Raw genomic sequence first — 57,197 nt, 5'->3', positions numbered from 1 at the left:
CCGACTCCGCGACCAGTGGATGTCTGCGCAATCCCACCTGCTACACGCAGCCGGGGGATGAAGCGTTCCTGCCGTGGGTGGACAAGGCCGCCAGGGCCGCGGCCACGGCAGGCGCCACGATGAAGCTCCTGGAGGCGGCGGACGTCGCCCGCATCGAGCACCTGTTGGTGGAGTGCGCGAAGGAAGCCGACTTCATCGTCAATGAGCGTGAGTACGGCCAGGGGAGATACCCGGACGACAAGGAGTGCAAGCGGGTGATCGGCCGGAACAAGAAAGGCGAACTCCTCACGCGACAGATGGAGCTTGGCACCCTGAAACATGCGGTGGCCTTCGCCTGTGTACGGCGAGAGATCCTCAAGCTCTTTCCCGATCAGGTCTCCATCGAGCCACGCTTCGGCGAGGAATCAAAGAGCGGCGCGTACGCATTGACGAATCAGTGGGAGGGCTCCATGAAACCGGACATCGTGCTGCATGCCTCCGGACAGCCCAACTGGATCCAGTGCATCTATGACTTCAAGTTTCCCTGCACCCTGTGGTCGAAAGAACATCCATTGGATGCGGCTCAGCAGCAATTGAAGGACTACGGGCGGCTTGGAGGGAAGTGCAAACCCGCCATCGTCACTCCCCTCATGGGAGTCATCCGTGAGTGAGCCGCTGGCACCGCGACCTCCTGGCGCTGGCACTCCGAGGGTCCAGCCCATCGTGGGCTTTGAGTTCTTCCTGCCCCACGACCACGGCGTGATCGCGGCCTCGGTTGTCCGCGCACTCGACGCCTACCAGCAGGCCCTGGGTCCAGGCTCCGGAAGGCTGACCACGACCTGGGACGCGGATGGCGATCCTTCTCCGCTCACGCCGGCCGTCTGGGAAGAACTGCGCGAGCGACTCGGCGCGGCGCCGACCGATGACTTCCTGGACGACCTGCCGCGAGACTCCCTTTGGTTCGACGTCCTGACCCGGAGACGGTTCGATGCCAACGTGCGCCTGACGGGCGACGAATCCGATTCGAGCGGCTACGAATTCCGTTATCGCTCCCGGCTGCCCTGGCGCAATCCCAGCGCAAGAATGCTCAGTGTCTTGAGCGTCCAGGTGCCCCTCCGATTTCTCGACGAGCAGGGCCCGGCACGGCTGCGTGAACTGGCCCTGGACCTTGCCGGCTCCCTCCCGTTCTCGACGGCTCATGCCGGCTTGTCCTTCGCTCCATCGAGAGGATTCTGGAAGGCCCTTCCCTTGCTCAAGGCGGACCTGTTCCGCCATCCCGGCTGGGCTGTACCCGCGGAAGGAATGTCCCTGGACATGGGCCTCCAGGTTGACGGCATCCACTGGCTGAACTTCCTGGGCCCACCCCTCCTTGAAACCGTTGGCGGTCTCCAGGCGCTCCGCTCGCACCTGAGCCATCCGGAGACCCGCGTCCAGGAGCTCACCGGAGGCCGTGCGCTGATCAGCCTGGGCCCCGCGCCGCTCGCGGGGGACACGAAGCTGGGTGAGACACTGCCGGCGTATCGCGAGCTGGCCCGGTTCCTGGAGCCCTGGCTCCTGCCCCTCCCCCACGTCAACACCTGGGACGGCTACACCGACGAGGAGGCCCGTCTCTGGTGGCGCCGCTTCCTGGAGGCCCCTCCCAAGAAGACATCCGACCCACACGACGGGTAACCGCGCCGGATTTTTTCACGCATTGCCCCAGCACCCGGCGCACTGATAATCCGCAACCCGGAGTGCTTACGTCGAGCGGCGGGCCGACGGTCGTGTTCGCGCCAGCCCTCGCGGATCGGGGTTTCATCGATGCGGTCACAACGCGCTGTCTGGAGCAGGCTCCTGTTGTTCGCCGCGAGCCTGGGCCTTCTTTCCTGCGGCGGGAACGAGCGCCCGGCGGCATCCGAGGGCATCCGCAACACGCCCGCCCGTCTCGCGGCGGCGCCAGCCTGGTACAACACCGCTTCCATGGCGACGGCCCGCGCGCGCCACGCGGCCGTCCTGCTCCCCGACGGGAGGCTGCTCGTCGTCAATGGCGTCAACTCCGGCTTCGTGGGCACGGCGGAGACCTACGATCCCGCCACCAACACCTGGAGCTCCGCGGGCCCCACCAGCCTCACGGGCAACATCACCCTGGCCGTGCTCCTGCCCACGGGCAGGGTGCTGGTGCTGACCGATGGCTCGCAGGGGGGACGCCTCTATGATCCCGCCAGCAACACCTGGACCTCCACGGGCAACATGTCCTCGACCCGCTCCTTCCCCACGGCCACGCTGCTGGGCACGGGACAGGTCCTGATCGCGGGCGGCACCGGCGGTGGCGGCGTCCGGCTCACCACCGCGGAGCTCTACGACCCCGCGACCAACACCTTCACCGCCACGGGCGCCATGTCCACGGGCCGCAGCCAGCACGTGTCGACACGGCTGCGCGACGGACGCGTGCTCGCGGTGAGCGGCTTCAGCGGCAGCGACGAGGTGCCCGGCGCCGACCTCTACGATCCGGCCACCGGCACCTGGTCCGCCGCCGCCCCCCCGCTGGTCGCCCGTCACTACGCCACGAGCACCCTGCTCCCCGACGGCCGCGTGCTCCTCGCGGGCGGACAGACCGCTGGCGGTGCGACGGCCCAGTCGGAGCTCTATGACCCGGCAGCCAACACCTGGACCGCGACCGGCAGCCTCGCGTTCCCGCGAGCCATCCACCGGGCCACGTTGCTGCCGGATGGCCGCGTCCTCGTCACCGGCGGCGCGGTCGACGGGAACCCGGCGCAGACCGAGTCCGAAATCTTTGATCCCGCCACCGGCACCTGGACCTCCGGCGGCACGCTGAACGTCGCCCGTGCGAACCACACCGCGACGCTGCTGCCTTCGGGCAAGGTGCTCGTCACGGGCGGCGAATCCAACAACCCCGCCCAGACCTTCTTCGCGCAGACGGAGGTCTACGACCCCGCCAGGAGCCAGTGGTCTCCCGCTGGCGCCATGGGCACGCCCCGCACCGACGCCGCGGTGGCGCTGCTGCCCTCGGGCCAGGTGCTCGTCGCGGGCGGCCGCGGCCAATTCACCTCGTCGGCCGCGGCGGAGCTGTACGACCGCGCGAGCAACGCGTGGACCGCCCTGCCCGACCTCCTCACGCCGCGCGAGCGCGGCACCGCGACCGTGCTGCGTTCGGGGCAGGTCCTGATCGCGGGCGGCCGCAACGTCAACACCTCCACGCCCTCCACGGAGCGCTTCGACCCCACCACCAACACCTGGCTGGCCACCGCGGACCTGCTGAGCCCGCGCCACCTGCACACCGCCACGCTCCTGCCGGATGGCCGGGTGCTCGTCGTCGGCGGTCAGCGCAACACCACCGTGCTGGACACCGTGGAGATCTACGCGCCCGACACGAACACGTGGACCCCCGCGGCCCCGCTCTCCATGCCGCGCGGCGGACACCGCGCCGTGCTGCTCCAGGACGGCCGGGTGCTCGTCGTGGGCGGACGCACCGCCGGCGGCGCGGAGCTGGCCTCCGCGGAGCTCTACAACCCCACCAACGACGCCTGGGCCCCGGCGGCGAACCTCGCGGCCGCCCGCGAAGAGCTGACGCTGACGCTCTTGCCGTCGGGCCAGGTGCTCGCGGCAGGCGGTAAGACGGTCGCCACGGTGCTCACGTCCGCGGAGCTCTACACGCCCGGCACCAACACCTGGGCGCCCGTGGACAACGATCTCACGCAGCCGCGCTGGCTCCACTCCGCCACGCTGATGCCTTCCGGCAAGGTGCTGGTCGCGGGCGGAATCACCACGACTGGCGAATACGCCAAGACGGCGGAGGTCTACGACCCCCTCCTCCGCGCGTGGACCAGCGTCGAGGACCCCGCCGCGGAGGGAGGCCTGTTCAGCGCCTCCCTGCCCTCGGGCGAGGTCCTGCTGGCGGGGGGGCAGGAGCCCACCAACGCGCAGCTGTATGACGACACCCGGGCCCTCCCCGCCTGGCGGCCGACGGTGACGAACCCGGCGACCCTCGTCGCCGCCTGCCCCACCGTCGTGGAGGGCCTGCGCTTCCGGGGCATCTCCGGCGGAAGCAGCGGCAACACCGCGGACTCGCCCACCGACTTCCCCCTGGTGCGCCTGCGGGCCGCCGAGGGTGGACGCCTCTGGACGCTCCCCAGCAGCAACACCTCGGCCACCCGCGCGACGGTGACCGTGCCCGCCGACGCGCCGCTGGGGACCTACGCGCTCACGGTCTTCGCCAACGCCATCCCCGGCGGCCGCATGGTGACGGTCGTCCCCAACCAGCCTCCGACGGCGGCGGACCAGACGGTCACCGTCCAGAAGGACACGCCGCTGGAGCTCGCCCTGGCCGGCACGGATCCGGACCCCGGCCAGGTGTTGACCTGGACGGTCGTCACCCAGCCGCAGCACGGCACGCTCGGCACCAGCGCGCAGGGGAACCTCGAGTACACGCCCGAGGCCGGCTTCGTGGGCACGGACAGCTTCACCTACCGGGTCCGTGACTGCGCCGACGACAGCAACGTCGCGACCGTGACCCTCAACGTGACGGAGGACGTGGTCACCCGCACCCTCACCTGCCCCGCGAACGTCGTCGTGGAGGCGACGGATCCGGACGGCGCGCTCGTGACCTACGACCCCGCGGTCCTGGATCCGGCGGGAGGGCTCCCGGTGAGCTACACGCAGCCGTCGGGCGCGCTGTTCCCCATTGGCACCACGACGGTCACCGCGACCTCCACGGGCCTCACCTGTTCGTTCCAGGTGACGGTGCGGGACACCACGGCGCCCACGCTGACCTGCCCCGAGTCCCGGAGCGCGGCCCCTGGTGAGACGGTCACGTTCGAGCCCACGGCCACGGACGCGGTGACGGCCTCGCCGGTGGTGACGTCCTCGCCCGCTTCCGGCAGCCCCTTCCCGGCAGGCGCCACGACGGTCACCGTCACCGCCACGGATGACGCGGGCAACACCGCGCAGTGCACGTTCCAGGTCCGGGTCCAGGCGCAGGTCGTGGAGATCGCCGGCGGTGGCTGCGATAGCACCGGTGGCACCACGTCCGCGCTGGCGCTCCTCGCCGCGCTCGCGGCCTGGGGGAACTCGCGCCGCCGTCAGAACCCGGCCCGGGGGAACTGAGACATGCGCTCCCTCTTTTCTCGAATGGACCTCCCCTTGCGTATGAAGGCTCAGAGCTGGGCGCTGGCCGCGCTGCTGGCCACCGCCGTCACCCCCGCCGCGTTCGCGCAGACCACCACGAGCCCGCTCGTCCCGCTGGACCTGGAGCGCCTGCGCTTCACGCCGGCGGCGACGGACTCGATGCTGGTGGACACCGGCCGCGTGCTCCCCGAGGGCGGCTACCGCCTGCTCCTCATGGTCAACTACGAGCGCGGCATCCTCCTGCTCCAGGGCAGTGACGGGCTGGAGCGCTCCATCCTCCACTACCGCACCGCGGGCTGGCTGGCCGGCGCGTGGTCGCCGGTGGACCGGTTGGAGTTCTCCGCGAAGCTGCCCGTCATCATCGCGCAGGGCGGTCACGGCGCGGAGCAGCTGGTGGGCGTGAGCGAGCCGGACTCGTTCGGCCTGGGCACGCCGGAGCTGGGCGTGCGCTACGAGCTGCTGCGGCGCGAGGAAGGCGCGCCGGTGTTCCTGGGCCTGGGCCTGGACATCGGGATTCCGGGCGGCACGGCGGACGCGTTCGGCCGTCAGGCGGGCTGGGCCGGGTTCCAGTTCGCGCCCCGCGTGTCGGTGAGCCGCGAGCTGGGGCCCGTGGTGCTGGGCGCCAACGCGGGCATCCGGATCCGCTCGCGTGAAGTGGAGCCGGGCCGCGACGTGGGCACGGAGCTGGAGCAGGGCGTGGTGGTGGCCACGCGAGGCAAGGGGCTGCGCGCCGAAATCGCGCTGCAGGCCGCCGAGTCGCTCGTGGAGTCGGACTTCGCGCTGGAGCTCCTGGGCGGCGTGCGGCTGCCGGTGGGCGCCGGCTTCGAGGCGTTCGCGATCGGCGGGCACGGCTTCACGGACATCCCGGGCACGCCGTCGTTCCGGCTGGCCGCGGGCATCGCGTACGCGAACGAGCCCGAGCCCGTGGACCGCTGCCGCACCGGCCGCAGCCACACGCCGGAGCAGTGCCCGAACGAGGACGACGACGGCGACGGCGTGGCGAACAAGGACGACCGCTGCCCGCTGGAGTCCGGCTCCGTGGAGAACAACGGCTGCCCGGACAAGGACTCTGACGGCGACGGCGTGGTGGACCGCGAGGACCAGTGCCCGAACGAGGCCGGTCCCTCGTCCGAGCGCGGCTGCCCCGTGAAGGACTCGGATGGCGACGGCGTGCCGGACAAGGACGATGCCTGCCCCAACGAGGCCGGTCCGTCGTCCGAGCGTGGCTGCCCCGTGAAGGACACGGACGGCGACGGCGTGCCGGACAAGGACGATGCCTGCCCGAACGAGGCCGGTCCGTCGTCCGAGCGCGGCTGCCCCGTCAAGGAACAGCCCAAGCCCGAGCCGAAGCCCGAGGAGAAGCCCGCGGAGGAGACGACGTCGCCGCTGGGACACATCGTCCAGTTCCCGGTGAACCAGTCGGAGTTCCAGGAGAACGAGCAGCAGCAACTGGACTCCATCGTGGCCTACCTGAAGGCGAACCCGAAGCTGAACGTCCGGATTGAGGGCCACACGGACAACAGCGGCCCGGAGGAGGCCAACCGCACGCTGAGCCATCAGCGCGCGAACCGCGTGCGCGCGTACCTCATCCAGAAGGGCATCGCGGGCTCGCGGCTGGAGGCGAAGGGCTTCGGCCCCGACCGTCCGCGCGTGTCCAACGAGACGCCGGAGGGCCGCAGCGCGAACCGCCGCGTGGAGTTCGTCCCCGTCACGGGGAGCTGACTCACGCGACGCTCCACATGACGCCGCTTCGTGGACACCCACGAAGCGGCGCGTGGAGGTTTCAGCGAGACGGGCGTGGAGGCCTCCTCCACGCCCGTTTTGCGTCAGGCCTCTTCGGGGTGCAGCTGCACCAGCGCGGGCAGCTCCGCCGCGCGGTCGCGCAGCCGGACCTTGGGCCGGATGGCCACCGGGACGCGGGCGGCCGCGAGCAGCTCCAGGTCGAACACGTTGTCGCCGAACGCGGCGTAGAGCGGCCGGTCCGTCCGCAGCCTCAGGCTGTTCACCTTGCCGGGGCCGTAGGGCACGGGCTCGAAGACGGACGTCAGCAGCCGCCCGCCCTCCTCCTTCGGCGTGCACGCCACCACGAAGTCGGGCGTGATGCCCACCTCGCGCACCGCGGCCTCCACCACCGCGCGCGGCGACGCGCTGACCACGTAGCAGTCCACACCCTGCCCCCGGGCCCACTCCACCACGCGGCGGGCCTCCGGATGGACGCGGCCGGCCACGCCCCGCTTCGCCACCACGTCGAGCGCGAAGCCGCGCAGCTCCTCCGCGTGCCAGCCGGCGAAGATCCACGCCATCATCTCGTAGGTGTCCTTCTCCGGCAGCCGCCCGGCCTCGAACGCCTTGAACAGCGCGTGCGCCAGCGTCACCGCGTCCGGATGCGACTCCACGCCGTGGCGGGCCCCCAGCCGCTCCAGCGCCACGAGGGCCTCGGGGCGAACGCCGCCGTGCTCCAGCAGGGCCATGAACAGGTCGTCCCCCACGTCCCCGCTCCACAGCGTGCCGTCCCCATCGAAGGCCAGCACGCCGTCCGGCGTCCGCTCCACCTCGCGACGGATGCGCTCCAGCGTCTCCTCGACCCGCTCAGTCCTCATGGCCGGCATCCTCGCTGGCCGCACCGTCCGGTGTCACCCGCGTCCTCGAAGCCGGGACGCGGGCTGTTCACCATCCAGGGGAACAGGTGGCTACTCTTCAGGGCATGGCACGAACCGAGAAAGAGAAGATGCTCGCGGGCGAGCTGTACAGCGCCGTCGACCCGCAGCTGGTGGCCGAGCGGGCCCGCGCCCGCAAGCTCCTGCGCTCCTACAACCAGTCCACCGAGGACGAGCTGCCGCAGCGTGAGGGTCTGCTCACCGAGCTCCTGGGCAAGGTGGGCGCCGGGACGTGGATCGAACCGCCGTTCTTCTGCGACTACGGCGAGCACATCCGGCTGGGCGAGCGCGTCTTCATGAACTTCCAGTGCGTCATCCTGGACTGCAACACGGTGACGATTGGCGACGACGTGTCCTTCGGCCCGGGCGTGCAGGTGTACGCGGCCACGCATCCCGTGGATCCGGATGAGCGCATCAAGGGCCCGGAGCTGGGCCGGGCCATCACCATCGGTTCGAAGGTATGGATTGGCGGCGGCTCCATCATCTGCCCGGGCGTCACCATCGGCGAGGGCTCCACCATTGGCGCGGGCAGCGTGGTGACGCGCGACATCCCGCCGTACGTCTTCGCCGCCGGCAATCCCTGTCGCGTCATCCGGAACCTCCGGTAGCGCGCGGACTTCAGCCCACCGCCTGGTGGGTCTCGGTGACGCCCTGGTACCCGTAGAGGCCGCTGTCGTACGGGGTGATGGCGTCGTCGGCCTTCTTGGTGCAGGCCGCGGCGGTGGGGTCGAAGGCCTGGAACTGGCCCTTGTCGTCCTTGAACTCCACCCACGCATGGAGGCCCCGGTCCGTATTGCCGAAGACGACTTGCGCGTCCACGCCGGCCTGCTCGAAGCGCTGTTCGGCCTCGATGGCCATGTCCACGCAGACGCCGGACTTGGACGCGTCGAAGGTGCTGGCGTTCTTCATGGCGGCATCCCACGACTTGCCGCCCGTGTAGTCGTACTTCCAGGACGTGGCCTCCTTCGCGATGTCCTGGGCCACCGCATCCGCGCTCTTGCCGGAGGACGGGCCCTTCGCGCCCTGCGCCTGCGCCTGCGCGGGGGCAGGAGCCGGGGCCGGCGCGGGCTGCGCCTTCTGGGCCTGGGCCTTGGACGGCTCGAAGCTGTCGCGCTGCCAGTTCTGCTGGAAGCTCTGTGAGCTATTGGTGGGCTTCGGGCCCTGGGCCTTCGCGCCCTCGCCCTTCAGCAGGGCCTCCTTCGTCAGGCCCAGCTCCTTCAGCAGCTTCGCGAACTCCTGGGGCTGCTTCGCGGAGTCCACCGTCTTCACGGGCGAGCCGTCCGGCTTCACGACCTTCACCACGACATTCCGCGGGGCCTGCCCGGCTTCGGGGGAAGGCTTCGCGCACGGGCTGGAGGACGGACGAGAGAGGGAGGAGATCGCCATGGGACAGGGCCTCGAAGAAGCAGCGGGGATGCCCGTCCCATGAGCACGGCGTGTGCCAACGCTCGTGCTTCTTGGGGTGAACGCCAAACCCCTGTGTTTCCAGGACCCGTGGGCCGGGCCTCGTCAGCGGAGGCCCGCGCCGCTGATGACAGCCGTTGGCGGGGTGATGTCCGCCGTCATCACCCTGCCGCCTCGGAGGCACCGTCGGGCTCCGGCTCCTCCGGCCCTTCCACGGTGCGCTCCAGCGTGCGAGCGAGCGCGGCCCGCGCCTCCGCCGCCTCCTCGAAGGGCTCATCGCTCCCGGCCCGCGCCGGAGGAGGCACCGTCGCATCCAGTTCGTCCGGGTGCAGGCGGAACCACTTCGCGACGAGCATCACCTCCTGGGACTCCTGAGCGCGGAGGCCAATCGCCTCCGGCTCCGGCACGTCGAAGATGGCCCGCACGCGCGCGTCCAGCGCCGCCTGCTCCTCCGGCGTCCGGGGCGTGGGCACCTCCGCGCGGATCCGTCCCCGCCTGAGCACATACGTGCGGTCCTCACCGCCGTGCCCGCGCGCCGTGTAGATCAGCGACAGCCGGCGCAGCGTGCGGCCCAGCTCGACGATCCACGCCTGCACGTTCTCCAGCCGCTCCGCGCGGTCGCGCAGCTCCGCCGCGTATTCGAACTGGAGCCGCCGCGCCGCCATCGCCATGCGCTCGCGCAGGATGACGAGCGGCCGGTCCGACTCGCCGTTGAGGAACGCCCGCGCCAGCGCGACCTGAGCCAGGTACTCCGCCGTCGTGCACCCACTCGCGCATGGAGACAGACACCGCGCCGTCTGCCCGCGCATGCACCGCGGATCGTCCTTCAGGGGGAAGAGCTGGATCTGATCCGCCAGCCGCATGGTCGTCTCGGATGGGCAGTCGCGCAGCTCCAGCAGGTCATTCACCGCGCGCACCACGTCCGCCATGGTGTGCCGGCCGTGGAAGGGCCCGAAGTACTCCGCGCGCCCGTCACCGCCGGGCTGGCCCACCACTCGCAGCCGGGGCACGACCTCACGCGTGAGTTGGAGGAAGCAGTGCGCGCGGTCGCGCTTGTGCTCCACGTTGTAGAGGGGCCGGTGGCTCTTGATCAGCCGGAACTCATGGAGCAGCGCCGCGAACTCGCTGGCCGTGTACTCCCACTCCACCTGGTGCGCCTGCGCGACGATCTCCCAGGCCTTCTCGCCCTCGTCCGCGCGGAAGTACGACAGGAGCCGCGTGCGCACGCGCACGGACTTGCCCACGTAGAGCAGCTCCCCGGCGGGACCGAAGAACCGGTACACGCCGGGCCGGTTCTCCGCGCTCGCGCGGACGTGACTCAGGAGGGTGGCGACGCGCGGGTCCATGCGGCGGAAGGTGCGCCGGGCAACAGGGCCCGGGCACCGCAGGCTAACCCGCCACGTCCCTCCGCACCGCCGTTCGCGTGGCGCCCTTCACAACCCGGCCGGAGGGCGGGCGGAGGGCCACGCGCCCGGACTTCAGCCCACGTCCTTCAGCGTCGCGGCGCTGGCCGCGGCCTCGTCCTTCAGGTCCTTGGGCGTGGCGATGGCGGACTTCAACTCGCGGTACGTCTGCGCGTAGCCGTTGCGCAGGATGCCTTCGCGCACGCGCTCCATGAGCCGCTGGTAGTGCCGCACGTTGTGCACGGACAGGAAGCGCGAGCCCAGGTGGTGCTTGCCGCGCATCAGGTGCTGCAGGTAGCCGCGCGTGTACTTCTTGCACACGTAGCAGTCGCACTCGGGGTCGAGCGGCCCGTCATCCAGCTGGTACACGGTGCGGGTGATGCGCACCAGGCCCTGGAACGTGTACGCGTAGCCCTGCTGCGCCATCTTGGTGGGGATGATGCAGTCGAACATGTCCACGCCGCGCAGCACCGCCTCCAGCAGGTCCGTGGGGGTGCCCACGCCCATCAGGTAGCGAGGCTTGTCCTGCGGCAGGGACGCGGTGGCGCGCTCGGTCATCGTGTCGCGCTCCACCTTCGTCTCGCCCACGGCCAGCCCGCCGATGGCGAACCCGTCGAAGGGCAGCTTGGTGAGGAACGCGGCGCTCTCGTCGCGCAAGGCCGGGTGGACGCCGCCCTGGACGATGCCGAACAGCGCCTGGCCCGTGGGGCGCGCCTCCTTCGCGGCGAGGCTGCGCACGGCCCAGCGGTGGGTGCGCTCCATGGCCTCGCGGGTGCCGGCCTCGTCGGTGCGCGAGTCGATGCACACGTCCAGCACCATCATGATCTCCGAGTTGATCGCCTGCTGCATGGCGATGCTGGACTCGGGGCTGAGGAGCCGGCGGCTGTTGTCGTAGAAGCTGCGGAAGTGCGCGCCCTTCTCCGTGATGAGCCGGTCCTCCGGCAGGGAGAAGATTTGGAACCCGCCCGAGTCCGTGAGGACGGCGCCGTCCCAGCCCATGAAGGGGTGGATGCCGCCGAAGCGCTCGAACACCTCCGGGCCGGGCCGGAGCATCAGGTGGTAGGTGTTGGCGAGGAGGACCTTGGCCCCCGTCTCCTTCACCTCCTCCATGGCGAGGTGGCGGAAGCCGGCGTGGGTGGCCACCGGCATGAACATCGGCGTGGGGAAGGACCCCTTGCGGGTGTGGAGGATGCCCGTGCGGGCGCCGGTGGGGTCGGTATTCAGGAGTTCGAAGCGGACGGCCATTGGACGGGCCTTATACCCAGCCCGCCCGTCCGGGGGCACCCGCTTCCTGGGGGACGCCCGCCTGGTCTCCTGGAAGCCGTCTCTCCCCTCCCCGCTCTCGGGAGGCTCCGGTTTCCCTACCCGGCCACTGGGGGCGAGGGGCTGGCGGGGGGGATACCCGGTGGGAAGGCGGCATTTCCGAGGCGGGCGGGCGGTTACATTGGGTCCTCCGGTACGCCGCCGGGCTTCGATTTACCGCGCGTCTTGGGTCGCCGCGCCATTTCCGTTACAAGCCGCCGCCATGTTCAACGTCATCAACGTCTCCAAGGCCTACGGGCCCAAGAAACTTTTCGAGGAGGTCAACGTCGCCTTCTCGCCGGGCCGCCGCTACGGCCTGACCGGTCCGAACGGGGCCGGCAAGTCCACGTTCATGAAGATCCTCGCGGGTGACGAGGAGCAGGACATGGGCGACATCATCCGCCCGCGGAAGCTGGGCATCCTGCGCCAGGACCACTTCCGCTACGAGAACGACCGCGTCATCGACGTGGTGCTGATGGGCAACCGCCACCTGTGGGCGGCGATGGACGAGAAGAACAAGCTGCTGGCCAAGTCCGACATCACCGATGAGGACGGCAACCGGCTGGGTGAGCTGGAAGGCGTCATCGCGGAAGAGGACGGCTATTCGGCGGAGAGTGACGCGGCCACGCTGCTGGCCGGCCTTGGCATCGAGGAGTCCTTCCACGAAGAGCCCATGCGCCAGCTGACGGGCGGCCTGAAGCTGCGCGTGTTGCTCGCGCAGGCGCTGTTCGGCAAGCCGGAGGGGCTGCTGCTCGACGAGCCCACGAACAACCTGGACATCGATTCCATCCGCTGGCTGGAGAACTTCCTGCATGTGTACGAGGGCGTGCTGATCACCATCAGCCACGACCGGCACTTCCTGAACTCCATCTGCACGCACATCGCGGACATCGATTACGAGACCATCATCCAGTACACGGGTGGTTACGACGACATGGTCCGGCAGAAGTCGCAGCTGCGGACCCGGGTCGAGTCCGAGACGGAGGAGAAGAAGAAGAAGATCGCCCAGTTGCAGGACTTCGTGGCGCGCTTCCACGCCGGTACGCGCGCGTCGCAGGTGCAGAGCCGCATCAAGCAGATCGACAAGCTGAAGACGGAGGACCTGAAGCGCTCGAACATCGCGCGGCCGTTCATCCGGTTCGACCAGAAGGTGGTCAGCGGTCGTCAGACGCTGATGTTCGAGGGGCTGAAGAAGTCCTTCGACGGGGTGCCGGTCATCAAGCCGTTCACGGGTCTGGTCTGCAAGGGCGAGCGCATCTGCGTGATTGGCCGCAACGCCGTGGGCAAGTCCACGCTGGTGAAGATGCTGGCCGGGCAGTTGGAGCCGGACGCGGGGACCATCACCTGGGGCCACCAGGCGACGGTGGGCTACCTGCCGCAGGACCACCACGGCGTCATCCACAAGGGGACGACGTGCTTCGGCTACCTCCGGGAGATCAGCGAGAAGCTGACGAACGAGGAGATTTCGGGCGTGTTGGGCCGGATGCTCTTCTCGGGTGAGGAGCGGATGAAGGCGACGGACACGCTCTCCGGTGGTGAGACGGTGCGAGTGCTGTTGTCCAAGCTGATGATCACGCAGGACAACGTGCTGATCCTCGACGAGCCGACGAACCACCTGGACCTGGAGTCCATCGCGGCGCTGGCGGAAGGCCTGTCGAAGTTCGACGGCACGGTCATCTGCGTGACGCACGACCAGGAGCTCATCTCCGAGGTCGCGACCCGCATCTGGAGCCTGGAGGCGGGCAAGGACGTGCTCGACTTCAACGGCCCGTATTCGGAGTTCATGGAGAAGCACGCGGACGCGGCGCTCAAGCGCCGGTAGTCAGGACCGCAATTCCAGACAGTGCGAACGCCGCCCGTTTCCGGTGCTTCCGGAAGCGAGGCGGCGTTTTAGTTGTCTGATGGAGCGGGTCGTGGATTACCCGCGGAGGGGGGACTGGTTGGCCTGGCGAGGTTCAACGTAGTTTGTACAAATGCTCAAATTGTTCGGCCGTTTCACAACGGTGGCCCTGGCTGTCTTGCTCGCAACCGCGTGTTCCCCCGCGGATGCTCCTCTGGAAACCGACTACTCACAGGAGAGCCAGCCGCTGAGCATCCTGACTGGCTCCCTGAATGTGGGGCGGACCTCCTTCGCCCTCACCTTGCTCCAGGACGGAAAGGTGCTCGTGACCGGGGGGTTTGGGTTCAATAACTCCTCCGGTACGAACGGCAGTCTTTCCAGCGTCGAGCGCTATGACCCCGCGACGGGGCTGTTCAGCCTCGTCTCCAGCATGGCGAACGGCCGGAACGGGCACACGGCCACACTGCTGCAGGATGGTCGGGTGCTCGTGGTTGGCGGTTACGTCAGCAGTCCTTCTTCCGGGGTGACGAAGACCGTGGAACTCTACAATCCAGCCACGGGCACCTGGTCGAACGGAGCGCCCACGTTGATGGCCCATTCGCGGCACACAGCGACGCTGCTGCAGGACGGCCGGGTGCTCATCGCCGCGGGCACGGACGCGATTACGTCGACCACTCACGGCACGTCTGTCTGTGAGCTCTACAATCCCACGACGAACAGCTGGTCGTGGTGTAGCTCGTTGCCGCAAGTCCGCGTCGAGCACACGGCGACGCGCCTTCTCAACGGCAAGGTGCTGTTGACCGGTGGGGCTGAATACGACTCGAACGGCCTCAGCACCCCCATGCACCCGGTGGAGTACGACCCCTCGACCAACACCTGGACGACACGGACGAGCCCGTTCGTCAGCCGGCTCAGGCACCAGGCGTTCCTTCTGGCAAACGGTTCGGTGCTGTTGACCGGCGGGATTCCCATCATGGGGGGAACCTTCAACGAGGCCGAGCTGTACGATCCGGCCACGAACACCTGGTCGGCGACCGCGGCGCCCGGTTGGCGGACCGATGCGGCAGGGGCAGTGCTTGCCGACGGCCGCGTCCTGGTCGTCGGTGGGTATTACGCCGGGGCTTTGGCCTCGTCGGTGCTCTATGACACCCAGGCTGGCACCTGGAGTGCCGGTGACTCACTGGTCACCCGCCGCCACGAGGCGAAGGCGGTCCGCTTGAACGACGGCCGCGTGTTGGTCGTCGGTGGTTACAACGCGAGCAGCTTGCGTACCACTGACGCCGAGCTGTTCACGGCCTGTACTCCCTCGGTGACCTGCGCCTCGGAAGGGAAGAACTGCGACGCGATTCCAGATGGTTGTGGCGGCACCCTGGATTGCGGAACCTGCGGCAGCGGACAGCTCTGTGAAGCCAATGTCTGCGTGAGCTGCACGCCGACGACCTGCGCCGAGCAAGGCAAGAACTGCGGCAGCATCCCTGACGGCTGTGGTGGCACGCTCGCGTGTGGCTCCTGTAGCGGGACTGACGTTTGTAACGCGAACGTCTGCGGAAGCTGCACGCCCACCACCTGCGAGGCGCAGGGCAGGAGTTGCGGCACCCTCTCGGATGGATGCGGCGGGACGCTCTCCTGCGGAACCTGCGCGGCGGGCAACACCTGCGGCTCCGCGGGCGTCTGCATCGACTCCACGCCCCCCACCGTCTCCCTCACCGCACCGGCTGCCGGCGCCATCGTGAACGGGATGGTCGCCCTGACGGCCACCGCGAGCGACAACACGGGCGTCGCCCGGGTCGAGTTCTACTTGGGTGGCTCGATCATCGGCAGCGTCTCCACCGCGCCGTACACCTACTACTGGAACAGCAACACCGCTGCGAACGGCGCCGCCACGCTCCAGGCCAGGGCCTATGATGCCACTGGCAACGCGACCTCCAGCTCCACCGTGAGCGTGACGGTATCGAATGGGGCGGCCAACACCTTTGCCTACAGCGCGGCCAACACCAACAGCGCCCAGACGAACACGCTCAACCAGTCCATCCCCCTCGCCGCGGGCCAGACCCTCACCCTGGGGACCTGTGGCGTCATCGGGGCGTCCTTCAACGGAGACACCTACCTGCGCCTCTACGGCCCCACGGGCTTGCAGGTGGCCTTCAACGATGATGCATGCGGTGGCTCGGGCTCGAGCTTCACCTACACCGTGCCGTCGGGTGGTGGCGGTACCTATCAGCTCCGCGCGGGTTGCTACGGAGCCGCCAGTTGCAGCGGCACCGTAGCCTGGAGCTTGATCGGCGGTTCTACCCCGCCCCCGTCGGGAGGCAACACGCTTCCCTACAGCACGACCAACACCAACAGCGCCCAGATGAACACGGTCAACCAGTCCATCGCATTGACCGCGGGCCAGACCCTCACCCTGGGGACCTGTGGCGTCACCGGAGCGTCCTTTTACGGAGACACCTATCTGCGCCTCTTCGGCCCCACGGGCTTGCAGGTGACCTATAGCGATGATGCGTGCGGTGGCGGAGGCTCGAACTTCACCTACACCGTGCCGTCAGGCGGTGCCGGCGTCTACCAGCTCCGCGCGGGCTGCTACTCGAGCAACAGCTGCAGCGGCACTGTGGCCTGGACCCTCCAGTAACCGCCCACCCCAGGTCGGTGCCCAAGAGCGCCGTTTCCGAGGTTCGTGGCAGTGACCAACGCCGCCCGTTTCCGGTCCGTCCGGAAGCGAGGCGGCGTTTGGTTATTCGGGACGCTGGAGAACAGGAGAGCGCAATTGCATGAGCGCGCCTCAAGCTACAACGAGATCAGCGGAGCTCGGTCCGCCCCCCGAATTCATCAAGGGCGAGACTCGCATTGGCGAAGAGCTGGGTCCACAGACCATGGAGTTGGCCATTACGAAAGCTCGGTTGCTGCTGACGCAGGTCCTGAAGCGCTTTACGCGCATGTATTTGTAGGCGTTGCAGCGCGTCAGTGCGAGTCGCAGGACTGACTCGCTTTAGCAGCGAGGCTGGCACCAGCCACGCCTTCAAGCGTCCATCTCGCTCCGTCACCAACTGAATGGCGGGATCGGCTTCGCGCCAGGCGAACAAACCCTTCAGAGGATACGTATCAAGCAGGAGGAACCCATGACTGTGGGCTTTTTCCCCGACAGGAATGTGCATGTCCTCGACGATAAGCAGAAAGCCGCTGGGGCGAAGGCTCCGAGCGAGCGCCGATCCGGGGCCAAGCACGGAGATCCACTGACCTGGCGAAATTTCGTGAAGGACGTTGCACATGATCGCCACGTCAATACTCTCTGCATCGAGCTGTGATTCCAGGTCAGCATCTCCTCTGAAATGCCGCACAGCCGATGCTCCACCACCATAGATTTCGTCAATCAACGAAGCACATTGCTCACGGTCACTTGCAGAGGCATCGAGAGCCCGATAGTCGATGGTTTCGAAGAATGGCTGACCATCGCGATGGGCTTCGCGGAGCGCAGCCAGCAAGCGGCCCTTTCCCGCGCCAAAATCAAGTAGGCGGAAGGGCTGTCCAGGACGATGAATTGCAGATATCGCATTGCGGATCTGCAGAAGCTGCGGGTCGTCACCGTCAGTCATGACCACGGTCGGAGCGAGAAGACAATCCGCTGCGAAACGGTTGCTTGCGAACTGCGCAGGCAACTGGAGAAACGACTCAAGACGTTCGCGCCCCTGGTCATCCCCGAGCAGACCCGTGAGCACAAGTTCCGGATCTCTGCCGACCCACTTTGCACGGCCGTCGCGGACGAACCACAAGGAATCGGTTGGTGCCCAGGCGAGCACAGGCAATGAGTGGGTTGCAATCCAAAGTTGCCCGTTCGGTGTCGCCTTGCGAAGTGTTTCGAGCACATCGACTACCGCTGCGGGGTGCAAGTGAGTTTCGGGCTCATCCAAGAGGAGGATGGCCTCGCTCAGTCGCATCCCCTGCGCGTGCAACGCAACGGCCAACTGCAGCAAAAGCAGTTGTCCTTCGGACAAGCCGGCGTTCTGGATGGAGCGTCCCCAAAGAGTCGGTGCGCCCTCAAGGTTCCTACCAAGGCGTGTGCCTAGAAGTTTTTTGATGTCATCGCACAGCCGTTGGTAATTACCAACAACCTGCTCCTTCTCTGATTCCTCAATCGTCACCACAGGATGGGTTGCCTGGAACCAACGATCCTGCACGTCGGCAACATAGGCAAGGCATCCATTACCCAATGAATTAAATCCAATTCCATCGCGCACCTCCCTCGCCGCCGCAAGCGTTCGACTTCGGGACATGGAAAACGGATCCACAAGCCCAACTTGCCGAGGCACATAATGATAAACGGGCTTATCCTCTCTCAACCCCCTAATCACAACCCTACGCGCACGCATTGTGTTATCTTCGCACATCTTAACCCATTGCGCCTCCTCCGGATAATGATGACGCACTAGCTCAAACACCTGTTCTTCATTCACTACTGCGCTAGCACCATATTTTTGCTCCAACTGCTTCCGCCAATTCTCCACCAGCGACTGACGGGTCTCCAACTCCATTGGCGTGGGATGAAGAGCAACACCCAGGTAAACAGATTGAAGGAGCCGGGATTTGCCGCCCCCGTTCGGTCCGGCGAGGATAACTACAGTTCCCAAGCGGGCCATGCTCGTGTGCCCAATACCTGTTCCCTGGTAGTCTTCAGGAATATTTACTTCCGCGATTTGCATCGATTCTCCTATAGCGCTAACGCACGACCACTCTATCGAGCCCAGCAAGGATGTGGTTTGAGTGGACCCAATATACACGGCAAGATGATCCATCTATTCATTTTGAAATGGCCATGAATCGCCAGCCAATACCACCACTCAATCGTGCCGCCATAGGCCGCTTGAAGCAGGTGCAACTCAAGCGGAACTGTTAATTGGTGTCTGGTGCAGTGAGCACGTCCTCGGGCCTCCATTCCAAGGTAACCTGACGCTGGTGCGAGAGGGGAGCGCTTTGCGCGCGTGCACTGCGGGCTTCGATGTTCCAGCCCGGGTCGAAGGGCCCAAAAGCCGGACGCCACGGAGGACGGGCGTCAGTGAGTATGATGCAGGGCCATGTACCCGACACGCCGTCTTCTGGCCCGTGGACAGTGGCTGTTCGATCTCAGACCGCATCGGCTCATCGTCTTCCACGGAGATGAAGCCGTGCGCCGGGAGGTCAGTGGAGACGTGCCGAATCCTCCGTCCGCGCCCGTGGTGCTCGCCGCACTGGATGAGGCAAAGGACGCCTGGGTGGGATGCGGGGATCAGCGTGTCTTCTCCGTGGGGGCCGGCGCAAGCGCTCCCGCCCAGGCCTTTCCGAGGGAGTGCTTCGATCTCATCACCGATGGGGACCGGCTCATCGCAACGGTGGTGGACGGCGCCCTCAAGCTGACCACCCTCTTCACGACCGATGGATCCGGGCAGCGATGGGAACCCATGACCTTGCCCAAGCCCGTGTCCGCCAGGCACGGGTACGGATACAGCGAGGGGCGCCCCCACCGTCAGTCCCCCGATGGGGCGTTCCTCGATACGAGCCCCTTTGGCATCACCGTCGTGGAGAAGGGCCGGGGCCGCGTCTACGTGCTCCGCTCAGGGGCGGCTCAGCCGGAGGGTGCGCTCCAGGTGGAGCCGGGCCATGAGCAGGACATCTGGCGGGCCCAGGCCACTCCCCACGGCGTGCTCCTCCTGCTCGTCATCAACTACCGGCAGACGGCGCTCCTCCACTTCGCGCTCGATGGCACCCTGCTCGGCTCCATCCCGGGGAGTGATGATGATGACGATGAGGAGGAGGAACAGACCTGGGGCGGTGCCGGGGTGTGCGTCCTCGACGCGGCCCGGGCGCTCCTCTTCGTCCAGGACAAGATCCTCCTGGTGTCCCTGCCCGGGCTCCAGGTGCTCGAGACGCTCGTGGGAGAGTGGCCCCACTTCGTGTCCGTGACGCCCGCGGGTGCTGACCGGTGGTGGGTGGGCGCCGAGGACAGTGACGCGCTCTTCCTGCTCACCGCCGAGCCTGGACACCCCTTGCACCTCCACGCCTCACACCGTCCGGTGAGCCCGGGCGCGCCGCTCATGCACGTGGGCTACAAGACGCCCGCATTCCACTGGACCGAGTACACCTCGGCGCCGCTCACTGTGTCCTCGCCCGTGACCGAGACGTGGCGGGCGATGGTGCGCAATGACGGGACCGCGTGTGAGGCGGTGCGGATCCGCGTGTCCGGGGTGCTCGTCGGCGCTCGCGTGGTGGACGTGAGCGTGCGGTATCGCGGCCAGCCGCTCCCGATGGTGGAGGAGCACCGCGTGAACCTCGTGGGGAAAACCGCTGGACTGGAGGGAGGGTCCACCGCGGAGCTGGAGGTGACCTTCAAGCCCCGGAGCGAGGGCTCGGGACCGCTGACCATCACCGTCGAGCCGTGCTCCTGGCAGTGGCAGGGCAAGGACGAGCCTCGCGCCCTCGGAGTGACGGGCCATCCGGCATCCGTCCAATTCCTGCTCACGGTGGAGTAGTGCGAACCGCGCCCCCTGTCCTCGATCAGTTCATGACGGGCGTGGTCACCACTTCCAGAGCAGGGCGCCGCCTCCGAGCAGGAACGCCAGGCCCACTGCCGCCGCGAGGATCCAGGCTCGTCCCAAGCGGGGCCGCGCCTGGCTCTCCGGGCCATCCGGAGCCGGGGCGGCGACGGTCGGGTCGTCGCTCGGAGAGACCTGCTGGACGAGCTGGGCCACCTGCCGCGAGGTCACCGGCTCCCCCTCCGAGCGGATGAAATCCTCCAGCTCCTTCCGGAACGCGTGGCAGTCCGGGTAGCGCTGATCCCGATCTTTCGCGAGCGCCCGGGCGAGGATGGCTCGAAGGGCATCGGGCAGGTCTGGCCGGTGCTGCTCGGCCGGCACGAGGGGCTCGGACACGACGACCCGAAGCAAGTCCCAGTCGGACGTGGACTCAAAGGGCCTGCGCGTGGTGAGCAGTTCGTAGAGCACCAGTCCCAGCGAGTAGACGTCCACCCGCCGGTCCACCGGCACGCCCATGATCTCCTCGGGCGCCATGTACCGGTACTTGCTCATGATGGGGATGTGGTGTTCGGGGGTCCACCGGGCCCGGAAGTAGTCGATGCCGAAGTCCACCACCTTGGCCGTCCCCTGGCGCGACAGGAGAATGTTGTACGGCCGGACGCAGCGGTGGATGAGCCGCAGCGGCTGTTTCGTCTTGGGGTCGGTGAGGTCGTGGGCATAGGCGAGCCCCTCGCAGGCTTGCGAGATGATGCGCGCGCACAGGGTCGCCGGCAGGGTCATCCCCTGGACCGCCAGGTGCTTGATCACCCTTCGCAGGCTGGGCCCATCGATGTGCTCCCTGGCGAGGAAGGATGTGCCGTCCGCCTCCCCCACGTCGAAGACCCGCACGAGGTGCGGGTGCGTGAGCCGGGCGGCGCTCATCGCCGTGTCGAGGAACATCTCCGGGAACTCCATCTGCTCGGCCATGTCCGACCGGAGGCACTGGAGCACCAGCGTCTTCTCGCTGCCCTGCGGGCCGGCGGCCCTGGCCAGATAATCCTCGATGATGCCTTCGGCGAGCAGGCGGATGCGCTGGTATTTGCCGACGTGGGATGTCACGAGTCGTCTGATTAGCAGACATCACAGGGCTTTGCCTGGCCTCACGTTCAGCCTCATCATTCATCACCTGACTTCCCCCTGAACGAGCTCAAGCTGGCGCGCTGTTCAGCCAGCGTTGCTGGATGACGGGTGGGATGTTCTTGCGGAGATTTTCCATCCAGCGTTCACATATCGACCTCGCGAACCCTTCCCTCTCATTCTTGCCCGGCTCCACGCCAAGGGCCCACCTGAGGCTGATGGCCGCTTCTTCCCTCAGGCTCTCCGCGGCCTTGAGCCGCGAGCGTGCCGCTGCCTCGAAGCCAGGATCCAGGAGGAGTGCGGCGACTGTGAGGGAGGGACACGCCCCACTTCTTCGATCGATCTGAGCCCACAGCGCCGCCAGCGTTTCCGGACGTGCTCCGCTGATCAGCATCGCGATGGCGGCCAGTTGGTGGAAGACAGGGTGTGTTTCACGGAGGAGCGCGAGGATTTCAGCATCCACCCCAGGGCTCATCTCGACCGCTGCTTCCACATGCATCAGGATTTCCTTCCTGTTCAACCACCGGAGCGCACGCAGACCCGGGTCGAGCAGGATGGCATCGATGAACGAGGGGTACCCGCCATGCTCCCGGCAATAGCTCACGTCCGCATTGCCCAGTCCCGCCCGTTCATAGGTGCGCATCCGCCCCGAGAGGACGCCCGCGACGCAGGCTTCCTCCAGGTCACAGCAGGACAACTCCGCGCCTCGGAGATCAGCGCAGCGCAGGTCCGCCTTCATCAGCGTCGCGGCGGTCAAACGGGCATCTTTGAGCCGGGCTCGACGGAACGAACCGCGCACCAGATTCGAAGCTGTGAGGGTCGCCCCTTCCATGTTGGCATCGTCCCAGCAGGTGCTCATCGCGACACATGCCATCAAACTGGCACGCTCCAAGCGCGCCCAGGACAGCGAGGCACCCGACAACGTGGCGAAGTCGAGCCGCGCCTCGTTGAGCCCGCAGTCGTCCAGACGGGCACCCTCGAGCCGTGCATGGACGAGCTCCGCGCCCGGTAGCTCTTCCTGAGTGAGGTCGATGCCTCGGAGATCCCCCACGAGGGGTCCCAGTGCATCCGCTCCCGGAAAGCCCTTGAGGACTTCACGCCAGGGTCCTTGGAATCCCGAGGCGATCAAGCGCTCGCGCCGACGCTGACCGTCGGGTGTGAGCCAGCGTTCTGTCAGGTCGGACCCCATGACCGGGCTATAACATCCAGCACCCAAGGCATTCGATGACCCTCCACGCATCCATCGTGTCTTCCAGCACCCGAAGGCTCATCGGGTTCCTGCTGGCGCTGCTGCCTTTCCACGTCGGCGCTGTCCCCATGCCCGCGGACCCGCTGGTGGGCATCTGGGGCAGTGAGCGCATCCTTGGGCCTCAGGTTCAGGGCGAACTAACACTGGTTCGGGATGGGAGCACCTGGCGCGCGCGCATCGCAGGCTTCGACGTCCCTGCCCGGCTCGAGGGCCGGAAGGTGTCCGTCGTCTTCCCAGGAGGCGAACTCCGAGCGACGTTGGCGGAGAACGGCCAGAGCATCACCGGCCACTGGATCCAGCCGCGTGTGATCATGAGCGGCATGAAGTTCGCCACTCCAGTCGAATTGCGCGCACTTCAGCCGGGTGTGTGGCGCGGAATCGTGACGCCGCTGGAGGACCGGTTCTCGCTGTACCTCGTCGTCCAGAAGCAGCCGGACGCCTCCGTGACAGCGTTCATCCGCAATCCGGAGCGGAACTTCGGCAACCGGATGCTGTTCCGCGTGGAGCTCCAGGACCGCACGGTCCGGCTCACGTCCACCAAGGGCGACACCCAGATCGAGGGCACGTTCGACGCGCAGTCTGGACGGCTGTCCCTCCCCTACCCTCCCTTCGACACGACGTTTGACTTCACCCGCCGGGACCGGTCCCAGGTTGTGGGCCTCTACTCCCGCACGCCTGCTCGCGGCCCCTACGCCTACCAGAAGCCCATCGCGGAGGACGACGGCTGGACCACGGCATCCCCCTCCGACGTCGGCATGGACGTCCAACCGCTCCATCAGCTCGTGCAGCGCATCCTCGACCAGGAACCGAGCCAGGAGTCAGTGCCCGCCATCCAGGGCCTGCTCATCGCGCGTCACGGCAAGCTCATCGTCGAAGAGTACTTCCAGGGCTTCGACAAGGAGCGTCCCCACGACCTGCGGTCCTCCTCCAAGTCCTACGCGTCCCTGATGATTGGCATCGCCCTGGACCAGGGTGCCCCCTTCACCGTGGACACACCCGTCGCGTCCCTCTTCCCCGAGTACAAGGGCAAGGTCTCCAACCTGGACGCGCGCAAGCGCAAGCTCACCGTCGCTCACCTGATGACCATGGCGACCGGCCTGGCTTGTGACGACGACAATCCGGACTCACCCGGCAACGAGGACCGGCTCGAGGACTCCGTGCCGGATTGGTACAAGTACACGCTGGACCTCCCCATGGTCCGCGCTCCCGGCGGTGGGAAGGCCGTGTACTGCTCCGCGAACATCAACCTGCTCGGCGGCGTCCTTCGCAACACCACCCGCACCTGGATCCCCGAGTTCTTCACCCAGAACGTCGCCACGCCCCTCCAGATGCGCGGCTACCACCTGGACCTCATGCCCGATGGCGAGCAGTACCTGGGCGGCGGCATCTACATGCGCCCTCGCGACGCCCTGAAGCTCGGGCAGCTCTACCTCTCCGGTGGGACGTGGAACGGGAAGCGCGTGGTCAGCCAGCACTGGGTGGAACGCTCCGTCGCGAACCAGGCGACGATGCCGGACGGACGAACCTATGGCTACACGTGGTGGCGCCATGAACTGCGCGTCGGCGACCGCGTGTATTCGCAGTACGAAGCCAGCGGCAACGGTGGCCAGCTCGTGATGGTCGTTCCGGAGCTGGACCTCGTCGTGCTGTTCACCGCGGGCAACTACAACCACGTCGCCCTCTGGCGGAAGTTCCGCGAGGAACTCCTGCCCCAATACATCATGGCCGCGGTCACCACGCCCCCGCGGCCTTGAACGGCTCTCAATCCCGGTCCGGCGCTCCCAGCGGGAAGAGCGGGCGGTACGGCCGCCCTCCGTCCACCGCCCGGGCGACAGACGGACGCGCCAGCAACCTCGCGCGATAGGCGCGCAGCTGGGGACACGCCCCCGGAATCCGGTGCGTCCAGTCCGCGTAGAACAACGACGGTGCGGCCGCACAGTCCGCCAGCGTGAAGTCGTTGCCCGCGGCCCAGGTCCTGCCTCCCAGCTGGCCTTCGATCCACGCGTAGGACCGCTCCAGCTTCTCCACCGCCAGCTTCATCCCGTCCTGGCGCTTCACCGGGTCCCCCGTCAGCGCCCCGTCCACGGCGTGCTGGGCCGCGTTCATGACGTGCAGGTCGAAGAAGCGGTCGAGGAACCGCACGTCCAGCGCGGCCATCGGATCCTCGGGCAACAAGCGCACCGGGCCGGGATGCTTCAGCTGGAGGTACTCGATGATGATGCTGGTCTCGACGACCTGACGGTCACCGTCCACGAGCAGCGGGAACTTGCGCAGCGGCCAGCGGCGCAGCCATTCGGCTGAGTGCTCCGGCGTCTCCGGGCTGATGCTTCGAAACTCGAAGGGCGTGCCATTCTCATACAGCGCGATGAGCACCTTCTGCGTGTACGAGGAGAAATAGTGACCGTAGACCGCGAGCGACATCGTCGGACCTTTCCTTTCGACCACTTGCGTTTCGCAATGGGTTGAACCGTATTTAGACCCCTTGCATACTGCAAGTATCAATTCCCGGAGAACGGCCATGCCGCAGACGGGACGCTCCGGCTGCCCCATCAACCTGACGCTCGAACAGCTCGGCGACCGTTGGAGCCTGATCGTCATCCGCGACGTCATGTTCGGAAACCGGCGCAGCTACGGCGACCTGCTCTCCCAGAGCGAAGAAGGCATCGCCTCCAACATCCTCGCGGACCGGCTCAAGCGCCTGACCGCGTCCGGCCTGCTGTCGCGGCGCCCGGATCCGAAGCACCAGCAGAAAGGCGTCTACAGCCTCACGGAGGCGTCCATCCAATTGGTTCCCCTGCTCGCGCACATGGGTGCCTGGGGCCGCCGGCACACGGAGGTGAGCGAGGAGCTGTCGGTGCGCGCGGAGCTGCTGGAGAAGGGCGGCCCGCCGCTCTGGGATGCGTTCATGGAGGAGCTGCGCCACCTGCACCTGGACGCGCAGCGCCCTTCCCGCTCGGTGTTCCGGGAGCTTCAGGCCGCCTATGAGAAGGCCGTCGCGCGCAACGCTCGGGACGGACGGACCTGAAGCGGGTAGCGTTCACCGCCCTCATGAAAGTCCTCGGCTGTTGGATGTTCGTCCTGCTGTGCGCGCTGTGGCTTCCCGCCTGCGGTCCCTACGACTGCACCGCGGAGAACTGCGCGGACGGATGCTGCTCCGCGCTCAATGAGTGCATCCGCTACCGGAGTGACGCGGAATGCGGCCCCAATGGCGGCACCTGTGAAGCGTGCGCGGAAGGCAGTGTCTGCCGGCTCGACCAGCGCGCCTGCTACGCGGGCGTGATGCGCACCTACGTACAGCCCCGGCGCGCTGTCATCGCGGACGTCGACCCGGACACGGGCGAGGACTGGGACTCCGACGGCTCCCCGCCGGACGTCGTCGTGGAGATGAAGTGTCCCTCCGCTCCCGAGCGCTCCCGCACCCCCGAGGATGAGAGCTGGGACCCCGAATGGCGCTCCGGCGGCTGCCAGGTCATCACGTCCAACCTCCTGCGCTACCCGCTCGAAATCTCCATCTTCGACAACGACGACTTCACCTTCGATGACGAGTTCGGCGGCCTCTCCTACCAGGTCACCCGCGCCGACCTGAACCTGGGCCGCATCGAGCTCTCCATCCCGCCCATCGTGAAGACGCTCGTCTTCGACCTGAGCCACAACTACGCGCCGCAATGAGCCGGGCCCGGCTGTAACCGCCGTCGCGCCCCTGGCGTAGTCCTGACCATGCGCGCCCACCTCCTGCCGCTCATGGTCCTGTTCGCCGCCTGTGGTCCCTCCTCCTCCGTGGACGAGGGGCTCGGCGTCCTCCAGGGCATCGACACCTCCGAGAAGGGCATCACGGCCTTCGTCCGCTCGGGCCAGTACACCTCCTGGCTCGCGGAGCCCTCGGTCCACGACACGCGCGCTCCCCACGGCAGCAAGGTCCGCGTGTTCTTCAACGACGTCGTCGCGCAGTCGCTTCGCGACGGCAATGCCACGCACCCCGTGGGCAGCATCCTGGTGAAGGAGCTCTTCGAGGACGACGGGAGGACGCTCCGAGGCCACGCGCTGGATGTGAAGGTCGCGGAAGGCCCCGGCAAGGACACCTGGCTCTTCTTCGAGGGCTTCGGCCCCGACTACACCCGGAACTACTACGGCCGCGCCCACTCGACCTGCCACGGCTGCCACTCGGACGGGACGGACTACGTCACGTCACCCCTGCCGTGAAAATGACGACGGGCGGCCCCCTTTCGAGGACCGCCCGCCGTTGAACGCCCTGTCTGCCCGGCCTACCGCGCCGTGGACTTGCGGCGCATCAGGAACACACCCAGGCCCACGCCCGCGACCCACTTCGCCGCGGCGGCCAGCGGCGTCTTGCTCAGCGCCACCGGGCGGCTCTCGTACCGCGGCTGGGGCGGAACCGGACGGAAGTCCGTGGCGCCGGGGAGGTTCGCGCCCTCCTCTTCCGCCTCAGTCTTCGTCACGTTCGGTCCCGGCGCGTCCGGATCACGCGAACCCGGAGCCTTCCCGTCCGGCGACTTGTGCTCGAGGATGCCGTTGATCTCCGCGCCCAGCAGCACGACCATGCAGGAGATCTGCATCCACAGCAGCATCACGATGACGCCGCCGATGGCGCCGTAGTTCACGTCGTACGAGCCGAAGTTCGCCACGTACTTCGAGAACCCCCACGAGGCGATCACCCAGATGACCACGCTCACCACCGACCCCGGCGTGATGAACTTGAACTTCTGCTTCACGTCCGGCAGCACGTAGTACAGCACCGCCAGCAGCAGCATCATCAGCAGGCCCGCCACCGGCATGCGCAGCCACAGCACGATGCTGGTGAACGGCTCGCCCAGCCTGTTCGCGATCGCCGGCGTCACGATGGCGACGAGTGCCGCCAGCACCACCGTCACCGCCGTCCCCAGCGTCGTCAGCAGCGCGAGGCCGCGCTTCTTCCAGAACGGGCGCTTCTCCGTCACGCCGTAGACCGTGTTGAGCGCGTCCATCAGCGCCACCACACCGCCGGAGGCCGCCCAGATGGCGCCCACACCACCGATCGTCAAGAGCCCCACCGGATTGCTGCTCGCCAGCGCCTCCAGCCGCTCGCCCAGGATCTTCGTCACCTCCTGGGGCGCCACCTTCGACAGCTCCTGGATGAGCTGCTGTGCCTGGTGCGGATCAATCAGCACACCGGCCAGTGACACGAGGAACAGCAGGAACGGGAACAGCGCCATGATGGCGGAGAACGTCAGCGCTCCCGCGACGTTGCCCACGTTGTCGCGCCCCCACTCGTCCTTGAGGGATTTGAAGAAATCCTTCCAACTCATTCCCCTGCCGGGCAGGACCATGCGTCTCCTCCTTGGAGGAGATTGGGCATTCCATCCCCCGGCTGGCTTCCTCCTCCGGGACGTTGCCCGCTCCCCTGCCTGCTCACCGCGCAGGGGGCGGGGAATGACAAGCCCCCGCGCCACGCCTGCCCGGCCGCCCCTCGCGTTAGAAAACGGGCAGCACGGGCGCGTCCTTCAGCCGGGGAGCGCGCTGATCCTTCGGCGAAAGCAGGGGCTCCTTCACGGGCCAGGGAATGGCCAGGTCCGGATCATTCCAGGCCACGCTCCGCTCGGACTCCGGGGAGTACAGCGCGGTGCACTTGTAGAAGAAGTCCGCCGAGTCGCTCACCACGCAGAACCCGTGCGCGAAGCCCGCGGGCACCCAGAGCTGGTGCTTGTTCTCGCCCGTCAGCTCCGCTGCCACCCAGCGGCCGAACGTGGGCGACCCCTTGCGGATGTCCACCGCCACGTCCCACACCGCGCCCGCCAGGCACTGCACCAGCTTGCCCTGCGCGTTCGGCTCCTGGAAGTGCAGCCCTCGCAGCGTGCCCTTCACCGAGCGCGACAGGTTGTCCTGCACGAACGGGCCGACCACGCCCACGTCCGCGTAGCGCTTCGCGTGGAAGGACTCGAGGAAGAAGCCCCGGTCGTCGCCGAACACCTTCGGCTCGATGAGCAGGACGTCCGGAATCGCCAGCGGGGTCACCTTCACGACACCGCCCCCCGCTTCTCCACCAGGTCCAACAGGTACTGGCCGTACTCGTTCTTGCGCATGGGCTCCGCCAGCGCCGTCAGCCGCTGCTCGTCGATGTAGCCCATGCGGAAGGCGATCTCCTCCGGACAGGCCACCTTGAGGCCCTGACGGCGCTCGATGATCTCAATGTAGTTGGAGGCCTGCATCAGCGACTCGTGCGTGCCGGTGTCCAGCCACGCGTAGCCGCGTCCCATCAGCTCCACGTTGAGCTGGCCGCGGCGCAGGTACTCCGCGTTGACGTCGGTGATCTCGTACTCGCCGCGCTTGCCCGGCTTGAGATTCGCCGCGATGTCGATGACCTGGTTGTCGTAGAAGTACAGACCGGTGACGGCGTAGTGCGACTTGGGCTTCGCCGGCTTCTCCTCGATGCTGACGGCCTTGTGCTGGGCGTTGAGCTCCACCACGCCGTAGCGCTCCGGATCCTTCACGTAGTAGCCGAACACCGTGGCGCCCTGCGTGCGCTTCGACGCGCGCTGGGTGAGCTCCCCCATGCCGTGGCCGTAGAAGATGTTGTCACCCAGGATGAGCGACACCGGATCCTTGCCCACGAAGTCCCGGCCGATGACGAACGCCTGCGCCAGTCCCTCCGGGCGCGGCTGCTCGGCGTACTGGAAGCGCACGCCCCACTGCTCTCCGTCGCCCAACAGCTCGCGGAAGCGCGGCAGGTCCTGCGGCGTGGAGATGATGAGGATCTCCCGGATGCCCGCCAGCATCAGCGTCGTCAGCGGGTAGTAGATCATCGGCTTGTCGTAGACGGGCAACAGCTGCTTGCTCACCACGCGCGTCAGCGGGTACAGGCGCGTGCCCGACCCCCCGGCCAGAACGATTCCCTTCATGCGTTCTCCCCTGTGTTCCACGGCCCGGCCGCGAAACGGATGCGCGCGGCCCTGCCGCCACGCGCGGATGCTCAACCGGCGCGGTGCGCCTTCCAGGCCGCGTGGAAGCGCGCCAGGGACTCCGCCAGCTCCAGCGGTTGGGCCTTCAGCTCCGTGCGCACCTTGTCCGTCTTGAGGCCGCTGCGAAGCGGACGGGGGCTGGCCAGCTTCAGGTCCGCCATCCGCGTGGGCGTAATGAGCGACGCGTCGAAGCCGAACACCTCGCAGAGCGCCCGGCCAAAGCCCACCCGGTCGATGACCGTTCCACCGCACGTGTTCCACACCCCGCCGAGCCGCCGCTCACCCAGCTCCACCAGCATGGCGGCCACGCTGTCCGCGAAGCTGGGGGACACCACCTGGTCCTCGAAGAGCTTCACCGGCTGGCCCTTCTCCAGCGCCCCCACCAGCCAGGCCCCGAAGTTGGGACGCCCCGCCGCGGGCCAGCCATACACCACCGCGGTGCGCGCGATGGCACAGCCCGGCGCGAAGACACGCGCCGCCTGCTCCGCCATGTGCTTGGTCAGCGCGTACACGCCGCGGGGGTTGGGCAGCGCGTCCTCGGAGTACGGCCCCGCGTCCCCGTCAAAGACGTAGTCCGTGGAGACGTGCACCAGGTGCGCGCCCGCGAGCTTCGCCGCCCGGGCCACCGCCGCCGTGGCGTGGACGTTCGCCGCGTAGGCCGCGTCCGGGTCCTTCTCACACGCGTCCACCTCCGTCATGGAGGCGGGGTGGATGATGGCCTCCGGACGGGCCTGGGCGATGGCCGCGGCCACGTCCTGCTCGCGCGTGAGGTCCACCTCCACGTAGCCGTGCGTGCCGCCCGTGCGCCGGGGGCCGCGCCCCAGGCCCACGACTTCATGTCCGCGCTCGGTCAGCTGCGCGCAGACGCGGCTGCCCACCAGACCGTTGGCCCCCGTGACGAGAAAGCGCATGGTGCTAACCCCGCCCCTGCAGACGGGCCTTGTACTGGGTGTCGAAGTACTGGCGGTAGGCGCCGCTGGTCACCCGCTCCCACCAGGCGCGGTTCTCCACGTACCAGGTCACCGTGTCCGCCAGCCCCTGCTCGAAGGTGTGCTTCGCCTTCCAGCCCAGCTCCGTGCGGATCTTCGTGGGGTCGATGGCGTAGCGGCGGTCATGGCCGGGGCGGTCCGCCACGTACTGGATGAGCGACTCGGGCTTCTTCAGCAGGCCCAGGATGCCCTTGACGATCTCGATGTTGCGCCGCTCGGAGCCGCCGCCGATGTTGTAGACCTCGCCCGCGCGGCCCTTCTCCAGCGCCACCAGCAGGCCCTGGCAGTGGTCCTCCACGTGGAGCCAGTCGCGCACGTTGGCGCCGTCGCCGTAGACGGGCAGCGGCTTGTCGTGCAGCGCGTTCACCACCATCAGCGGGATGAGCTTCTCCGGGAACTGGTAGCGGCCGTAGTTGTTCGAGCAGCGCGTCACCACCACGTCCATCTTGAACGTGTGGTGGTAGGCCAGCGCGACCAGGTCCGAGGACGTCTTGGAGGCGGAGTACGGGCTGGAGGGCTGGAGCGGAGAGGTCTCCGTGAAGGCGCCCGTGGGGCCCAACGAGCCGTAGACCTCGTCGGTGGAGACCATCAGGAAGCGCTTCACGCCCCGGGCGCGGCAGGCCTCCAGGAGCTGCTGGGTGCCCAGCACGTTGGTGTTGATGAACACCTCCGGGCCCAGGATGGAGCGGTCCACGTGGCTTTCGGCCGCCAGGTGCATCACCGCGTCGATGCCGTGCTGGACGATGAGGTGCTCCACCAGCTCCCGGTTGCCGATGTCGCCGCGCACGAAGACGTGCCGCGGGTCGCCTTCCAAATCGGCGAGCGTCTCGAGGTTGCCCGCGTACGTGAGCTTGTCGAGGTTGACGATCTTCCAGTCGGGCCGCTCGCGGCGGAGGTACTTCACCAGGTTGGAGCCGATGAAGCCGCAGCCCCCTGTCACCAGGACGTTCATTGACACGCCACCACTCGTACGTCGGGAGAAAGCGCCCTCCGTAGCGGAGGGACGGATCCCCGTCAAGGCAAGCGCGCGCCCACTTGTGGCCGGTGCGGGCCAGGGGTAAATGCCATGACCAACGTGAGCCTCTGGAACAGCAAGCGAGGGACCGCGTCCTCGAGTCCCGGAGCGGTCCACCAGCTCGTGCCGCGGCTGGCCTGGGGCGACGCCGTGGGCAACCAGGTGCGCTACCTGCGCGACCTCCTGCGCGGATGGGGGTACGCGTCGGAGATCTACGCGGAGCAGTGGGACGAGGCGTGCCGCGACGAGGTGCGCCCCGCGCTCGACTACGCGCGCGACGCGGGCCGGGACACGGCGCTGCTCGTCCACCACAGCTTCGAGTCGCGGCTGGTGCCGCTGGTGGCCAAGGCGAAGGGGCGCAAGGCGCTGCTGTACCACAACGTCACCCCCGAGCGGTTCTTCGAGGGCACGGACCGCCACGTCGCCCGCGGCTGCATGCTGGCGCGCGATGAGCTGCTCCAGCTGCGCGAGCACGTGACGCACGCCTGGGCCTACTCGCACTTCAGCGTGGAGGAACTGTCCGCCGCGGGGTACCCGGACGCGAGCGTCCTGCCCTTCGCGGTGGACTGGAACGCCTTCAACGTGCCGCCGGACGCGGCCCTGCGCGAGCAGGTGGAGGATGGGTGCGCCAACGTGCTCTTCGTGGGCCGCACCGTGCCCAGCAAGCGGCTGGAGGACGTGCTGCGCGTCTTCACCGCCTACCAGCGCCTGTACCAGCCCAAGAGCCGGCTGCTGGTGGCGGGGACGCTCTACAGCAGCGCGCCCTATGACGCGTCCGTGCTGGCGCTGCGCGAGCAGCTGGGGCCGGACCGCGTGGTGTTCCTGGGGCGGGTGGACGCCGCCCAGCTGTCCGCGTGCTTCGCCTCCGCCACCGCGTACCTCTCCATGAGCCGCCACGAGGGCTTCGGCGTGCCGCTGCTGGAGGCCATGTACCGGGGCGTGCCGGTGGTGGCCTACGGCGCCGCGGCGGTGCCGGAGACCATGGGCGGCGCGGGCCTCACCACCCTGTCGGACGACCCGTCGCAGGTGGCGGGGCTCCTGGCGGTGCTGGAGCGCGACCCCGCCCTGCGCTCGCGGGTGGTGGAGGCGCAGCGCCAGCGCCTGGCGTCCCTGGACCAGCAGTCCGTGGCCCAGCGCGTGCGCGAAGCGCTCATGCCCTTCCTCCAGGGGGACGCGCCCCCTCCCCGTCCGCCCGTCGGGCCCGCCGTCACCGTCGTGTGCCCGGGCTTCGACGCCGCGCCGGATGCGCCCATGTCCCGGTTGGCGCGCGCGGTGGTGGACCGGCTGCCGGACGCGAGCCTGTGGACGGTGCGCCGGCAGGTGCTGCCCCTGCGGCTGGCCCCGCGCGATGAGCGCGAGGGTGTGACGCGGGTGCGGCGCTTCACGCCGGACGAGCCCTCCTTCGGGTTGGACGGGGTCAGCCCGCCGTCATCGTCGCTGGAGACGGGCGTGCGGTGCGCCCCGGGGCCGTTGCTGTTCGCGGGCGCCGGTGAGGAGGTGGCCCGGCGCACGGTGTCGCGGCTGCCGGCGGACACGCGCGTCGCGGGCGTCTGGGAGCCCCGCCGCGCGCCGGACGCCGGCGTCCGACAGGCCCTGGGGAAGAGGCTGTGGGAGCTCTCCCCGGGGCGCGACCTGACGTCGCTGGCGGCGGAGCTGGCAAGGGAGCTGGACGTGGGAGGACATCCGCATGCGCGCTGAGGACCTCATCACCCACGACCCCACCGTGGAGGCGGTGCTGGAGTCCCTGGAGCGGCTGCCCACGCCCGAGCCCGAGAAGGTGGAGGCGCTGCGCCGACGCCTCGCCGCCACCCAGGCACAGGCCACCAGCACCGCGTGGCCCACCTTCCTGGAGGGCGCGCGGCTGAAGCGCGACGCGCGCTACGCGGATCCGCCTTCGTCCCACCGGCCCCTGGTGGGGCCCGCGCTGGTGATGGCCAAGCGCGCCTTCCGGCTGGCGTTCCAGCCCTTCATCAACGAGGCGCTCCGGCGGCAGGTGGAGTTCAACGAGGCCATCCTGGACGCGCTCGCGCTCATCCACGAGCACCAGCGCGTCCAGGCGCGCACGCAGTCCCTGTGGCGCCAGGAGGTGGAGCGCCAGTTGGAGCAGCTGACATCGCGCCTGCCTCCAGCCCCTCCGGAGCCCTCGCCGGAGCCCGAGAGGGAGCCGCCGCGCCGTGCGCCCTCGCGGCGACGGGGCCGCTAGCCTAACTGGGAGACTGGCGGACACGTGACGGGGGACGCGCGGAAGCAGTAGGGTGCCGCCCCCATATGTCCACCCCCTCGTGTCCCGCCTGTGATTCACCCTCGCTCCGTCCGTCCTTCCAGGGGCCCCGGCTGGACGTGGAGACCTGCGCTCACTGTGGCCACCGCGTGGCGAGCCACCGCGCGCCGCGCAACACCGCCGACTACCACGCGCAATATGACAGCGGCGGCTTCATGGACTCGCTGCGTGTCACGCGCCAGCGCCAGGCCCGGCGCATCGTCGAGCGCCTGCGCCACCACGTCCCCCAGCCCTCACGGCTCCTGGACTTCGGGGCGGGCCGGGCCTGGTTTCTGGAGGGCTGCCGCGAGGCGGGCGTCCAGGAGCTGTCCGGCGCGGACATCTCCGAGCTGTCCGTCAACCTGATGCGCGACGCGGGCATCCCCGCCATGCGCCTGCCCCTCCCGGAGGGCGGACAGTGGCACCTGCCCCTCCAGGACCTGCCCTTCCGTCCGCGCATCCTCACGCTGCTGGACGTGGTGGAGCACTTCCCGGGTGCGCACCTGACGGACATGGTGCGCCACCTCGTCACCCAGCTGGCGCCCGAGCTGGAGTGGGTGGTGCTGAAGGTGCCGGTGGCCAGCGGCCTGCTCTACCGCGTCTCGCGAGCCATGGCCGGCGTGGCCTCGTCGGGGCTGCTGGAGCAGCTCTACCAGGCGGGCACCTTTCCTCCGCACGAGAGCTACTTCACCCACGACTCCATGAAGGCCTTTCTCCCGCGCGTGGGCCTGGAGCTCGTGGACGCCTTCGGGGACCTGGACTTCGAGGCCGACAGCCTGGCGGACCGGGCACACGCCCTGAAGAGGCTCCCCCGGCCGCTCGTCTCCCTGGCGGGCCAGGGGCTGGGCGCGGTGGCCCGGGGCCTGAATCTGGAGGACGCGGGTATCTTCATCGCTCGGGTGAGTGGGAACCGGGCGTAGCGGGTTGTTCGCGCGTGCCGGGAAACGGTAGAAGGCCCGGAAGACGCAGGAGGGGGCTGAATGAACACCCGACAGGGCCTCATCGTGTTGCTGGCCTTCAACGAAGAGGAGTGCATCGGCTCGACGGTGGCGGAGCTGCGCGAGGCGCTGCCGGAGTTCGACGTGCTCGTCGTGGACGACGGTTCCCGCGACACCACGGCGCAGCGCGCGCGGGACAGCGGGGCGCGGGTGCTCAGCCATCCCTTCAACCTGGGCGTCGCCGCGGGCGAGGCCAGCGGCCTGTTGTTCGCGTCCCGCAACGGGTACGACCACGTCATCCGCATGGACGGCGACGGCCAGCATGATCCGGCGTCCGTGCCCGCGCTGCGCGAGGCGCTCCAGTCGGGTGTGGAGCTGGTCATCGGCAGCCGCTTCGCGGGCGTCACCAGCTTCCGCTCCACGTGGCTGCGCCGCTTCGGCAACCGGTTCCTGGCGAGCCTCCTGTCCTCGCTGAGCCGCCACCGCATCACCGACCCCACCTCCGGTTTCCGAGGCTTCGGTCCGCAGGCGATCCGCTTCTTCGCGCGTGTCCACCCGCACGACTACCCGGAGCCGGAGAGCGTGCTGATGGCGGCGCGGCAGGGCTTCGCCATCTCGGAGGTGCCGGTGCGCATGCGGCCGCGCCTCACCGGCACCAGCTCGCTGACGCCGTGGAAGTCGGCCTTCTACATGGCGAAGGTGTCCTTCGCCCTGCTCATGGAGCGGGTCCGTCCCGTCTGATGCCCATGCTTCGCTCCAGCCTCATTGGCGTGGCCTTCGCGGCCGCCTTCGCCTGCAGCGTCCTGTGGTCGGCCCGGGGCCGACGCACCAGCGAGCGGCACACCTTCGCGTGGCTGCTGGTGGCGGCGGCCATCGCGGGCCTGTCGCTGTGGCGTCACGGCATCGACGCGCTGGCGACGGCCATGGGCATCTACTACGCCCCGTCCGCCCTCTTCTTCATCGCCCTGACGTGCCTCATGTGGCTGGTGTACCGGCTGAGCCTCCAGGTGGCCGACCAGCGCCAGCAGCTCAAGCGGCTGGCCCAGGAGGTCGCCCTGCTCACGTCCGCGGAGGCCGAGCGCGCCGCGCTTGCGCAGCCCCGTCCTGAAGCCGTCTCCCCCACCGTCGCAGCCCGGCGCGACTCGCACGCCGTCTGAGGGCCCACCGGGCCCATCCGTCCTCCATGCCTCCGTCTTCACCGCCCCCGTCCCCGCTGCGTCCGTTCTTCATCGCGCCCGTCGTGGCCTTCCTCGTCGTGGCCGCCGTGCTGGGCGCGGTGCTGAGCTTCCTCACGCCCCCGTTCCAGGTGGCGGACGAGCCGGCGCACTTCTACCGCGCGTACCAGGTCTCCCAGGGGCAGCTGACGGCCACGCGGATTCCTGGAGGTGACGCGGGCGGGCAGCTCCCGCGCAGCATCGTCCGGGTGGCGCAGGACGTGTCCGCGGGCGTGGGCGGCAACCCCGCGGCGCGCCAGGACCGGCAGCGCCTGAGCGAAGCGATGCACGCGGCGCTGGCGCCCCAGGACACCCAGGAGTGGGGCTTCGCCGCGTCCGCCATCTACTTCCCGCTGGTCTACTTCCCGCAGTCGCTGGGCATGGCGCCCGCACGGCTGTTGGAGGCGCCCCCGGTGGTGGTGCTGTGGGCGGGCCGGCTGGGCAACATGCTGGTGGCGCTGGTGCTCACCGCGGTGGCGCTGCGCCTGATGCCCTTCCAGCGGTGGGCCTTCGCGCTGCTGGCGCTCACGCCCATGGTGCTCTTCCAGCGCGCATCCGTGTCCGCGGACCCCATCACGATGTCGGCGTGCCTGCTGCTGGTGGCGCTGTCGCTGCACTTCACGTTCGCGCACCCGGAGCCGCTGGGCGCGAAGCAGCTGGGACTGCTGCTGGCGAGCGCGGTGTTCGTGGCGCTGTGCAAGCAGGCCTACCTGCCGCTGACGCTGGTGTTCCTGCTGCTGCCGCTCACCCGGCTGGGGACGCGCGGCCGCTACGCCCTGGCCCTGGCCGCCATCGTCGCCGTGCCCGCGCTGCTCCAGTTCGCGTGGTCCTCCACGGTGCGGGACATCTTCCGCCCCAGCGAGGTGGTGGCGCAGGTGGCCCACGTGCGCGCGCACCCCTTCCAGGTGCTGGGCGTGCTGGTGAGTGACTTCTGGCAGAAGCTGCCGGACTTCCTGCACCAGGGCGGCGGCGTGCTGGGCTGGCTGGACACGCCGGTGCCCCGCTCCGCCCTCCTCGCCCTGGCCGCGCTGCTCTTCGGGGTGATGGCGCTGGACGCCGACAGGGCCGCGCCGAAGGTGGGCTGGCGCGAGCGCGCGGTGGCGTTGGGGGTGGCGGTGGCGGGCGTGCTGGCCATCCAGGCCATGCTGTACCTGGCGTGGACGGCGCCGGGCGCGAACCACGTGGACGGGGTGCAGGGCCGCTACCTGCTGCCCTACGCGCCGCTGCTGGTGGTGGCGCTGGCCCCGCCCGCCTGGGCGCCGCGCGCGCTGACGCGCTTCAAGCCGGTGCTCATCGCCGGCTTCATCCTGCTCACCGCGGCGGTGACGCTCACCACGGTGTACCAGCGCTACTACGGCCCGGCGTAAAGGCCCGGGCCCGGGGCTTCGTCACTTCCAGCAACCACCCCACCCCCGCGATTCAGCGGTGGGTGGCCGCGGCGCTGGCGGTTCCCTGGGACGTGCTTCGCGCGGCGGGTGGGGTCACGAGGCCGGCCAGGAGCGAGTGGAGCTCGCGGGCCTGGGTCACGTAGTCGCGCACGGCGGCGCGATGGGGGTTCTGGTACCGCGCCAGACGCTCCGGGTGGGCCATCAGGTCGCGCAGCACGCGGCGGTAGCCCTCGGCGTCCCCAATGGCCAGGACGTTGCCGTTGACGCCATCCACGATGTCCTCGCTGACGCCGCCCGACGCCGTGGTGACCACCCACACGTTCCGGGCCAGGGCCTCGCGCACCGCCAACCCGAAGCTCTCCTTCCACTGCGAGGGCATCAGCAGCACGTCCACGCCGTCGAAGAAGGCGTCCAGCCCGTCCTGATCGTACGGAGGCACCACCTCCACCTGACCCTTCACCTTCCATTCCTTCGCGTCGATGGCGGCAGGCCCCAGGCGCAGCTGGATGTCGGTCATCTTCAGGACCCAGCTGGACTCCGGCACCGACTCCAGGATGTCCTTGAGCCAGAAGTACCCCTTGTGCACCGCGCGGCCGCCCAGGTAGGCGAAGCGCACGGGGGCATTCGCGGGGCGCGGGGCGCGCTCCCGGCCGGGCATCAGCACGCCGTTCTTGTTCACGACGATGCGCTCCGGCGCGATGCCGTTGGCGAGGTAGAGCTGGCGCTGGAACTCGCTGGGCGTCATCAGCAGGGCCGCGCCGTCCAGCACCTTGCGCAGGGCGAACGTGCGCTTGAAGGTGTAGCGCGAGTCCGGCATGCACTTGGAGCACACGCGCAGGTCGATGGCCTTCTGGTCGCAGTACGAGTTGTCCTCGCGGACCATGAACTGCCGCTCGCACAGCCACCACGCGTCATGGAGGGTGATGGTGTACGGGATGCCCTCCGCGGCGCACGCCGTGGCGAGCGTGGCGCTCAAGAGCTGGATGGAGTGGAAGTGCACCACGTCCGGGCGCACCGTCTTGAGCACCTGGGTGAAGGTCTCCCCCATGCGCGGGTTCTGGTACTCCTGGGCGCGGTCGGTGAGGGACGGCACCTTGGTGGCGATGACGGGCAGGCCCATCGCCTCGTAGCGCACCACCGAGTAGTCGGGCAGCGTCGAGCCCACGATGCCGGTGAACACGGTGACGTCGCAGCCCTCCGCCTTCAGCCGGTCCGACACCTGCTCCGCGACGATGGTGGCCCCACCGAAGCTCAAGGGCGCGAAGAGGACGTTGACCGCCAGCACCTTGAGGCGCGGCGGCTGCGCGGGCGGCAGGTGCTGGAGGATGGGCTGGAGCCGCTCCGTGGCCACCACCGCGGGGTGGTAGCGCGCCATCACGCTGCGGTGGGCCTCCTCGCCCATGCGCTTGCGCAGCGACGCGTCCTGCACCAGCGCGGACAGCGCGGACTCCCACTCCTCACGGGTGGTGGCGAGGAAGCCGTTGCGGCCGTGCTCGAGGATCTCCCGGAACGGCCCGGTGCTGGAGCACACCGCGGGCACGCGGAAGACGGACGCCTCGATGAACTTGATGTTGCTCTTGGCTTCGTTGAAGACCGTCGGCTCCAGCGGCGCGATGGAGATCTGCCAGGACGCGAGCGCGCGCAGGTAGTCTTCCGCGTCCAGGAAGGGGATGCGGAAGATGCGGTCGGAGAAGCGCTTGAAGCCCTCCGGCAGCTCCAGGTAGCCGTGGATGGCCAGGCGCACGTTCGCATGGCGCTCCATCACCGCGAGGATGGCGTCGGCGGCGATGGTGAAGTCGGCGTCGTGCGTGCGCGTTCCGCTGCCGTAGCCGATGGTGACCCAGTCCGGCTCCACCGCGGGCGGGCGCGCCTCCATCTCCTTCGCGACCTCCAGGATGACGTCGTCCAGGCAGTTCTCGACGATGTAGACCTTGCCGGAGTTGGCCTTGGCCATCTCCTTCGCGAGGGTGGGCGTGCTGGCGATGGCGTTCGCACTCAGGCTGAGCGCCCTGCGGTATTGCCTCACGCCGTTGATCAGCAGCTCGCGCTCGGCGGCGGGCAGCCGCAGCACGTTGGAGTTCCGCTCGTACTCCTCCACGTCGAAGATGAGGTCGTCGACGTCGAAGAAGTGCGGGAGTCCCAGGCGCCGGGTCTCCGCCAGCAGCTCCTCCACTGCCGGGTAGGCGGGCACGCGGTAGTAGATGACCAGGCCGTGGAACTGGAGCGCGGCCTTGCACTCCGCGTGGTCGTGCCAGTTCACGACGGTGACGTCGTACCCGAGCCGGTGGAACATGGCGACCTTCTGATCCACGCGGTAGCGCTTGCACTGGGGCAGCGACAGCTCCGCGATGATCAGGATGCGCTGGCCCATGCTGGCCTGGGAGACCTGCGTCAGCGGCACGGTCCACGGAGACGGGGGCGCGGGCGGCGCGCTCGGGGCCGGGGCGATGACCGCCGTGGAGGGGGCGACGGGGTTGGCCGGCGTGAGGGCCGCCTTGGCGGCGCGCAGCGCCTGGAGCGCGCGCTGCTTCGCGGGCAGCCGGATCAGCTTCGCGCCCACCTTGTGCAGCGTGCCCTTGCTCTGCTGGTAGAAGTGGCCGCGCTTCGTGCCGGGGGGCAGCACGCGCTCGCGCATGGCCCAGTAGCGGTTGATGGCCTTCCAGGCGAGGCTGCCGTTGATGTGCGCCAGCTCCGAGCCCTGGCGTGACACGTGCGCATCCAGTTCGTGGATGCGGGCGTTCTTGCGGCCCAGCTCGTCCTGGAGCATCCGCTGGGCCAGGCCCAGCCGCGCGAGCCGGCCTTCGGTCTCGCGCAGGGTGCTCGCGGTGTCGCGTGCCGCTTCACGGGCGGCGTCCAGCTCCGCCTGGAGCTGCTGCGCCTGGCGCGCGTGCTCCGCGGCCTGCTGTTCCTTCTGTCCGTAGGCGTCGCGCAGGTGCTGCTGGTGCAGCAGGAGCGTCAGGCGCCCGCCCAGCGTGGCGAAGGCCTGCCGCAGGTGTTCGCGCTCCGCGTCGCGGGTGCTCGTCAGGGCCACCATCCCTTCCGGCTGCTCCGGGCCCACGGCGAGCACGCCCAGACCGAAGCCGTGCTCGAATTCGAAGGAGGGATGCAGGCCCTGGATCTCCTCCCACAGCCGCCAGACGCCGAAGTTGCGCTCGCGCACCTGGGTGTCGTGGAAGAGGATGACGCCGCGCGCGCTCATCTTGGGGCGCCAGCGCTCGAAGTCCGCCTTCACCTGCTCGTATTCGTGGCAACCATCGATGTGGAGCAGGTCGACGGAGCCATCCGCGAACTGGCTCAGGGCCTCATCGAAGGTCATCGGGTGCAGCTGGGAGAACCGGCTGTAGAGCGGGTCATGGTGCGCGCGCAGGTCCGCGAGCACCTCCGTCCCGTAGAAGCCCGCGTGCGCGTCACCCTTCCAGGTGTCCACCGCGTGGCAGCGCGTCTCCAGCTTCAGCGCGTCCACCGCCTGGCAGAACGCGGAGTAGGACACGCCGGTGTGCGTGCCCAGCTCCACCAGTGTCGAGGGACGCAGCAGGTCCACCAGGAACATCGCGAACGGGACGTGCTCCACCCAGGCGGAGGAGGCCAGCAGCCGCAGGGGCTGCGTAAGGCAGAGGGGGTGTTCCAGGGGATTGAGCTGTGGATGCATGTTCGTGGCGTCCGGAAGGCCGACCCTCGCCGCAGGCAAGGCACGCCCCCCTCTCCTTGACGGATGTCTTCCATGTCATCCCCCTCCGGGGAGCGTCAAGGCTGGCAGGCCGCCCGGTCCTCATGGAAGGAGGCGCGTTCGCTGTTCTTTTCTACGGTGTCTGGACGAAGTCGAGGCGCGGATGGCCGGAGGCATCGGTCCGTCCCGCGCGGACCCACGCATCACGCAGCCGGTCGGCGTCGTGGAAAGCCGAGGGTGCGCCAACCCGCGAGCGGGTGCGCACGAGTCGCGCGTGGGGTGCGTAGAGGACGCGCAGCCCGGCTTCGCCCGCGCGCAGACACAGGTCCACGCCCCGCGCCTCGTCGGATGTAAAGGCCTCGTCCCAACCTCGGAGCGACTCCAGGACCTCGCGGCGGATCATCGCGCAGGCGCTGGAGACGGCGAGTACGTCGCGCGGCCAATGCGAGCCGCCGAACGCGCCGAGCGTGGGATCGAACAGCCCCGCGAAGGGGCGCAGCACCCGGCCCTCGGGGTCGAAGCGCAAGCCGGCCTCCAGCACCTGCCCCGCGGGAGAGACGATGCGCGCGCCCACCACGCCGACACCGGGACGCGAGGCCTGCGACGCGAGCTCCATCAGCCAGCCCGGTCCGGTCGGGAGCGTGCCGGCCTCCAGGACGAGGATGAGCTCGCCCCGGGCCTCGCGCAGCAGCCGGTTCGCCACGGCGCCCGGGGTCGCGGCCGCGTCCACCTGGACGTGGAGGGTGTCGCCGGTGGAGGAAGCGTCTGGGGACGAAACAGGGACGCGGACCTCCACGTCCAAGCCGTCCGTGAAGGCGAGGAGCGCCGCGAGCTCGGCCTCGGTGGGCGCTTCCGGCAGCAGCACGGACACCCGGGGGCGGCCCACGAGCGGGTGGCGGATCCGGTACAGCCCTGGCGCGACCGTCTCCGCCGAGCCGCCCTCCCCCATGCGCGCCAGGTGCTCCGCCACGGCCCTGCGGCCCGCTTCGGAGGCCGCGGGCTTCGCGCTGGCGTCCGTGGCCGTGGAGCCGGGCAGCGTCCGCCAGTGGTACAGCACGCGGGGGATGTGCTCGAAGCGCCGCGTGCGCTCCATCAGGCGCAGGAGCAGGTCGTGGTCCTGCGCGCCCTCGAAGCCCGGGCGGATGCCGCCCACCTCACGCAGCAGCGATGCACGCACCACGAGGAAGTGGCACACGTAGTTCACCGCGCGCAGCAGCTCCGGGGACAGCGCGGGCTTCAGGTAGGGCGCGAAGCGCAGCCCCCGCGCGTCCACCTTGTCCTCGTCCGAGTAGACGACGTCCGCGTCCGGCGCTTCACCCAGCCGCAGCGCGACCTCGGCCAACGCGTGCGGCGCCAGCAGGTCGTCGTGGTCGAGGAAGCCCACATACTCCCCGGTGGCCAGGGCCAGCGCGGCGTTGGTCGCGAGGGCGATGCCCTGGTTCGACTCCAGCCGCGCGAAGCGGATCCGCGCGTCGCCGGCCGCGGCCTCTCGCAGCGCGTCCGCCACCGCCGCCGAGCGCGAGCCGTCGTCCACGATGCACAGCTCCCAGTGCGGGTACACCTGCGCGCGCACGGACGCGACGCATGCGCGGAGGACGTCCACCGGCGTCTCCCAGGCGGGCGTGACCAGGCTGAACCGCGGCTGGCGCTCCAGCCGGGCCAGCGCGGCGGTCGCGTCGCGGACCTCGCGGGCCTCCTGCGCCAGGGCTTCGCGCGTGTACGTCTCCGGAGCGGGCAAGAGCACGGCGGGACGGGCCGCTCCCAGGAGGTGCCGCAACAGGCGGACGGTCGCGTGATTGAAGGCGACCTGCCGCCGCCACAGCTCGCGCCACAGGGGCAGGCCCACCGCTCCGGCCTCTTGCGACAGCACGTCGCAGCGGGCCTCCAGCGCGTCCAGCGCCTCGGCGGCGCCCTCGGTCCGCAAGGGCCATCCGGATCCAGAGAGCAGGTCCACGACCGCGAGGTTCCAGGCCCGCTGCGCCTCCAGCCCTGGCACGGAAGGAAGCCACCGGCCCACCGCGCCCAGGGGTCGCGGATCCGCGAGGCGTGAGAGGTCCTCGCGCGCCAGCTCCGGCAGCGTCCGCTCCGGCCGCCGGATCAACGCCCTCAGCCGCAGGTCGAAGCACAGCTGGCGGTCCAGCACCCACCGCTGCAAGGGCGAAAGCCCCCGCGTTCCCCAGCGTTTGGCGGCGGTGATGACCGGGCCCCAGCGCGCGCGGTGCGACCGCGGCACGTCGAAGCCCAGCACCTCGACGAAGACATCGTGCGGCGGATGTGCTCGGCCGTCGGGAGATCCTGACGCGGACGCCGCAGCGGACGATGGCTTCCGGTCGGTCGACGCCAACGTCGCGGCCTCGGCAGCTGAGGATGGTTTCCGGTCGGCTTGGGTCAACGTCGCGACCTCGGCAGCTGAGGATGGTTTCCGGTCGGCAGGGGTCAACGTCGCGACCTCCGCAGCAGAGGAGGGCTTCCGGTCAGCAGGGCCCGACGTCACACCCTCGACGCGTGGTGTCTCTCGCGGGCCACGAGGGCCGTCACTGCCGGCGGCGCCCATCGTCTCAGCGTCCGTTGCCGGATTTGATCCGGTTCGCCAGGGCCTTGAGCGTGCCGTGGACCCAGGGGATGCCATGCACGCGGGCGTTCAGTGCATCCACCACCCGGTGGCGGAACTCCCGGGCATGGAGCGTCTCGTCGCGGATCCGCGCCACGGCGTCCACCCAGGCCTCCAGGGGGCGCACCAGCCAGGTCCCCGGAGCCACGGCGACGGCCGGCGGCTCGCGCGGCCCCCGCACCTCGCACGAGGCAATGCCACCCACGAACACCGGAGGAAACAGCGCCCCCATCCGCGCGGGCAGGTCCCCGAGTCCCGACTCCATCGCCACCGGGAAGGGCCCGATGCGACTACGGTCGATGACCATCGCGTGGACGAGCTCCGGGTGGAGCACCAGCTGCTCCACCTCCAGCCGCTCGCCCAGAGGGAACGGCACCTTCGCGCGCACATAGGGCGGGGTCCCCTCCCCGGACGCCCACTCGGTGCGGAACGCCCGCGCCAACGCCCAGGCCTCACGGCCCGTCTGGAGCGCGCGCACCAACTCCACGAAGTGACGCGGGTACACCACGCACCGAGCATCCACGAACGCCAGATACTGTCCCCGGACCTCGCGCATGGCCTCCGCGTACAGGGCCCCCGAGGGCGCGCGTACGGTGCGCGCCTGGAACGACCCCAGCCTGCCGTAGCGCTCCAGCGCCGCCTCCGCGGCGGACAGGTCCACGCCTTCGGGCGCCGCGAGCAGCAGCTCCAGCGGCTGCTGCTCCTGACAAGCCAGCGCGAAGAGGGTCTCGTCGAGCGCCGCGTCCCGCGTCCCCGGCTCCACCGTGACAACGACGCTGAGCAGCCCCGCCACCGGCGCGCGCACGGGCCCGTCCGGCACCGCGACGTAGAGCCCCTCTTCCACCTGCGTGGACGGCGACAGCTGGGCCAGCAGCGCCCGCAGCGCCTGCGCGGTGTCCTCCGCCAGCGCCGTGCCCCCGGGCGCGCACGGCACCACCTCGCGGTGCGCCACGCGGTAGCCCGCCTCGGCCAGCCGCCGCAGCATCCGCTGTTCGGAGAGCCCCGCGCGCACCGGCGCTTCCCCCGTCAGCGCACCCATCAGCGCCCGCGCCGAGCCCGCGTTGCGCAGGCTGAACACCAGCTCCGCCCCCGGCGCCTCGCGCCGCAGCGCCTCCAGCCCCGCCTCCAGCACCCGCTCGACCGCGTCGCCCTCCAGCACCACCAGCGCCGGCGCGGGTCCCTTGCCCCGCTTCCACTCCGGCCCCGGCAGCTCCCGCACGGAGCCGCCCCGCGCCCGCAGGGCCTCCGCCAGCGCTGGCGACGCGCCCACCAGGCACACCGCCGCGCCCGCGCGCGCACGCGACAGCACCAGCGCCACCCACCGCTCGGACGCGGCGGACGGGGGCACCTCTTCGGACAGAGCGTTCACCAGCGCCTCCGAGCGAACTCCAGGTGGTGCCTGAAGTCCGCGATGCCCGAGAACCGCCGCCCGGGCTTGAGGATGTCGGGCGTCTGGAACGGCTCGCCGCCCAGCAGCGCGTACTCCCGCAGGCGGGCGTTCATGAAGGCCGCGTCCCCGTACTTCGCCCCGAGCAGGGCCGCGCTGCGGCGGACCATCCGCTCGCGCACGGGGCTCTCCTCCCGGGTGACGGTGTAGTGGTGCACCAGCGCGGCGGGCGCCACCCGGATGGACAGCCCGGACGCCCTCGCTCGCCACGACAGGTCCACGTCCTCGCAGTACATGAAGAAGCGCTCGTCGAAGCCACCCACCCGCGCGTGCAGCTTCTTCGTCATCAGCAGCACGCAGCCGCTGCACCAGGGCGTCTCACCCGTCGACGGATGGTACGGCTTGGGGTGCTCGTCCGGGAACAGCCGGGCCTCCACCAGCCCCGTGTCCGCCCGCTGATCCGCCTCCCGCGCCAGCTCCCGCACGCAGTCCGGATGCAGCAGCCCGTCCGGGTTCACGCAGACGTAGTACCGCGCCCCGCCCGAGCCGAAGGCCTCCGCCATCATCCGGTTGTGCGCGGCCCCGAAGCCCAGGTTCCTCCCGGCGTGCCGGTAGTCCGCGTCCGCGTCCAGCCGCGCCACCCGCGCGCGCAGCGTGTCGTCCGGCGAGTTGTCCAGCCAGACGACCCGGAACGCGGGCGCACCCGGGGCCTCGCGGTTCCACCGGAGCGACTCCCACAGCCGCTCCAGCTCCCGCTCCGGGTTCCGGTAAAGCACGATGCCCAGCCAGATGCCCGGCCCCCCCCCGTCCGCCGAAGCAGGGCCGCTCACGATCCGACGTCTCGCACTGGCGCCACGCGAGCCGCGGCGCCCTCCACGATCCACCGGTGAGGAGGCCGCGTCACGCCTCCGTCCTGCACGCTGGAGCGCACCTCGAAGGTGCACGCCTCCTCGCGCTTCTCCCGCACCTGCCCCGCCCGGTCGCGCACCACCACCGTGAACGCGTAGCGCCCCGCGGTGAGGCCCAGCCGGTCCACCACGAAGCGCACCGTCCCGCTGCCGGCCGCCGCCGCGCAGAAGGGCACGTCCTCCGCGAACGTGTCCGTGGCGTGCACCAGCACCCCGTCCGCCCGGGTGAGCTCCAGCCCCAGTCCCAGCTCCGGCGCGGGCGTGCGCGCGGTGTACGCCACGCTCAGCTCCAGGCCGTCCTCGGTGTCCACGCACTCCACCGCCCCGCCGTCCCGGCCCCGCAGCCGCACCGCGTCCACGGTGAGCGGGGACGGTTCGCCCTGGGACGCCGCCAGCGACGGCAGCGCACCGCCGTCCGACGCCAGCGCGGGCGACTCCATGGACATGCCGCGCTCCTCCGCCAGCGCCACCGCGCGGCGGTAGCTGCGGATGACGTCCGCGGGCGGGCCGAACTCGCGGATGCGCCCGGCGTCGATCCACGCGCCCAGGTCGCACCAGCGCTCCAGCGTCCCCAGGTCGTGGGTGACGATGACGATGGTCTTCCCGGCCCGCTTGAACTCCGTCATCTTCGCCAGGCTCTTCTTGCCGAAGTGCTCGTCACCGACGGCGAGGATCTCATCGATGATGAGGATGTCCGGGTCCACGTGCGTGGCCACGGAGAACGCCAGGCGCATGTACATGCCGCTGGAGTAGGTGCGCACCGGCTCGTCGATGAAGTCGCCCAGCTCGCTGAAGGCGATGATCTCATCCATGCGCGCCTTCACCTCCGCGCGCGACATCCCCAGGATGATGCCGTTGATGAGGATGTTCTCCCGGCCGGAGAAGTCCGGGTGGAAGCCCGCGCCCAGGTCCAACAGCGCGCTGATGCGCCCGTTGATGTCGATGGTGCCCGTGGTGGGCGTGTAGATGCCGGTGATGAGCTTGAGCAGCGTGCTCTTGCCGGAGCCGTTGCGCCCGATGATGCCCACCGTCTTGCCGCGGGGCACCACCAGGTCAATGCCCCGGAGCGCTTCGATCATGGACCTGCCGTCCGTGTCGCGCTGGCCGCGAAGGAGGCGGATGAGCTCCGACTTGATGGTGGTGTACTCGCGCCGGATGGTGCTCTTCCGGAAGCGCTTCACCACGTTGCGGAGCACGATGGCGTCCGGAGACGCGATGGCACTGGTCATATGAACTCCGCGAAGTCCTCGCGGCGGCGCTCGAAGATGCCCGCCGCGATCCACAGCAGCGCCAGGGAAATGCCCAACCACATCAGGAGCGGGCCGGGCTGCGGCAGCTGGTGTTCGTAGAAGATGGCCTGGTAGGACGTCACCATCACCCCCATGGGGTTGAGCAGCACGACCGGCGCCCGGACCGCCTCTGGCAGCGAGTCCACCCGGTAGAACACCGGCGTGACGAAGAACCACATCGTCAGCAGGTTGGCGATGATCTGCTGCAGGTCCCGGAACGTCACGTTGAGCGCGGACACGATGTAGACGAGCGCCACCGTCATGCACAACTGGGTGAGCATCACCACCGGGAAGGCCACCACGTGCCAGGTGGGCACGTAGCCCAGGAGCAGCCCCAGCGCCACCATCAGCGGCAGGGACAGCACGTAGTTGCACAGGTTGGTCACCACCACCGTGGCCGGCAGCACCTGCGCGGGGAAGCGCACCTTGGTGAGCAGGTCGCGCCGGTCACTGATGGCGCTGGCGCCGGTCCCCAGGGACGTGGCGAACCAGATCCATGGGAGCAACCCCACGAAGACGAAGAACGTGTACCCGGGGATGTTCTGCCGCATGTAGACGGTGAACAGCAGCGAGTAGACGCCCATCTGGAGCATCGGGTTGAGGAACGTCCAGAAGAAGCCGAGCACCGAGTTCCGGTACCGCGCCTTCAGCTCGCGCTGGGTCAGGCTGAGCAGGAGGCCCCGGTACAGGTAGAGCTCACGGAGGTTGCGAAGCATGCGGCGCCATCCATACCTCAAGCCCCCGGAAGGTGTCAGGCACGGGACTCCAGCCATCCACGCGAAAGCCCGTCTGGCTGGCAGCCCTCGCGCCCTTCCGTGAGGACGTTTGGGAAAAGAAAAAGGCCCCCTGGTTTCCCAGAGGGCCTTTGATTGGAGCGGGAAAAGGGATTTGAACCCTCGACCCTCGCCTTGGCAAGGCGATGCTCTACCGCTGAGCTATTCCCGCATCAGGTACTGCGGTGCTGCGTGCTTCGTTTGGAGCGGGAAAAGGGATTTGAACCCTCGACCCTCGCCTTGGCAAGGCGATGCTCTACCGCTGAGCTATTCCCGCATCAGGTACCGCTGTGTTGCTTGCCACCCGGTTGGTGCCGCGCCGGAGGTGGGGTGCGATATACAGAGGCCCTTCGGACACGTCAAACACTTTTCGCATCCGGATCCGTGCTGCCCCGGCGGGCAAGCATGTTGAGGAACGCGCGAAAGTAGACGACGGCGCTCCACACGGAGAACGCACCCGACAGGTACACCAGCACCTTGCCCACCTGGTTGTAGTCCACGGTGACGACGCGGAAGCCCACGTCCAGCGGGTGCACGTAGTGGACGCACAGGGAGATGATCCCCACCAGCTGGAGGGACGTCTTCCACTTCCCCTCCTGCCCCGCGGCGATGACCATGCCTTCACTGGCGGCGATGGTGCGCAGGCCGGTGACGATGAACTCGCGGGCCAGGAGCACGATGACGACCCAGGCGGCGATGCGGCCCAGGCGCACCATCATCACCAGGGCGGCCATGGCGATGAGCTTGTCCGCCAGCGGATCCATGAACTTGCCCACCACGGTGATGAGGTTCCAGCGGCGGGCCAGGTAGCCGTCAATCACGTCGGTGATGGCGGCCAGCGCGAACACCAGGGCGGCCACCAGCGAGTGCAGGGGATCCGCGTCGTAGGTGAGCCAGACGAACACGGGGATGAGGAGGATGCGCCCCAGCGTCAGCATGTTGGGCAGGTTCCAGAACTCCTGCACCAGGATGCTGGGACGGCGGGACGCGCGGCGGCGGGCCCGCTCCTCGCGCTTGCGCTGCTTCCTGAGGGCTCGCTCGGTGGCCATGGGCGCGCGTTCTACCGGACCCCGAGTGCGATGAGGGCAAATCCTTCACCGCCCAGCTCCACCGCCGCCTTCAGTGTCTCCCCGCCAGCGGAGGTCACGAGCGGCACCACGCGGGGCGTGAGGTTGCCCACCCAGCCCACCAGGTGCGTGAGGGGCACCATCACCGGCTGGTCCATGGCCACCGGCACCGAGCGCAGCGGACCCGTCAGGCTGAGCAGCACCCGCCCCTGCCCGCGCAGGTGCACCAGGTCCAGGTCCTGGGCCAGGTCCGACGGCACGCGGCCGTTCTCGAAGACGACGGGCTCCTCGAAGGCGAAGACGCACGCGTCGCGCAGGTAGACGGACTCGTCGTCCAGGGAGACAGCGACCCACTGCCGCCCGGACACGGGCTCCAGGTGCAGCGTCCCCTGCCCCCGGGCGCGCACCATGGACTGGTCGCCCTCGCCAAAGGGCTTGTCCGTGGCCCGGCCCCGGAAGCGCTTCATCTCCGGCTGGAAGGTGACCTGGCCGCGCACGGCGATCAGCCCCTCCAGGCGCGTGAGCAGCTCGCCCTCCACCGCGAGCGCCATGGCGGACGCGCCCTGGGTGAAGGGCTGGCCCGGCGCCGCGCCCGGCAGCGCCACCGAGGGCACCCACGCGGTGAGCACGGGCGGATTCGCGCCCGCTCCGGCGTCAGTCGAGGAAGGCGGCTCGGCGGAGCGGGTCAGCTGAACCGGCGCGGCGGGCCGGGTCGCTTCCGGCGGCTCGCTCGTGGCCAGCGCGGCGAAGGTCTCCGCGAAGGCGTCGCCGGGCTCCGACTCCAGGTCGGACGCGAGGACGGGCGGCTCCTCGGAGACCTCGATCTCCTCCGACACCGGCGTGGGGGGCAGCTCGTCGGCGACCTCGACGTCGGCCCCGGAGGTGTCCGCGTCCGTGGTGGCGGCGAGCTCCGCGTCTTCCTCGAAGGTGCTCGCGCCAGCGGCGAGGCTGGGGTCCTCATCCTCCTGGACCTGGGTCGCGGCGCGCGAGGTGAAGGCGTGGTCGTCCGTGGGAGCGGGCGGGCCCTCTTCCTCCGCGAAGAGCAGGTCATCGTCCGGTGCCTTCGCGGCGGCCTGGGGCGGCGGCGCGGCGGGGGTGCGAGGAGCGCGGGGCGCCTCATCCAGACCGAACTGGGCTCCCCAGTCGCTCTCGCCAGAAGCAGACGTGGTCGCGGGCGGCGCGGCGGTGGCGGGCTCCTCCTCCTCGCGCGGACGGGCCGGCGCGGGGGCCGCGGGCGGACGGCTGTAGACCTCGCCAGCGATGGCGCGCGACATCTTCTCCGCCATGGCGTCGCTGCCGGACAGCAGGAAGTGCTCGCGCGCGCGGCCGTACTCGCCCATCTGGGCGAAGGTCAGGCCCAGGTAGTTGTGGGCCTTCTTGTGGTCCGGGGCCAGGTCGGTGGCGGTCTCGAACTCGCGCGCCGCGCGCTGGAGCGCGTTCGTCTTCAGGTAGACGAGCCCCAGGTTCACCCGCAGCGTGGGGTCCACCGGGTTGTCCCGCACGAGCATCTCGTACAGGTCGGCGGCGCGGTCGAAGAGGCCCAGCTTGAAATACGTCAGGCCCAGGAGGTTCTGGGCCTTCTCGTGGCGCGGCTGGAGCTGGTGCGCACGCTCCAGGAAGTCCTTCGCTTCGGTGACCTTGCCGGCGCCCAGCAGCTCGCTCCCGCGATGGAGCTGCTGCAGGAACTCCTCGTCAGCGGGGCCCGGTGGCTTCGTCCCCTTCGTGCGCGTCGTCATTCTCGGGTGTGGGCTCACGGCTGCTGGCCTCGGCCTGGGCGAGCCGCTCGCGCTCCTTGTAGTGTTGGTAGAGCTGGAGGACCTTGCGCACGTATTCCTGCGTCTCGGCGTACGGCGGCACCTGGCCTCCGTACTTCTTCACCGCGTCAGGCCCGGCGTTGTACGCGGCGACCATCTTCACCATGTCGCCGTCGAACATGTTGGCCAGCACGCGCAGGTACCGCACGCCGCCCTCGATGTTTTCCTTCGAGTCGAAGATGTCCTTCACGTACATGTCCGACGCGGTGCCCGGCATGAGCTGCATCAACCCGCTGGCGCCCTTGTGGCTGAGCGCGTTCGGGTTGAAGTTGCTCTCCGTGTGCATGATGGCGCGCACCAGCGCCGGCGGGATGCGATAGCGCAGCGCCGCGGTGGTGATGTGCGGATCCAGCTCCGCGGGCGTCCGCGAGCGGCCCCGCACGGGCGCGGACTTGGCCGGCGCGGGCGTGAAGGTCCCGGACAGCTTGCGGGCCTTGCGCGCGCCTCCGGGCGGCACGTTCGTGTAGACGATGGTGCCGTCCTTCTCCACGTAGCTGTAGATACCGTCCGAGGCGGCGGCCGGGAGGGCGGCGGTCAGCAGGACGACGAGGGCGGTCAGGACACGCATGGCGGCGGTGCGAAACCTTAGACAACGCCCGGAAAGTCCTCAAGAAAACGCCTTGTTTCCAGCACTTACCGCCATTAAGGCTGTTGGCCATGCCCCATCGGTTCGATTTCCTGGTCATGGGCGGCGGCGTGGCCGGACTGTCGTTCGCCCTGCAGGCGGCCCGGCACGGCACGGTCGCCGTGCTCACCAAGCGTGAGCGCGGCGAAGGCAACACCGCCTACGCCCAGGGGGGCATCGCCGGAGTGTTGTCCCCCACGGACACCTTCGACTCGCACATCGATGACACGCTCGTCGCGGGTGCGGGCCTGTGCCACCGCGACGCGGTGGAGGTGACGGTGCGGGAGGGCCCCGCGCGCCTCAAGGAGCTGGTGGCGCTGGGCGCGGCGTTCGACCAGCGGAGCGGCGAGTTCGACCTCACGCGCGAGGGTGGCCATTCCGCCCGCCGGATCATCCACGCGGGCGACATCACCGGCCGCGAGGTGCAGCGGGCGCTGCTGGCCGCGTGCGACGAGCAGCCCAACATCACCTTCTTCCAGAACACGGCCGCCATCGACCTCATCCTGGACCGGCGTCCGCATACCCCGGCCGGCAGCCGGTGCCTGGGCACGTACGCGCTGATGGAGGACGGCTCCATCGAGCGTTTCCTCTCCAAGGTGACGGTGCTGGCCACCGGCGGCGCGGGCAAGGTGTACCTCTACACGTCCAACCCGGACGTCGCGACGGGTGACGGCGTGGCCATGGCGTACCGCGCGGGCGCGCGCGTGGCGAACATGGAGTTCTACCAGTTCCACCCCACGTGCCTCTTCCACCCGGAGGCCAAGAGCTTCCTGATCAGCGAAGCGCTGCGCGGCGAGGGCGGCAAGCTGCGGCTCAAGGGCGGCCAGACGTTCATGGACCGCTACCACCCCATGAGGGATCTGGCCCCGCGCGACGTGGTGGCGCGCGCCATCGACGCGGAGCTCAAGCGCACGGGCAACGACTGCGTCTACCTGGACATGACGCACCTGGGCCGCGCGTTCCTCACCGAGCGCTTCCCCAACATCTACGCCACCTGCAAGGCCTTCAACATCGACATGGCGGTGCAGCCCATCCCAGTGGTGCCCGCGGCCCACTACCAGTGCGGCGGCGTGGTGACGGACCTGCACGGGCGCACCAACATCCCGGGCCTCTACGCCATCGGCGAGGTGTCCTGCACGGGCCTGCATGGCGCGAACCGGCTCGCGTCCAACTCGCTGCTGGAGGGCCTGGTGTTCGGCCACCGCGCGGTGCAGGTGGCGTCGGAGGAGCTGGCGTCGCTGACGCTGCCGAAGGAGGACCCGCCAGCCTGGGACTCCGGCAGCGCGGTGGACTCCGACGAGAGCGTGGTCGTCACCCACAACTGGGATGAGATCCGCCGGCTGATGTGGAACTACGTGGGCATCGTCCGCACGGACAAGCGGCTGATGCGCGCGCGGCGGCGGCTGGAGCTGCTGCGCGAGGAGATCCGCGACTACTACTGGCGCTTCAAGGTCACCCGCGACGTCATCGAGCTGCGCAACATCGCGGAGGTGGCGCACCTCATCGTGGACTGCGCGAGCCGCCGCAAGGAGAGCCGGGGCCTGCACTACACCCTGGACTATCCCCACACGGACGAGCACCAGGGCACGCGCGACACCGTCCTCTCCCGGGAGCTGTGAGCACCCATGTCCCGTCCGCGCCGCATGCTGGATGACCTCCCCGGCCCCTCCGGGCTGGGAGACACGCAGGACAACGCGCCACGTGGACAGGGCGGGGACGGACCGCCCCCTGGCCCGCAGCAGCCCCGGCCCGCGCTGCCCACGCCCTACGTCAGCTTCGCCATCATCGCGGGCGCGGTGGTGATGTTCTTCCTCAGCCAGTCACTGGGCCGGCCGCTCATCGTCGACAGGACGAACTACGGCATCGTGGGGCCGCTGGCGCTCTACGGGCCGTGGGTTCGCGACGGCGAGTACTGGCGCCTGCTGGGCATGGTGTTCGAGCACGGCGGCGCGATGCACCTGTTCTTCAACATGGCCGCCGTCTATTCGCTGGGCGCGTCGCTGGAGCGCGGCATTGGAAGCCTGAGGTTCCTGGGGCTGTCGCTCGTCACCGCGCTGGGCGGCTCCGCGTTCGCGCTCTTCTTCAACTTCGACATCGTGACGGTGGGCGCGTCCGGAATGATTCTCGGCTGGGGCGGCGCGATGCTGCCCATCCTCAACCAGCAGGGCCGCCGGGAGCATCTCTTCTGGCTCCTGCAGGTGGCGGTCATCAGCGTGCTGCCCGGGGTGAGCTGGGCGGGGCACCTGGGCGGCTTCGTCTTCGGCCTGCCCTGCGGCATGGCGCTGCGCATGGGCCCGAAGTTCTACTCGCGCGCCATCCCCGTCCTGCTGTTCATCGCCGCGGCGCTGGCCGTGGTCGCCGCCCATCCCGGGCGCCTTGGAGGCCTTTGACGATGGCTGAAACCCCCGTGCGCAGCGTCTGCGTCTTCTGTGGCTCGCGCTCCGGCGTGCGCGCCGAGTACCGCGAGGCCGCGTCCAGGATGGGGGCCGCGCTGGCGAAGCGGGGCCTGACGCTCGTCTACGGCGGCGCCAGCGTGGGGTTGATGGGCGCGGTGGCGGACGCGGTCATCGCCAACGGCGGCAAGACCGTGGGCGTGCTGCCCCACTTCATGGACGCGAAGGAGCTGGCCCACCCGCGGCTGACGGAGCTGCACCGGGTGGACTCCATGCACTCGCGCAAGGCGATGATGGCCGAGCGCGCGGACGCCTTCGTCGCCCTGCCCGGCGGCTTCGGCACGCTGGACGAGCTCTTCGAAATCGTCACCTGGGCGCAGCTGGGCCTGCACCGCAAGCCCATGGGCCTGTTGGACGTGGACGGCTTCTTCCAGCCGCTGCTCGCGATGGCGAAACAGATGGTGGAGGCGGGCTTCGTCCCGGAGACGCAGGGCGTGCCCTTCGCGGTGAATGCCTCGCCGGACGCGCTCCTGGACCGCCTGCTCGCGGGACCCACGATGCCGCTCACGTCGAAGTGGCTGAAGGACGGCCAGCAAACCTGAGGGCCGTCCCCGCCGCGTTCAGCGCGCGTGGACCTTCAGCTCCGCGTTCCCCAGCGACGAGGCGACGCGGAGCATCACCTTCTCGGTGCCATCCGGGATGACGGGCTGGCCGTCCGCGAACGTCTTGGGGAAGCGCACGCGGTAGCCCACCCAGAAGAGGCTGGCGTACGGGTAGTAGGCGCGCACGTTGAGGTCCGCCCGGCCCAGGCGGCGGATCTCCATGGGCGTGATTTCGCCCGCGGGCGTCACCAGCGCGATCCGCCAGATGCTGTTGCGGTGGGCGAAGTCGTCGTAGCGGTAGTCGTTGACGTGCACCGCCAGGTAGAACTCGTGGAACTTCGCCGCGTCCGCCTGTTCCTCCGACAGGAGCTGCTCCACCTTCGCGGCGGGCAGCGTCTGGAAGATGGCGCGGCGGTGGACGCGGGCCTCGCGGAAGGCGGGCGTCTGGAACGTGGCCCCCGCGAAGACGCGCGTGTCGAAGCCGTCGTAGATCTCCTTGCGGTCAGAGTACCGGTCCAACACCGCGAGGTAGGCGGCCTCCTGCTTGGGGTCATCCAGCGTGGGCGCGGGCTCACCGACGACGGGGGGCGCGGTGGAGCAGCCGCCCAGCGCGCCCAGCAGCACCGCGGCCACCAGCAGCCTTCTCACGGGATGAAGTCCTTGCGCGTGAACAGCGTGGTGAGGCGGTGGCCGGTGGCTTCCACGGCCTCGCGTCCGCCCTCCAGCCGGTCCACCAGCGCGAAGGCGCCCAGCACCGTCAGGCCCTCCAGCTTCGCGCGCTCAATCGCCTTGAGCGTGGACGCACCGGTGGTCACCACGTCCTCCACGATGGCCACCGGGGCGCCGGGGCCCAGCGCGGACAGGCCTTCAATCCACTGGCCGGTGCCGTGGCCCTTGGGCTCCTTGCGCACGATGAACGCGTGCAGGGACTTCTGGCCGCCGCCCTCCAGGAAGCTGGTCAGGCTCACCGCCGACGCGAGCGGATCCGCGCCCAGCGTCAGCCCGCCCGCGGCCACCGCGGACGGAGCGTCGCGCCGGATGGCCTCCAGCAGCAGCCGGCCGATGAGGTAGTGGCCCTCGGCGAGCAGCGCCGTGCGCTTGCAGTCGATGTAGAAGTCCGACTCCTTGCCGGAGGAGAGCACCACGCGCCTGCGCTCGAAGGAGCGCTGCGTGAGCACCTCCAGGAGCCGGGCGCGGTCGCGTTCGAGCGTTTCCGCCATGGCCTACAGACCCTCCAGGTACGCCACCAGCTGCGCCGAGTAGCGCAGCTGCATCAGCAGCTCCGCCTTGCGCGATTCGTCCAGCGCGGCGAACACGTCCGCGAGCAGCGAGAGGTCCTGGTTGAGGGCGCCCATGCGCTGCGCGACGTCCACCGCCAGCTCGTCCGCGTCGATCTCCTCCTCGACGCCCTCCGGAGCCAGCGTCTCCTCGGTGGCGAGCGCCTTCTCCAGCATGTCGCGCACCGGCGCCGTCAGCCGGCCTTCGGCTTCCAGCGACTCGCGCTTGGCCTCCAGCACGTCGTGCTCCACCGGCGAGGCGTGGATGGCCTCCGCCAGGGACAACAGGAGCGCGTCCTCGTCGGACAGCTCCTCGTGCACGCGCACCTGGACCTGGTCTCGCTTGAGGAAGCGCAGCGCCGCCACGCGCCGGAAGCCGCAGATGAGCTGGTAGCGCTCCTCGCCGCGCGGGCGCACGTCCACCGGGAACAGCTGGCCCAGGCGCGCCAGGTCCGTCGCCAGCTCGGACACGTCGCCCTCGTCCCGCAGGCGGAAGGTGGTGTCCTCCTCCAATCGCTCCAGCGGCAACACCATCGACGTCACCTGTCCCATCACGCGCGGCTCGATGGCCTGCGCGTGGGGCTCCCCTTCCGAAGTCGCCGCGCCATCGTTGGCGCCCTGTTCCGAACTTTCGCCGGAGCCCGCGTCCTCCTGGCTCGCACGGCTCGCCACGTCCCAGATGCCGGCGCTCAGCAGCGCGTCGTCCGCGCCCGATACCGGACCGGAGGGCGGCTCCGCCACCACGTCCTTCGCCTCGCCGCCACCGTCGCTGCCCGTGCCAGAGGCGTCCTGGACGCTCTCACCCGAGGACAGCTCCACGTAGCGGCCGGGGCCGGCAGAGGCCTCCGCGTCCGCCGGGGGACTGGTGCCCTCGCCCTGCCCGGTCGCACCTGCTCCTTCCGGTTCGCCACCGTGAGCGGAAGCTCCGCCCGGCGTCGCGGCGTCCCCGGTGGGAGCCTCCTCTCCGGTGCGGCTCGGCGACTCGCCGCCCTCGGTACGTGCCTCCGGTTCACCGGACGCTCCGGCGGCCGTGCTGGCCTCGGTCGCGCTCGCGGTGGCCTGCCCACCCTCTCCGGGCAGGTCGGTCTGCGCCCCACCCGCTTCAGCCTGGGGGGCACCTTCCGGCGTCACGTCTCCACTCGCGCCCTCGCCGTGCTTCGGCGCGGACGCGTCAGCCGCTCCCTCCTGCTGGGACGGCATTGCGTTCTCCCCAGGTGTGCCCGGCATCCCTTCCTGTCCCTCGGCCCTGTGCTCGGCGTCCATGGTGGCACCCCCGGTTGTTCCACCCCCGCGCCGCCGGAAACGACGGCGCGGCGGGCGGGCTCTAACGGGACTTCTTCACCACGACCTTCTTCTTCGCGCCAGCACCCATCACGCGGGTAAGGGGCGCGCCGGCACTGCTCGCCTGCTCAGTGACGACCGGACGCGGAGGCTCCGGAGCCCGGGTCGTGGT

Annotated in this window: 46 protein-coding genes and 2 tRNA genes; 21 read left to right on the top strand and 27 right to left on the bottom strand. The window is 69.4% G+C overall.

Annotation, left to right across the window (positions count from 1 at the left end; genetic code table 11):
* The first annotated feature begins 77 nt into the window (after positions 1–77).
* From D7Y21_RS09085 to D7Y21_RS42575, 4 genes are all read left to right on the top strand, one after another.
* Positions 78–650 (top strand): hypothetical protein, encoded by a 573-nt coding sequence (locus D7Y21_RS09085; RefSeq protein WP_158627263.1) that lies wholly within the window; start codon positions 78–80, stop codon positions 648–650.
* A 52-nt stretch (positions 651–702) separates the two neighbouring features.
* On the top strand, positions 703–1,650 hold the full coding sequence (locus D7Y21_RS09080; protein ID WP_121712561.1) for a type VI immunity family protein: 948 nt from the start codon (positions 703–705) through the stop codon (positions 1,648–1,650).
* Between the two features lie 129 nt (positions 1,651–1,779).
* Positions 1,780–5,082 (top strand): kelch repeat-containing protein, encoded by a 3,303-nt coding sequence (locus D7Y21_RS09075; RefSeq protein WP_233612032.1) that lies wholly within the window; start codon positions 1,780–1,782, stop codon positions 5,080–5,082.
* 42 nt (positions 5,083–5,124) lie between these two features.
* Complete coding sequence (locus D7Y21_RS42575; RefSeq protein WP_233612031.1) at positions 5,125–6,825, top strand: OmpA family protein; 1,701 nt, start codon at positions 5,125–5,127, stop codon at positions 6,823–6,825.
* 104 nt (positions 6,826–6,929) lie between these two features.
* Here D7Y21_RS42575 and D7Y21_RS09070 read toward each other — a convergent pair whose 3' ends face one another.
* A complete protein-coding gene (locus D7Y21_RS09070) occupies positions 6,930–7,703 on the bottom strand; it encodes an HAD family phosphatase (RefSeq protein ID WP_121712559.1) in 774 nt (257 codons plus the stop codon).
* Between the two features lie 104 nt (positions 7,704–7,807).
* Between D7Y21_RS09070 and D7Y21_RS09065 the strand changes: the two genes are divergently transcribed.
* Complete coding sequence (locus D7Y21_RS09065; protein WP_121712557.1) at positions 7,808–8,368, top strand: sugar O-acetyltransferase; 561 nt, start codon at positions 7,808–7,810, stop codon at positions 8,366–8,368.
* A gap of 10 nt (positions 8,369–8,378) precedes the next feature.
* Here the strand turns inward: D7Y21_RS09065 and D7Y21_RS09060 are convergent, their stop codons facing one another.
* The 3 genes from D7Y21_RS09060 to tgt form a co-directional block, all read right to left on the bottom strand.
* Positions 8,379–9,146, bottom strand: a complete 768-nt coding sequence (locus tag D7Y21_RS09060) for a transglutaminase domain-containing protein (RefSeq protein WP_120565546.1) — start codon at positions 9,144–9,146, stop codon at positions 8,379–8,381.
* A gap of 179 nt (positions 9,147–9,325) precedes the next feature.
* Positions 9,326–10,510, bottom strand: coding sequence for a nuclease (locus tag D7Y21_RS09055; RefSeq protein ID WP_121712555.1), 1,185 nt, complete (start codon positions 10,508–10,510; stop codon positions 9,326–9,328).
* 132 nt (positions 10,511–10,642) lie between these two features.
* Complete coding sequence (tgt, locus tag D7Y21_RS09050; RefSeq protein ID WP_121712553.1) at positions 10,643–11,812, bottom strand: tRNA guanosine(34) transglycosylase Tgt; 1,170 nt, start codon at positions 11,810–11,812, stop codon at positions 10,643–10,645.
* Positions 11,813–12,092: 280 nt separating this feature from the next.
* On the opposite strand from tgt, the gene D7Y21_RS09045 reads away from it, so the two are divergent.
* Complete coding sequence (locus D7Y21_RS09045; protein ID WP_121712551.1) at positions 12,093–13,691, top strand: ABC-F family ATP-binding cassette domain-containing protein; 1,599 nt, start codon at positions 12,093–12,095, stop codon at positions 13,689–13,691.
* A 151-nt stretch (positions 13,692–13,842) separates the two neighbouring features.
* Positions 13,843–16,338 carry a kelch repeat-containing protein gene (locus D7Y21_RS09040; RefSeq protein WP_121712549.1) on the top strand — a complete coding sequence of 832 codons (2,496 nt, stop codon included), beginning with the start codon at positions 13,843–13,845 and terminating at the stop codon, positions 16,336–16,338.
* Positions 16,339–16,504: 166 nt separating this feature from the next.
* On the opposite strand, the gene D7Y21_RS09035 is transcribed toward D7Y21_RS09040, so the two are convergent.
* The gene (locus D7Y21_RS09035; protein WP_158627262.1) at positions 16,505–18,403 is read right to left on the bottom strand and encodes an AAA family ATPase; all 1,899 of its coding nucleotides are present in this window, start codon (positions 18,401–18,403) and stop codon (positions 16,505–16,507) included.
* Positions 18,404–18,775: 372 nt separating this feature from the next.
* Here D7Y21_RS09035 and D7Y21_RS09030 point away from each other — a divergent pair, with 372 nt between their 5' ends.
* Positions 18,776–20,206, top strand: coding sequence for a hypothetical protein (locus tag D7Y21_RS09030; RefSeq protein ID WP_158627261.1), 1,431 nt, complete (start codon positions 18,776–18,778; stop codon positions 20,204–20,206).
* Positions 20,207–20,251: 45 nt separating this feature from the next.
* Here D7Y21_RS09030 and D7Y21_RS09025 read toward each other — a convergent pair whose 3' ends face one another.
* Both D7Y21_RS09025 and D7Y21_RS09020 read right to left on the bottom strand, forming a co-directional pair.
* Positions 20,252–21,307: a serine/threonine-protein kinase gene (locus tag D7Y21_RS09025; RefSeq protein WP_121712543.1), complete on the bottom strand. Its 1,056-nt coding sequence runs from the start codon at positions 21,305–21,307 to the stop codon at positions 20,252–20,254.
* Between the two features lie 88 nt (positions 21,308–21,395).
* Positions 21,396–22,514, bottom strand: a complete 1,119-nt coding sequence (locus D7Y21_RS09020) for a pentapeptide repeat-containing protein (RefSeq protein ID WP_158627260.1) — start codon at positions 22,512–22,514, stop codon at positions 21,396–21,398.
* Positions 22,515–22,549: 35 nt separating this feature from the next.
* Between D7Y21_RS09020 and D7Y21_RS09015 the strand changes: the two genes are divergently transcribed.
* On the top strand, positions 22,550–24,328 hold the full coding sequence (locus D7Y21_RS09015) for a serine hydrolase (RefSeq protein WP_233612030.1): 1,779 nt from the start codon (positions 22,550–22,552) through the stop codon (positions 24,326–24,328).
* 7 nt (positions 24,329–24,335) lie between these two features.
* Here the strand turns inward: D7Y21_RS09015 and D7Y21_RS09010 are convergent, their stop codons facing one another.
* The gene (locus D7Y21_RS09010) at positions 24,336–24,995 is read right to left on the bottom strand and encodes a glutathione S-transferase family protein (protein ID WP_121712540.1); all 660 of its coding nucleotides are present in this window, start codon (positions 24,993–24,995) and stop codon (positions 24,336–24,338) included.
* Between the two features lie 97 nt (positions 24,996–25,092).
* On the opposite strand from D7Y21_RS09010, the gene D7Y21_RS09005 reads away from it, so the two are divergent.
* The 3 genes from D7Y21_RS09005 to D7Y21_RS08995 are packed head-to-tail and all read left to right on the top strand — an operon-like array spanning position 25,093 to position 26,774.
* Positions 25,093–25,599, top strand: a complete 507-nt coding sequence (locus tag D7Y21_RS09005) for a helix-turn-helix domain-containing protein (protein WP_121712538.1) — start codon at positions 25,093–25,095, stop codon at positions 25,597–25,599.
* A 44-nt stretch (positions 25,600–25,643) separates the two neighbouring features.
* Complete coding sequence (locus tag D7Y21_RS09000; protein WP_121712536.1) at positions 25,644–26,243, top strand: hypothetical protein; 600 nt, start codon at positions 25,644–25,646, stop codon at positions 26,241–26,243.
* Between the two features lie 48 nt (positions 26,244–26,291).
* A complete protein-coding gene (locus D7Y21_RS08995; RefSeq protein WP_121712534.1) occupies positions 26,292–26,774 on the top strand; it encodes a hypothetical protein in 483 nt (160 codons plus the stop codon).
* Between the two features lie 62 nt (positions 26,775–26,836).
* Here the strand turns inward: D7Y21_RS08995 and D7Y21_RS08990 are convergent, their stop codons facing one another.
* The 5 genes from D7Y21_RS08990 to rfbB all read right to left on the bottom strand — a co-directional run bounded on the left by D7Y21_RS08990 (position 26,837) and on the right by rfbB (position 31,468).
* Positions 26,837–27,898 (bottom strand): YihY/virulence factor BrkB family protein, encoded by a 1,062-nt coding sequence (locus D7Y21_RS08990; protein WP_120565560.1) that lies wholly within the window; start codon positions 27,896–27,898, stop codon positions 26,837–26,839.
* A gap of 145 nt (positions 27,899–28,043) precedes the next feature.
* Positions 28,044–28,589, bottom strand: a complete 546-nt coding sequence (gene rfbC, locus D7Y21_RS08985; RefSeq protein WP_120589005.1) for a dTDP-4-dehydrorhamnose 3,5-epimerase — start codon at positions 28,587–28,589, stop codon at positions 28,044–28,046.
* Entirely contained in the window at positions 28,586–29,467 is an 882-nt protein-coding gene (gene rfbA, locus D7Y21_RS08980; protein ID WP_121712532.1) for a glucose-1-phosphate thymidylyltransferase RfbA, read from the bottom strand. The genes rfbC and rfbA overlap by 4 nt, the downstream gene beginning before the upstream one ends.
* 71 nt (positions 29,468–29,538) lie before the next feature.
* Positions 29,539–30,438 carry an SDR family oxidoreductase gene (locus D7Y21_RS08975; protein WP_120565563.1) on the bottom strand — a complete coding sequence of 300 codons (900 nt, stop codon included), beginning with the start codon at positions 30,436–30,438 and terminating at the stop codon, positions 29,539–29,541.
* A gap of 4 nt (positions 30,439–30,442) precedes the next feature.
* Positions 30,443–31,468 (bottom strand): dTDP-glucose 4,6-dehydratase, encoded by a 1,026-nt coding sequence (rfbB, locus tag D7Y21_RS08970; RefSeq protein WP_120565564.1) that lies wholly within the window; start codon positions 31,466–31,468, stop codon positions 30,443–30,445.
* Between the two features lie 114 nt (positions 31,469–31,582).
* Here rfbB and D7Y21_RS08965 point away from each other — a divergent pair, with 114 nt between their 5' ends.
* The 6 genes from D7Y21_RS08965 to D7Y21_RS08940 all read left to right on the top strand — a co-directional run bounded on the left by D7Y21_RS08965 (position 31,583) and on the right by D7Y21_RS08940 (position 37,310).
* A complete protein-coding gene (locus tag D7Y21_RS08965) occupies positions 31,583–33,229 on the top strand; it encodes a glycosyltransferase (protein ID WP_120565565.1) in 1,647 nt (548 codons plus the stop codon).
* On the top strand, positions 33,219–33,734 hold the full coding sequence (locus D7Y21_RS08960) for a hypothetical protein (protein WP_121712530.1): 516 nt from the start codon (positions 33,219–33,221) through the stop codon (positions 33,732–33,734). The genes D7Y21_RS08965 and D7Y21_RS08960 overlap by 11 nt, the downstream gene beginning before the upstream one ends.
* Positions 33,735–33,799: 65 nt before the next feature.
* Entirely contained in the window at positions 33,800–34,711 is a 912-nt protein-coding gene (locus D7Y21_RS08955; protein ID WP_120565567.1) for a bifunctional 2-polyprenyl-6-hydroxyphenol methylase/3-demethylubiquinol 3-O-methyltransferase UbiG, read from the top strand.
* Positions 34,712–34,771: 60 nt separating this feature from the next.
* The gene (locus D7Y21_RS08950; protein WP_120565568.1) at positions 34,772–35,470 is read left to right on the top strand and encodes a glycosyltransferase family 2 protein; all 699 of its coding nucleotides are present in this window, start codon (positions 34,772–34,774) and stop codon (positions 35,468–35,470) included.
* Between the two features lie 5 nt (positions 35,471–35,475).
* Entirely contained in the window at positions 35,476–35,886 is a 411-nt protein-coding gene (locus tag D7Y21_RS08945) for a DUF2304 domain-containing protein (protein ID WP_121712578.1), read from the top strand.
* A 26-nt stretch (positions 35,887–35,912) separates the two neighbouring features.
* A complete protein-coding gene (locus tag D7Y21_RS08940; protein ID WP_120565569.1) occupies positions 35,913–37,310 on the top strand; it encodes a DUF2142 domain-containing protein in 1,398 nt (465 codons plus the stop codon).
* 52 nt (positions 37,311–37,362) lie between these two features.
* Here D7Y21_RS08940 and D7Y21_RS08935 read toward each other — a convergent pair whose 3' ends face one another.
* The 11 genes from D7Y21_RS08935 to D7Y21_RS08885 form a co-directional block, all read right to left on the bottom strand.
* A complete protein-coding gene (locus D7Y21_RS08935) occupies positions 37,363–40,980 on the bottom strand; it encodes a glycosyltransferase (protein WP_147469231.1) in 3,618 nt (1,205 codons plus the stop codon).
* A 151-nt stretch (positions 40,981–41,131) separates the two neighbouring features.
* Positions 41,132–43,246 (bottom strand): glycosyltransferase, encoded by a 2,115-nt coding sequence (locus tag D7Y21_RS08930; protein ID WP_121712526.1) that lies wholly within the window; start codon positions 43,244–43,246, stop codon positions 41,132–41,134.
* Between the two features lie 310 nt (positions 43,247–43,556).
* The gene (locus D7Y21_RS08925; RefSeq protein WP_121712524.1) at positions 43,557–44,978 is read right to left on the bottom strand and encodes a hypothetical protein; all 1,422 of its coding nucleotides are present in this window, start codon (positions 44,976–44,978) and stop codon (positions 43,557–43,559) included.
* Positions 44,975–45,826 carry a glycosyltransferase family 2 protein gene (locus D7Y21_RS08920; protein WP_121712522.1) on the bottom strand — a complete coding sequence of 284 codons (852 nt, stop codon included), beginning with the start codon at positions 45,824–45,826 and terminating at the stop codon, positions 44,975–44,977. Before D7Y21_RS08920 ends, D7Y21_RS08925 begins: the two co-directional genes overlap by 4 nt.
* Positions 45,823–47,133 (bottom strand): ABC transporter ATP-binding protein, encoded by a 1,311-nt coding sequence (locus D7Y21_RS08915; protein WP_120565574.1) that lies wholly within the window; start codon positions 47,131–47,133, stop codon positions 45,823–45,825. Before D7Y21_RS08915 ends, D7Y21_RS08920 begins: the two co-directional genes overlap by 4 nt.
* Positions 47,130–47,909: an ABC transporter permease gene (locus tag D7Y21_RS08910; protein WP_158619371.1), complete on the bottom strand. Its 780-nt coding sequence runs from the start codon at positions 47,907–47,909 to the stop codon at positions 47,130–47,132. Before D7Y21_RS08910 ends, D7Y21_RS08915 begins: the two co-directional genes overlap by 4 nt.
* Positions 47,910–48,063: 154 nt before the next feature.
* A tRNA-Gly gene (locus D7Y21_RS08905) sits at positions 48,064–48,138 on the bottom strand.
* Positions 48,139–48,168: 30 nt separating this feature from the next.
* Positions 48,169–48,243, bottom strand: a tRNA-Gly gene (locus tag D7Y21_RS08900).
* An 82-nt stretch (positions 48,244–48,325) separates the two neighbouring features.
* Positions 48,326–49,015: a CDP-diacylglycerol--glycerol-3-phosphate 3-phosphatidyltransferase gene (gene pgsA, locus D7Y21_RS08895; protein WP_120565576.1), complete on the bottom strand. Its 690-nt coding sequence runs from the start codon at positions 49,013–49,015 to the stop codon at positions 48,326–48,328.
* Positions 49,016–49,026: 11 nt separating this feature from the next.
* Complete coding sequence (locus tag D7Y21_RS08890; protein ID WP_120565577.1) at positions 49,027–50,769, bottom strand: tetratricopeptide repeat protein; 1,743 nt, start codon at positions 50,767–50,769, stop codon at positions 49,027–49,029.
* Complete coding sequence (locus tag D7Y21_RS08885; protein WP_120565578.1) at positions 50,726–51,415, bottom strand: transglycosylase SLT domain-containing protein; 690 nt, start codon at positions 51,413–51,415, stop codon at positions 50,726–50,728. Before D7Y21_RS08885 ends, D7Y21_RS08890 begins: the two co-directional genes overlap by 44 nt.
* An 89-nt stretch (positions 51,416–51,504) precedes the next feature.
* On the opposite strand from D7Y21_RS08885, the gene nadB reads away from it, so the two are divergent.
* Genes nadB through D7Y21_RS08870 form a run of 3 tightly spaced genes read left to right on the top strand, consistent with a single transcriptional unit; the run spans position 51,505 to position 54,467 of the window.
* Positions 51,505–53,091 carry an L-aspartate oxidase gene (gene nadB / locus D7Y21_RS08880; RefSeq protein WP_120565579.1) on the top strand — a complete coding sequence of 529 codons (1,587 nt, stop codon included), beginning with the start codon at positions 51,505–51,507 and terminating at the stop codon, positions 53,089–53,091.
* A 6-nt stretch (positions 53,092–53,097) separates the two neighbouring features.
* Positions 53,098–53,862 carry a rhomboid family intramembrane serine protease gene (locus tag D7Y21_RS08875; protein WP_120565580.1) on the top strand — a complete coding sequence of 255 codons (765 nt, stop codon included), beginning with the start codon at positions 53,098–53,100 and terminating at the stop codon, positions 53,860–53,862.
* A gap of 2 nt (positions 53,863–53,864) precedes the next feature.
* Positions 53,865–54,467 (top strand): TIGR00730 family Rossman fold protein, encoded by a 603-nt coding sequence (locus D7Y21_RS08870; RefSeq protein ID WP_120565581.1) that lies wholly within the window; start codon positions 53,865–53,867, stop codon positions 54,465–54,467.
* Between the two features lie 18 nt (positions 54,468–54,485).
* On the opposite strand, the gene D7Y21_RS08865 is transcribed toward D7Y21_RS08870, so the two are convergent.
* The 3 genes from D7Y21_RS08865 to D7Y21_RS08855 are packed head-to-tail and all read right to left on the bottom strand — an operon-like array spanning position 54,486 to position 56,944.
* Positions 54,486–55,115: a hypothetical protein gene (locus D7Y21_RS08865; protein ID WP_120565582.1), complete on the bottom strand. Its 630-nt coding sequence runs from the start codon at positions 55,113–55,115 to the stop codon at positions 54,486–54,488.
* Positions 55,112–55,687, bottom strand: coding sequence for an orotate phosphoribosyltransferase (pyrE, locus tag D7Y21_RS08860; RefSeq protein WP_120565583.1), 576 nt, complete (start codon positions 55,685–55,687; stop codon positions 55,112–55,114). Before pyrE ends, D7Y21_RS08865 begins: the two co-directional genes overlap by 4 nt.
* Positions 55,688–55,690: 3 nt before the next feature.
* Positions 55,691–56,944 (bottom strand): ParB/RepB/Spo0J family partition protein, encoded by a 1,254-nt coding sequence (locus D7Y21_RS08855; protein ID WP_121712520.1) that lies wholly within the window; start codon positions 56,942–56,944, stop codon positions 55,691–55,693.
* Positions 56,945–57,197: the final 253 nt, after the last annotated feature.

Source organism: Corallococcus sp. AB045 (assembly GCF_003668895.1).
GTDB lineage: Bacteria > Myxococcota > Myxococcia > Myxococcales > Myxococcaceae > Corallococcus > Corallococcus coralloides.
The sequence above is the reverse complement of the archived record's forward strand: the minus strand, read 5'-3'. Positions and strand labels throughout refer to the sequence as shown.

Excerpts from the sequence above, each read along its gene's own strand:
- D7Y21_RS09075 (WP_233612032.1), top strand. The coding sequence starts at position 1,780 with ATGCGGTCACAACGCGCTGTCTGGAGCAGGCTCCTGTTGTTCGCCGCG.
- D7Y21_RS42575 (WP_233612031.1), top strand. The coding sequence starts at position 5,125 with ATGAAGGCTCAGAGCTGGGCGCTGGCCGCGCTGCTGGCCACCGCCGTC.
- D7Y21_RS09070 (WP_121712559.1), bottom strand. The coding sequence starts at position 7,703 with ATGAGGACTGAGCGGGTCGAGGAGACGCTGGAGCGCATCCGTCGCGAG.
- D7Y21_RS09065 (WP_121712557.1), top strand. The coding sequence starts at position 7,808 with ATGGCACGAACCGAGAAAGAGAAGATGCTCGCGGGCGAGCTGTACAGC.
- D7Y21_RS09060 (WP_120565546.1), bottom strand. The coding sequence starts at position 9,146 with ATGGCGATCTCCTCCCTCTCTCGTCCGTCCTCCAGCCCGTGCGCGAAG.
- D7Y21_RS09055 (WP_121712555.1), bottom strand. The coding sequence starts at position 10,510 with ATGGACCCGCGCGTCGCCACCCTCCTGAGTCACGTCCGCGCGAGCGCG.
- tgt (WP_121712553.1), bottom strand. The coding sequence starts at position 11,812 with ATGGCCGTCCGCTTCGAACTCCTGAATACCGACCCCACCGGCGCCCGC.
- D7Y21_RS09045 (WP_121712551.1), top strand. The coding sequence starts at position 12,093 with ATGTTCAACGTCATCAACGTCTCCAAGGCCTACGGGCCCAAGAAACTT.
- D7Y21_RS09040 (WP_121712549.1), top strand. The coding sequence starts at position 13,843 with ATGCTCAAATTGTTCGGCCGTTTCACAACGGTGGCCCTGGCTGTCTTG.
- D7Y21_RS09035 (WP_158627262.1), bottom strand. The coding sequence starts at position 18,403 with ATGCAAATCGCGGAAGTAAATATTCCTGAAGACTACCAGGGAACAGGT.
- D7Y21_RS09030 (WP_158627261.1), top strand. The coding sequence starts at position 18,776 with ATGTACCCGACACGCCGTCTTCTGGCCCGTGGACAGTGGCTGTTCGAT.
- D7Y21_RS09020 (WP_158627260.1), bottom strand. The coding sequence starts at position 22,514 with ATGGGGTCCGACCTGACAGAACGCTGGCTCACACCCGACGGTCAGCGT.
- D7Y21_RS09015 (WP_233612030.1), top strand. The coding sequence starts at position 22,550 with ATGACCCTCCACGCATCCATCGTGTCTTCCAGCACCCGAAGGCTCATC.
- D7Y21_RS09010 (WP_121712540.1), bottom strand. The coding sequence starts at position 24,995 with ATGTCGCTCGCGGTCTACGGTCACTATTTCTCCTCGTACACGCAGAAG.
- D7Y21_RS09005 (WP_121712538.1), top strand. The coding sequence starts at position 25,093 with ATGCCGCAGACGGGACGCTCCGGCTGCCCCATCAACCTGACGCTCGAA.
- D7Y21_RS09000 (WP_121712536.1), top strand. The coding sequence starts at position 25,644 with ATGTTCGTCCTGCTGTGCGCGCTGTGGCTTCCCGCCTGCGGTCCCTAC.
- D7Y21_RS08995 (WP_121712534.1), top strand. The coding sequence starts at position 26,292 with ATGCGCGCCCACCTCCTGCCGCTCATGGTCCTGTTCGCCGCCTGTGGT.
- D7Y21_RS08990 (WP_120565560.1), bottom strand. The coding sequence starts at position 27,898 with ATGGTCCTGCCCGGCAGGGGAATGAGTTGGAAGGATTTCTTCAAATCC.
- rfbA (WP_121712532.1), bottom strand. The coding sequence starts at position 29,467 with ATGAAGGGAATCGTTCTGGCCGGGGGGTCGGGCACGCGCCTGTACCCG.
- D7Y21_RS08975 (WP_120565563.1), bottom strand. The coding sequence starts at position 30,438 with ATGCGCTTTCTCGTCACGGGGGCCAACGGTCTGGTGGGCAGCCGCGTC.
- rfbB (WP_120565564.1), bottom strand. The coding sequence starts at position 31,468 with ATGAACGTCCTGGTGACAGGGGGCTGCGGCTTCATCGGCTCCAACCTG.
- D7Y21_RS08965 (WP_120565565.1), top strand. The coding sequence starts at position 31,583 with ATGACCAACGTGAGCCTCTGGAACAGCAAGCGAGGGACCGCGTCCTCG.
- D7Y21_RS08960 (WP_121712530.1), top strand. The coding sequence starts at position 33,219 with ATGCGCGCTGAGGACCTCATCACCCACGACCCCACCGTGGAGGCGGTG.
- D7Y21_RS08955 (WP_120565567.1), top strand. The coding sequence starts at position 33,800 with ATGTCCACCCCCTCGTGTCCCGCCTGTGATTCACCCTCGCTCCGTCCG.
- D7Y21_RS08950 (WP_120565568.1), top strand. The coding sequence starts at position 34,772 with ATGAACACCCGACAGGGCCTCATCGTGTTGCTGGCCTTCAACGAAGAG.
- D7Y21_RS08945 (WP_121712578.1), top strand. The coding sequence starts at position 35,476 with ATGCTTCGCTCCAGCCTCATTGGCGTGGCCTTCGCGGCCGCCTTCGCC.
- D7Y21_RS08940 (WP_120565569.1), top strand. The coding sequence starts at position 35,913 with ATGCCTCCGTCTTCACCGCCCCCGTCCCCGCTGCGTCCGTTCTTCATC.
- D7Y21_RS08935 (WP_147469231.1), bottom strand. The coding sequence starts at position 40,980 with ATGCATCCACAGCTCAATCCCCTGGAACACCCCCTCTGCCTTACGCAG.
- D7Y21_RS08915 (WP_120565574.1), bottom strand. The coding sequence starts at position 47,133 with ATGACCAGTGCCATCGCGTCTCCGGACGCCATCGTGCTCCGCAACGTG.
- D7Y21_RS08910 (WP_158619371.1), bottom strand. The coding sequence starts at position 47,909 with ATGCTTCGCAACCTCCGTGAGCTCTACCTGTACCGGGGCCTCCTGCTC.
- pgsA (WP_120565576.1), bottom strand. The coding sequence starts at position 49,015 with ATGGCCACCGAGCGAGCCCTCAGGAAGCAGCGCAAGCGCGAGGAGCGG.
- D7Y21_RS08890 (WP_120565577.1), bottom strand. The coding sequence starts at position 50,769 with ATGACGACGCGCACGAAGGGGACGAAGCCACCGGGCCCCGCTGACGAG.
- D7Y21_RS08885 (WP_120565578.1), bottom strand. The coding sequence starts at position 51,415 with ATGCGTGTCCTGACCGCCCTCGTCGTCCTGCTGACCGCCGCCCTCCCG.
- nadB (WP_120565579.1), top strand. The coding sequence starts at position 51,505 with ATGCCCCATCGGTTCGATTTCCTGGTCATGGGCGGCGGCGTGGCCGGA.
- D7Y21_RS08875 (WP_120565580.1), top strand. The coding sequence starts at position 53,098 with ATGTCCCGTCCGCGCCGCATGCTGGATGACCTCCCCGGCCCCTCCGGG.
- D7Y21_RS08870 (WP_120565581.1), top strand. The coding sequence starts at position 53,865 with ATGGCTGAAACCCCCGTGCGCAGCGTCTGCGTCTTCTGTGGCTCGCGC.
- pyrE (WP_120565583.1), bottom strand. The coding sequence starts at position 55,687 with ATGGCGGAAACGCTCGAACGCGACCGCGCCCGGCTCCTGGAGGTGCTC.
- D7Y21_RS08855 (WP_121712520.1), bottom strand. The coding sequence starts at position 56,944 with ATGCCGTCCCAGCAGGAGGGAGCGGCTGACGCGTCCGCGCCGAAGCAC.